This window comes from Curtobacterium sp. NPDC086286 (assembly GCF_044746255.1).
GTDB lineage: Bacteria > Actinomycetota > Actinomycetes > Actinomycetales > Microbacteriaceae > Curtobacterium.
This window is the reverse complement of sequence record NZ_JBIVBW010000001.1, coordinates 16,814-71,624: the sequence shown is the minus strand read 5'-3', so window position 1 is coordinate 71,624 and position 54,811 is coordinate 16,814. Positions and strand designations below refer to the sequence as shown.

At 72.2% G+C, this 54,811-nt stretch carries 56 protein-coding genes and 2 pseudogenes; 35 read left to right on the top strand and 23 right to left on the bottom strand.

Annotated elements, in window-relative coordinates; all coding sequences use genetic code 11:
* Window positions 1–59 precede the first annotated feature (59 nt).
* Complete coding sequence (gene rimK / locus ACIPKM_RS00365) at window positions 60–1,253, bottom strand: 30S ribosomal protein S6--L-glutamate ligase (protein ID WP_070418032.1); 1,194 nt, start codon at window positions 1,251–1,253, stop codon at window positions 60–62.
* Window positions 1,254–1,317: 64 nt separating this feature from the next.
* Between rimK and ACIPKM_RS00360 the strand changes: the two genes are divergently transcribed.
* Window positions 1,318–1,800 carry an ATP-dependent zinc protease gene (locus tag ACIPKM_RS00360; RefSeq protein ID WP_402735883.1) on the top strand — a complete coding sequence of 161 codons (483 nt, stop codon included), beginning with the start codon at window positions 1,318–1,320 and terminating at the stop codon, window positions 1,798–1,800.
* A gap of 212 nt (window positions 1,801–2,012) precedes the next feature.
* Here ACIPKM_RS00360 and ACIPKM_RS00355 read toward each other — a convergent pair whose 3' ends face one another.
* Both ACIPKM_RS00355 and ACIPKM_RS00350 read right to left on the bottom strand, forming a co-directional pair.
* Entirely contained in the window at window positions 2,013–2,906 is an 894-nt protein-coding gene (locus ACIPKM_RS00355; protein ID WP_402735882.1) for an alpha/beta hydrolase, read from the bottom strand.
* A 117-nt stretch (window positions 2,907–3,023) separates the two neighbouring features.
* On the bottom strand, window positions 3,024–3,614 hold the full coding sequence (locus ACIPKM_RS00350; protein WP_402735881.1) for a TetR/AcrR family transcriptional regulator: 591 nt from the start codon (window positions 3,612–3,614) through the stop codon (window positions 3,024–3,026).
* A gap of 53 nt (window positions 3,615–3,667) precedes the next feature.
* Here ACIPKM_RS00350 and ACIPKM_RS00345 point away from each other — a divergent pair, with 53 nt between their 5' ends.
* Complete coding sequence (locus tag ACIPKM_RS00345; RefSeq protein ID WP_402735880.1) at window positions 3,668–4,879, top strand: MFS transporter; 1,212 nt, start codon at window positions 3,668–3,670, stop codon at window positions 4,877–4,879.
* Here ACIPKM_RS00345 and ACIPKM_RS00340 read toward each other — a convergent pair.
* Window positions 4,785–5,123 carry a YciI family protein gene (locus tag ACIPKM_RS00340; protein ID WP_229085446.1) on the bottom strand — a complete coding sequence of 113 codons (339 nt, stop codon included), beginning with the start codon at window positions 5,121–5,123 and terminating at the stop codon, window positions 4,785–4,787. The genes ACIPKM_RS00345 and ACIPKM_RS00340 overlap by 95 nt on opposite strands.
* A gap of 64 nt (window positions 5,124–5,187) precedes the next feature.
* On the opposite strand from ACIPKM_RS00340, the gene ACIPKM_RS00335 reads away from it, so the two are divergent.
* The 4 genes from ACIPKM_RS00335 (at window position 5,188) to ACIPKM_RS00320 (ending at window position 9,206) form a co-directional block, all read left to right on the top strand.
* Window positions 5,188–6,453: a sensor histidine kinase gene (locus ACIPKM_RS00335; protein ID WP_071295733.1), complete on the top strand. Its 1,266-nt coding sequence runs from the start codon at window positions 5,188–5,190 to the stop codon at window positions 6,451–6,453.
* A complete protein-coding gene (locus tag ACIPKM_RS00330; protein WP_071295732.1) occupies window positions 6,435–7,115 on the top strand; it encodes a response regulator transcription factor in 681 nt (226 codons plus the stop codon). Before ACIPKM_RS00335 ends, ACIPKM_RS00330 begins: the two co-directional genes overlap by 19 nt.
* 136 nt (window positions 7,116–7,251) lie before the next feature.
* The gene (locus ACIPKM_RS00325; RefSeq protein ID WP_070418024.1) at window positions 7,252–8,133 is read left to right on the top strand and encodes an ABC transporter ATP-binding protein; all 882 of its coding nucleotides are present in this window, start codon (window positions 7,252–7,254) and stop codon (window positions 8,131–8,133) included.
* Window positions 8,130–9,206, top strand: coding sequence for an ABC transporter permease (locus ACIPKM_RS00320; RefSeq protein WP_070418023.1), 1,077 nt, complete (start codon window positions 8,130–8,132; stop codon window positions 9,204–9,206). The genes ACIPKM_RS00325 and ACIPKM_RS00320 overlap by 4 nt, the downstream gene beginning before the upstream one ends.
* An 84-nt stretch (window positions 9,207–9,290) precedes the next feature.
* Here ACIPKM_RS00320 and ACIPKM_RS00315 read toward each other — a convergent pair whose 3' ends face one another.
* Window positions 9,291–9,794, bottom strand: coding sequence for a flavin reductase family protein (locus ACIPKM_RS00315; protein WP_071303004.1), 504 nt, complete (start codon window positions 9,792–9,794; stop codon window positions 9,291–9,293).
* On the bottom strand, window positions 9,791–10,306 hold the full coding sequence (locus ACIPKM_RS00310; protein WP_071303005.1) for an NADPH-dependent FMN reductase: 516 nt from the start codon (window positions 10,304–10,306) through the stop codon (window positions 9,791–9,793). The genes ACIPKM_RS00315 and ACIPKM_RS00310 overlap by 4 nt, the downstream gene beginning before the upstream one ends.
* A 641-nt stretch (window positions 10,307–10,947) precedes the next feature.
* Here ACIPKM_RS00310 and ACIPKM_RS00305 point away from each other — a divergent pair.
* From ACIPKM_RS00305 to ACIPKM_RS00260, 10 genes are all read left to right on the top strand, one after another.
* Window positions 10,948–12,129 carry a sugar ABC transporter substrate-binding protein gene (locus tag ACIPKM_RS00305; protein WP_402735879.1) on the top strand — a complete coding sequence of 394 codons (1,182 nt, stop codon included), beginning with the start codon at window positions 10,948–10,950 and terminating at the stop codon, window positions 12,127–12,129.
* The gene (locus tag ACIPKM_RS00300) at window positions 12,126–13,757 is read left to right on the top strand and encodes a sugar ABC transporter ATP-binding protein (protein ID WP_402735878.1); all 1,632 of its coding nucleotides are present in this window, start codon (window positions 12,126–12,128) and stop codon (window positions 13,755–13,757) included. The genes ACIPKM_RS00305 and ACIPKM_RS00300 overlap by 4 nt, the downstream gene beginning before the upstream one ends.
* Complete coding sequence (locus ACIPKM_RS00295; RefSeq protein ID WP_070418018.1) at window positions 13,757–14,794, top strand: ABC transporter permease; 1,038 nt, start codon at window positions 13,757–13,759, stop codon at window positions 14,792–14,794. The genes ACIPKM_RS00300 and ACIPKM_RS00295 overlap by 1 nt, the downstream gene beginning before the upstream one ends.
* Before the next feature lie 31 nt (window positions 14,795–14,825).
* The gene (gene rutA, locus ACIPKM_RS00290) at window positions 14,826–15,938 is read left to right on the top strand and encodes a pyrimidine utilization protein A (RefSeq protein ID WP_402735877.1); all 1,113 of its coding nucleotides are present in this window, start codon (window positions 14,826–14,828) and stop codon (window positions 15,936–15,938) included.
* Window positions 15,935–16,843 (top strand): carbon-nitrogen hydrolase family protein, encoded by a 909-nt coding sequence (locus tag ACIPKM_RS00285; RefSeq protein ID WP_402735876.1) that lies wholly within the window; start codon window positions 15,935–15,937, stop codon window positions 16,841–16,843. The genes rutA and ACIPKM_RS00285 overlap by 4 nt, the downstream gene beginning before the upstream one ends.
* Window positions 16,840–18,492, top strand: coding sequence for an amidase (locus ACIPKM_RS00280; protein WP_402735875.1), 1,653 nt, complete (start codon window positions 16,840–16,842; stop codon window positions 18,490–18,492). The genes ACIPKM_RS00285 and ACIPKM_RS00280 overlap by 4 nt, the downstream gene beginning before the upstream one ends.
* Window positions 18,493–18,535: 43 nt before the next feature.
* A complete protein-coding gene (locus ACIPKM_RS00275) occupies window positions 18,536–19,993 on the top strand; it encodes an MFS transporter (RefSeq protein ID WP_070418014.1) in 1,458 nt (485 codons plus the stop codon).
* A gap of 112 nt (window positions 19,994–20,105) precedes the next feature.
* A complete protein-coding gene (locus ACIPKM_RS00270; RefSeq protein ID WP_402735874.1) occupies window positions 20,106–20,729 on the top strand; it encodes an isochorismatase family protein in 624 nt (207 codons plus the stop codon).
* Entirely contained in the window at window positions 20,726–21,346 is a 621-nt protein-coding gene (locus ACIPKM_RS00265) for a TetR/AcrR family transcriptional regulator (RefSeq protein ID WP_402735873.1), read from the top strand. The genes ACIPKM_RS00270 and ACIPKM_RS00265 overlap by 4 nt, the downstream gene beginning before the upstream one ends.
* Entirely contained in the window at window positions 21,343–22,176 is an 834-nt protein-coding gene (locus ACIPKM_RS00260; protein ID WP_070418011.1) for a GntR family transcriptional regulator, read from the top strand. The genes ACIPKM_RS00265 and ACIPKM_RS00260 overlap by 4 nt, the downstream gene beginning before the upstream one ends.
* A 12-nt stretch (window positions 22,177–22,188) precedes the next feature.
* Here ACIPKM_RS00260 and ACIPKM_RS00255 read toward each other — a convergent pair whose 3' ends face one another.
* Together ACIPKM_RS00255 and ACIPKM_RS00250 are read right to left on the bottom strand one after the other, a co-directional pair.
* Window positions 22,189–23,262, bottom strand: coding sequence for a YeiH family protein (locus tag ACIPKM_RS00255; RefSeq protein ID WP_402735872.1), 1,074 nt, complete (start codon window positions 23,260–23,262; stop codon window positions 22,189–22,191).
* Window positions 23,263–23,325: 63 nt separating this feature from the next.
* Window positions 23,326–23,910: an LppP/LprE family lipoprotein gene (locus ACIPKM_RS00250; protein ID WP_156794842.1), complete on the bottom strand. Its 585-nt coding sequence runs from the start codon at window positions 23,908–23,910 to the stop codon at window positions 23,326–23,328.
* 143 nt (window positions 23,911–24,053) lie between these two features.
* Here ACIPKM_RS00250 and ACIPKM_RS00245 point away from each other — a divergent pair, with 143 nt between their 5' ends.
* A complete protein-coding gene (locus tag ACIPKM_RS00245; RefSeq protein WP_071295720.1) occupies window positions 24,054–24,404 on the top strand; it encodes a hypothetical protein in 351 nt (116 codons plus the stop codon).
* A gap of 73 nt (window positions 24,405–24,477) precedes the next feature.
* Here ACIPKM_RS00245 and ACIPKM_RS00240 read toward each other — a convergent pair whose 3' ends face one another.
* On the bottom strand, window positions 24,478–26,193 hold the full coding sequence (locus ACIPKM_RS00240) for an APC family permease (RefSeq protein ID WP_083414014.1): 1,716 nt from the start codon (window positions 26,191–26,193) through the stop codon (window positions 24,478–24,480).
* A gap of 147 nt (window positions 26,194–26,340) precedes the next feature.
* On the opposite strand from ACIPKM_RS00240, the gene ACIPKM_RS00235 reads away from it, so the two are divergent.
* The 3 genes and pseudogenes from ACIPKM_RS00235 to ACIPKM_RS00225 form a co-directional block, all read left to right on the top strand.
* Window positions 26,341–27,678 carry a flavin monoamine oxidase family protein gene (locus tag ACIPKM_RS00235; RefSeq protein ID WP_402735871.1) on the top strand — a complete coding sequence of 446 codons (1,338 nt, stop codon included), beginning with the start codon at window positions 26,341–26,343 and terminating at the stop codon, window positions 27,676–27,678.
* Window positions 27,679–27,735: 57 nt separating this feature from the next.
* Window positions 27,736–27,831, top strand: a pseudogene (locus ACIPKM_RS00230) (DivIVA domain-containing protein); the annotation flags it as partial.
* A 45-nt stretch (window positions 27,832–27,876) separates the two neighbouring features.
* Window positions 27,877–27,990: pseudogene (locus ACIPKM_RS00225) on the top strand (DivIVA domain-containing protein); the annotation flags it as partial.
* Between the two features lie 47 nt (window positions 27,991–28,037).
* Here the strand turns inward: ACIPKM_RS00225 and ACIPKM_RS00220 are convergent.
* The gene (locus ACIPKM_RS00220) at window positions 28,038–28,904 is read right to left on the bottom strand and encodes a LysR family transcriptional regulator (RefSeq protein WP_402735870.1); all 867 of its coding nucleotides are present in this window, start codon (window positions 28,902–28,904) and stop codon (window positions 28,038–28,040) included.
* A gap of 95 nt (window positions 28,905–28,999) precedes the next feature.
* Here ACIPKM_RS00220 and ACIPKM_RS00215 point away from each other — a divergent pair, with 95 nt between their 5' ends.
* Window positions 29,000–29,725 carry an SDR family oxidoreductase gene (locus ACIPKM_RS00215; protein ID WP_402735869.1) on the top strand — a complete coding sequence of 242 codons (726 nt, stop codon included), beginning with the start codon at window positions 29,000–29,002 and terminating at the stop codon, window positions 29,723–29,725.
* A gap of 80 nt (window positions 29,726–29,805) precedes the next feature.
* On the opposite strand, the gene ACIPKM_RS00210 is transcribed toward ACIPKM_RS00215, so the two are convergent.
* The 3 genes from ACIPKM_RS00210 to ACIPKM_RS00200 all read right to left on the bottom strand — a co-directional run bounded on the left by ACIPKM_RS00210 (window position 29,806) and on the right by ACIPKM_RS00200 (window position 33,253).
* Entirely contained in the window at window positions 29,806–30,963 is a 1,158-nt protein-coding gene (locus tag ACIPKM_RS00210) for a Gfo/Idh/MocA family protein (protein WP_402735868.1), read from the bottom strand.
* The gene (locus ACIPKM_RS00205; RefSeq protein ID WP_071303018.1) at window positions 30,960–31,781 is read right to left on the bottom strand and encodes a sugar phosphate isomerase/epimerase; all 822 of its coding nucleotides are present in this window, start codon (window positions 31,779–31,781) and stop codon (window positions 30,960–30,962) included. Before ACIPKM_RS00205 ends, ACIPKM_RS00210 begins: the two co-directional genes overlap by 4 nt.
* Before the next feature lie 107 nt (window positions 31,782–31,888).
* The gene (locus tag ACIPKM_RS00200) at window positions 31,889–33,253 is read right to left on the bottom strand and encodes an MFS transporter (protein WP_402735867.1); all 1,365 of its coding nucleotides are present in this window, start codon (window positions 33,251–33,253) and stop codon (window positions 31,889–31,891) included.
* A 159-nt stretch (window positions 33,254–33,412) separates the two neighbouring features.
* Between ACIPKM_RS00200 and ACIPKM_RS00195 the strand changes: the two genes are divergently transcribed.
* Complete coding sequence (locus ACIPKM_RS00195; protein WP_254790859.1) at window positions 33,413–33,997, top strand: TetR/AcrR family transcriptional regulator; 585 nt, start codon at window positions 33,413–33,415, stop codon at window positions 33,995–33,997.
* A 41-nt stretch (window positions 33,998–34,038) separates the two neighbouring features.
* Here the strand turns inward: ACIPKM_RS00195 and ACIPKM_RS00190 are convergent, their stop codons facing one another.
* Both ACIPKM_RS00190 and ACIPKM_RS00185 read right to left on the bottom strand, forming a co-directional pair.
* Complete coding sequence (locus ACIPKM_RS00190) at window positions 34,039–34,419, bottom strand: hypothetical protein (RefSeq protein ID WP_402735866.1); 381 nt, start codon at window positions 34,417–34,419, stop codon at window positions 34,039–34,041.
* 70 nt (window positions 34,420–34,489) lie between these two features.
* A complete protein-coding gene (locus tag ACIPKM_RS00185; RefSeq protein WP_175473708.1) occupies window positions 34,490–34,657 on the bottom strand; it encodes a hypothetical protein in 168 nt (55 codons plus the stop codon).
* A 209-nt stretch (window positions 34,658–34,866) separates the two neighbouring features.
* Between ACIPKM_RS00185 and ACIPKM_RS00180 the strand changes: the two genes are divergently transcribed.
* From ACIPKM_RS00180 to ACIPKM_RS00170, 3 genes are all read left to right on the top strand, one after another.
* The gene (locus tag ACIPKM_RS00180; protein WP_261646010.1) at window positions 34,867–35,487 is read left to right on the top strand and encodes a CoA pyrophosphatase; all 621 of its coding nucleotides are present in this window, start codon (window positions 34,867–34,869) and stop codon (window positions 35,485–35,487) included.
* Window positions 35,488–35,513: 26 nt separating this feature from the next.
* A complete protein-coding gene (locus ACIPKM_RS00175; RefSeq protein ID WP_402735865.1) occupies window positions 35,514–37,142 on the top strand; it encodes a phospholipase D-like domain-containing protein in 1,629 nt (542 codons plus the stop codon).
* 80 nt (window positions 37,143–37,222) lie between these two features.
* Complete coding sequence (locus tag ACIPKM_RS00170) at window positions 37,223–37,657, top strand: hypothetical protein (protein WP_402735864.1); 435 nt, start codon at window positions 37,223–37,225, stop codon at window positions 37,655–37,657.
* Window positions 37,658–37,685: 28 nt separating this feature from the next.
* On the opposite strand, the gene ACIPKM_RS00165 is transcribed toward ACIPKM_RS00170, so the two are convergent.
* On the bottom strand, window positions 37,686–39,452 hold the full coding sequence (locus tag ACIPKM_RS00165; RefSeq protein ID WP_402735863.1) for a hypothetical protein: 1,767 nt from the start codon (window positions 39,450–39,452) through the stop codon (window positions 37,686–37,688).
* A gap of 263 nt (window positions 39,453–39,715) precedes the next feature.
* Between ACIPKM_RS00165 and ACIPKM_RS00160 the strand changes: the two genes are divergently transcribed.
* Both ACIPKM_RS00160 and ACIPKM_RS00155 read left to right on the top strand, forming a co-directional pair.
* Window positions 39,716–39,949, top strand: a complete 234-nt coding sequence (locus tag ACIPKM_RS00160; RefSeq protein WP_022907408.1) for a PLDc N-terminal domain-containing protein — start codon at window positions 39,716–39,718, stop codon at window positions 39,947–39,949.
* Window positions 39,950–39,992: 43 nt separating this feature from the next.
* Window positions 39,993–40,409, top strand: coding sequence for a hypothetical protein (locus ACIPKM_RS00155; protein ID WP_402735862.1), 417 nt, complete (start codon window positions 39,993–39,995; stop codon window positions 40,407–40,409).
* A gap of 108 nt (window positions 40,410–40,517) precedes the next feature.
* Here the strand turns inward: ACIPKM_RS00155 and ACIPKM_RS00150 are convergent, their stop codons facing one another.
* A complete protein-coding gene (locus ACIPKM_RS00150; protein ID WP_402735861.1) occupies window positions 40,518–41,027 on the bottom strand; it encodes a GNAT family N-acetyltransferase in 510 nt (169 codons plus the stop codon).
* Between the two features lie 218 nt (window positions 41,028–41,245).
* Between ACIPKM_RS00150 and ACIPKM_RS00145 the strand changes: the two genes are divergently transcribed.
* The 4 genes from ACIPKM_RS00145 to ACIPKM_RS00130 all read left to right on the top strand — a co-directional run bounded on the left by ACIPKM_RS00145 (window position 41,246) and on the right by ACIPKM_RS00130 (window position 45,054).
* Window positions 41,246–42,694, top strand: coding sequence for a DUF6421 family protein (locus ACIPKM_RS00145; RefSeq protein WP_229085525.1), 1,449 nt, complete (start codon window positions 41,246–41,248; stop codon window positions 42,692–42,694).
* Window positions 42,691–43,374: an SDR family oxidoreductase gene (locus ACIPKM_RS00140; RefSeq protein WP_402735860.1), complete on the top strand. Its 684-nt coding sequence runs from the start codon at window positions 42,691–42,693 to the stop codon at window positions 43,372–43,374. Before ACIPKM_RS00145 ends, ACIPKM_RS00140 begins: the two co-directional genes overlap by 4 nt.
* 4 nt (window positions 43,375–43,378) lie before the next feature.
* Window positions 43,379–44,452, top strand: a complete 1,074-nt coding sequence (locus tag ACIPKM_RS00135) for a low specificity L-threonine aldolase (RefSeq protein WP_070417992.1) — start codon at window positions 43,379–43,381, stop codon at window positions 44,450–44,452.
* A gap of 80 nt (window positions 44,453–44,532) precedes the next feature.
* Window positions 44,533–45,054 carry a hypothetical protein gene (locus tag ACIPKM_RS00130; RefSeq protein WP_402735859.1) on the top strand — a complete coding sequence of 174 codons (522 nt, stop codon included), beginning with the start codon at window positions 44,533–44,535 and terminating at the stop codon, window positions 45,052–45,054.
* Window positions 45,055–45,395: 341 nt separating this feature from the next.
* Here the strand turns inward: ACIPKM_RS00130 and ACIPKM_RS00125 are convergent, their stop codons facing one another.
* Window positions 45,396–45,926: a GNAT family N-acetyltransferase gene (locus ACIPKM_RS00125; protein WP_402735858.1), complete on the bottom strand. Its 531-nt coding sequence runs from the start codon at window positions 45,924–45,926 to the stop codon at window positions 45,396–45,398.
* Window positions 45,927–45,953: 27 nt separating this feature from the next.
* Window positions 45,954–46,940 carry an amidohydrolase family protein gene (locus ACIPKM_RS00120; protein ID WP_402735857.1) on the bottom strand — a complete coding sequence of 329 codons (987 nt, stop codon included), beginning with the start codon at window positions 46,938–46,940 and terminating at the stop codon, window positions 45,954–45,956.
* 72 nt (window positions 46,941–47,012) lie between these two features.
* Here ACIPKM_RS00120 and ACIPKM_RS00115 point away from each other — a divergent pair, with 72 nt between their 5' ends.
* Window positions 47,013–47,579: a TetR family transcriptional regulator gene (locus ACIPKM_RS00115; protein WP_402735856.1), complete on the top strand. Its 567-nt coding sequence runs from the start codon at window positions 47,013–47,015 to the stop codon at window positions 47,577–47,579.
* A 12-nt stretch (window positions 47,580–47,591) separates the two neighbouring features.
* Here the strand turns inward: ACIPKM_RS00115 and ACIPKM_RS00110 are convergent, their stop codons facing one another.
* On the bottom strand, window positions 47,592–48,221 hold the full coding sequence (locus ACIPKM_RS00110; RefSeq protein WP_402735855.1) for a TetR/AcrR family transcriptional regulator: 630 nt from the start codon (window positions 48,219–48,221) through the stop codon (window positions 47,592–47,594).
* 92 nt (window positions 48,222–48,313) lie between these two features.
* Here ACIPKM_RS00110 and ACIPKM_RS00105 point away from each other — a divergent pair, with 92 nt between their 5' ends.
* Entirely contained in the window at window positions 48,314–49,060 is a 747-nt protein-coding gene (locus ACIPKM_RS00105) for an SDR family NAD(P)-dependent oxidoreductase (protein WP_402735854.1), read from the top strand.
* A gap of 41 nt (window positions 49,061–49,101) precedes the next feature.
* A complete protein-coding gene (locus ACIPKM_RS00100; RefSeq protein ID WP_070417990.1) occupies window positions 49,102–49,995 on the top strand; it encodes a LysR family transcriptional regulator in 894 nt (297 codons plus the stop codon).
* A 9-nt stretch (window positions 49,996–50,004) separates the two neighbouring features.
* Here ACIPKM_RS00100 and ACIPKM_RS00095 read toward each other — a convergent pair whose 3' ends face one another.
* The 3 genes from ACIPKM_RS00095 to hisD form a co-directional block, all read right to left on the bottom strand.
* Complete coding sequence (locus tag ACIPKM_RS00095; RefSeq protein WP_402735853.1) at window positions 50,005–50,835, bottom strand: nitrilase-related carbon-nitrogen hydrolase; 831 nt, start codon at window positions 50,833–50,835, stop codon at window positions 50,005–50,007.
* Window positions 50,832–52,370, bottom strand: coding sequence for an APC family permease (locus ACIPKM_RS00090; RefSeq protein ID WP_402735852.1), 1,539 nt, complete (start codon window positions 52,368–52,370; stop codon window positions 50,832–50,834). The genes ACIPKM_RS00095 and ACIPKM_RS00090 overlap by 4 nt, the downstream gene beginning before the upstream one ends.
* Before the next feature lie 64 nt (window positions 52,371–52,434).
* Entirely contained in the window at window positions 52,435–53,775 is a 1,341-nt protein-coding gene (gene hisD / locus ACIPKM_RS00085; protein ID WP_402735851.1) for a histidinol dehydrogenase, read from the bottom strand.
* A gap of 381 nt (window positions 53,776–54,156) precedes the next feature.
* Between hisD and ACIPKM_RS00080 the strand changes: the two genes are divergently transcribed.
* Complete coding sequence (locus tag ACIPKM_RS00080; protein ID WP_402735850.1) at window positions 54,157–54,678, top strand: RNA polymerase sigma factor; 522 nt, start codon at window positions 54,157–54,159, stop codon at window positions 54,676–54,678.
* Window positions 54,679–54,811: the final 133 nt, after the last annotated feature.

The following is a 54,811-nucleotide window of genomic DNA, read 5'->3' as shown; positions in this document are numbered from 1 at the left end:
GCCTGGGTACGCGATCCGGATGCGCTGACAGGCGGGGGACAGTGCACTCCGGATGTGCCTCACGCCTCGGGCTGACGCGGCTCCTTGGGCAGCTTGCGCACCTTCGCCCGGCGCTTCCGGCGCTCGGGGATCATCGAGCGCATCTCCTCGAGCTTGCCGAAGCAGAGCAGGCGGTCCCCGGGCTCGAGGGCCACGCCGCTGCGCGGGTTCGGGATGACGCCCGAGCCGCGGTGCAGCGTCAGGACGGTGATGTCGCGGTCCCAGAGACCGGACTCCTTGATGGTCTTCCCGACGAGGTCGGCGTTCGTGTGCACGAGCAGCTCGGCGACGCCGTAGCCGGTCGAGACGGAGAGCCGCTGCCGGACGTCGATCTCGGGGAAGGCCACCTGGTTCGCGATGAAGTCGATGATCGCGCCGGCGATGTCGAGGCCGGTCGCGCGCTCGATGCCCTCGAGCCCCGGGGAGGAGTTGACCTCCATCACGAGCGGCCCGTCGTTGCCCTCGAGCATGTCGACGCCGGCGACCCGCAGGCCCATGATCTGCGCCGAGCGGACGGCGGCCTCTTCGTACTCGGGCGTCAGCGTGACCTTCTCGACCGTCCCGCCGCGGTGCACGTTCGACCGGAACTCGTCGCCCGAGGCGCTCCGACGCATCGCCGCGACCACCCGGTCACCGACGACGAGCGCGCGGATGTCCTTGCCGCGGCTCTCCGAGATGAAGCTCTGGATGAGCACGTTCTGCTTCGTGGAGTGCAGGGTCTCGACGATCGACTCGGCGACCTTCGCCTCGGGAGCGAGGATCACGCCGATGCCCTGCGTGCCCTCGAGCAGCTTGATCACGACGGGCGCTCCGCCGACGCGCTCGATCGCCCCGCGGACGTCGGCGCGGCCGTTCACGAACGTCGTCGCGGGCATGCCGATGTCGTGCCGCGAGAGGATCTGGTTCGCCCGCAGCTTGTCGCGCGAGTTCGTGATCCCGTTGGCGGTGTTCGGCGTGTAGACGTCCATCTGCTCGAACTGCCGGACCACTGCGGTGCCGTAGTAGGTGATCGAGTTCCCGATGCGCGGCAGCACGGCGTCGTAGTCGGACAGGAGCTTGCCGCGGTACTGCAGGTCGGGGTCGTCGCCGGTCAGGTCGATCGCGAACCGGAGCGTGTTGAGCACCTTCACCTCGTGCCCGCGGTCGATCGCGGCGGCCCGGAGGCGCTCCGTCGAGTACGCGTGCGGCGCACGCGACAGGATGGCGAGTTTCATCGGGGAGGCTCCGGGGTTGGTATCGACGGCGACGCTCCATCCAAGCATGCGACAGGATGGGCACATGGCCCGAGAACCGAAGTCCCCGAACGGCGGTCTCCTGGTCGCCGGCTGGCGGGAGTGGGCGGCCCTGCCGAGCCTCGGCATCCCGTGGATCAAGGTGAAGCTCGACACCGGTGCGCGCAGCTCGGCGCTGCACGCGTTCGACCTCGAGGAACTCCCCGGCGACCGGGTCCGCTTCTCGGTGCACCCCTGGCAGGACACCGATGCCGACGCCGTCACGATCGAGTGCGACGTGCACGACCGGCGCATCGTCCGGAGCTCCACCGGGCACACCCAGGAGCGCATCGTGGTCCTCACCGAGATGTCCCTCGCCGGGCGTGTCTTCGAGGCCGAGGTCACGTTGAGCAACCGCGACCAGATGGGCTTCCGGATGCTCGTCGGCCGCGAGGCACTGCGCCAGGGGTTCCTCGTCGACCCGGCTCGCTCGTTCATGGCCGGCCGGGCGCCGAAGGAGATCCGCCGCCGCAACCGCGGTCGCGCCTGACGGCTCGCCGAGCTCGCCGCCGACGCGGTGCGCGGCCCGGGCGGGATCCGCTGAAGTCGTCCGCGCGGTGACCGTTCCGGTTCGCGGATCCCGGGGATCGTGAACCGGAACGGTCACCGACGAGACCGGGAACGTCGGTCGGCTCGACCAGCCGACGGACGGGAGGGACGGTGCGGGGCCGACCCGTGCCTCCAGGCCGCCGTCGGCGCGGGTCAGGCCTGCAGGTGCCGACCCAGGAACCGCAGCTGCTGCGGCGCGAGCCGCCGCCAGTAGGCGGTGGTGTGCCCGCCCGGCTCGAACCCGCCGGCCGGTGCGGTCGCGAAGCCGTCGACGTACGCGCGCACGGCGGGCTCGAACCCGTCGCCGGTGCCGCAGTCGACGCGGACCGCGACGCCGTCGAGCGAGGACTGTCGGCCGAGCACCGTGTTCGCGGCGAAGTCCGCGGGGTCGTCGAAGGCGCCACGTGCCGTCTCCCCCGCCGACCGCCACAACGCGGGGCTGATCGCGGAGACCGCACGCACCCGCGCCGAGCCGAGCACGCCGGCGAGGTGGAGCGCGCCGTAGCCGCCCATCGAGTAGCCGGTGAACGCGAGCCGTGCGGTGTCGAACCCGCGGCGGGCGAGCAGCGGCAGGAACTCGTCGACGACCATCGCGGCCGGGTCGTCGCCGTCCGCGCGTCGGTGCCAGTAGCGGTTGCCGCCGTCGACCGCGGCGATGGCGAACGGCGCTCCGCCCGCGGCGACGTACGCGGCGAGGAACCGGTCGTAGCCGAGGTGGGAGCCGAAGAAGTCCGCGTGGTCGTCGCCGTAGCCGTGCAGGGCGACCGCGACGGGCAGGGGGCCGTCGGATTGCGGCGCGGCGATCGTCCAGCCGACCTCGAGGCCCTTCCGAGCGCGGGACGTGAACGACCCGGACACCGTCGGCACCGGCGTGACGTCGGGGACGGTGCCCGCCGGTCCGTCGAGGCCGAGCACGCGGTACATCGTCGAGCGGCCGGGGAGCAGCCGGAGGTTCACGGCCTCGGCAGCGGCACCGGCCACGACGACCGCGGCGCCGCCCGCGAGGAGGGAGCGGCGGGTGATCCGGGCCGCGCGCGAGCTGCTCATGCGAGGGGGACGATGCCGTCCGCGGTCACACGCGTCGTCACGAGGGTCGAGGGGATCCGCTGCACACCGGGCAAGCTACCGAGTCGGGTACCGGAGGACCTCGGGTACACGCGGACGTCAGGTGTGAAGTCGCGCAGGAACCGGTCGCTCCGCCGCCCCGAGGAGCGCGTCGGCGACGGCACGCGCGGTGGCGGTCCCGAGGCCGGGTTCGCGGAGGCGCATCGCGAGGTACCCCGAGACGAGGAGCAGCAGCTGCTCGGCGAGTGCCCCGGCGTGTGCGCCGACCACGGGCTCGGCCGACTCGGTCAGGCGTCGCCGCAGGGTGTCCGTCTCGCGGTCGAGGACCGCGCGGACGTCGGACGGGGCGTCGACGTACTCGGCTGCGGTGCCGAGGAACGCGCACCACCGCGACCCCGACGGCGTGGAGCGGTACGCGTCGAGGGCGTCGAACACCGCCAGCAGTCGGCCGCGGTCGTCCTCGGCGGCGTCGACGGCCCGGTCCCACGTGGCGAGCCAGTCGTCGTGGCGACGGGCGAGTGCCGCGGCGACGAGCGACTCCTTGCTGGCGTACCCGCGGTAGAGCGTGGCGCTCGAGATCCCCGCGCGCTCGAGGACGGCGTCGATCGGCGTCGCGGCGATGCCCTGGGTGAAGAAGAGCTCCTCGGCGGCGTCGAGCAGCTTCTGCTCGGTTCCTGGACGCATCGCCATGAGAGCACCCTAGGCTCTCAAAAGTGAAACGATCGTTTTCGTTACGACAGTCGGTGTTCCTGGGGAGCGGCCTCGGCCTGATCGCCGCCACGTACGGCCTGGTCCGGCTGGCGTACGGGCTGTTCCTGCCCGACGTCCAGCGGGACCTCGGGCTGCGCGCCGACGCTGCGGGGTGGGTCTCGTCCGGAGCCTCGGCGATGTACTGCGTCGGCGCCGTGGTCGGGTACCGCTGTGCCGGCCGCGTGCCCCGGGTCCTCGTGGCGGTCGCTGCCGCCGTCGCGGGCGGTGGTGCACTCGGCATGGCCGCGGCCGGCGACCCCACGGCGTTCGCGATCGCGTCGATCGTCGGTTCGGCCGGCGCGGGGCTGGCCTCGCCCGCACTCGTCAGTCTCGTGACGACCCTCGTGCCACAGCCGGCACAGGGCCGGGCGCAGGCCGTGGTGAACGCCGGGACGGGCCCCGGCCTCGTCGCCGCGGGTGTGCTCGCGCTCGTGCTCCTGCCCGACTGGCGGACCGCGTGGACGTGGTCCGGGATCGCGGCGCTGGTCGTCGGGGCGGTCCTGCTCGCGTCCTCGTGGTCGCCCCGCCGGACGGCGACGGCCGGGCAGACCCCCACGAAGCGAGCACCGGCCCCGGACCGGGCGTGGTGGACGGCGCACCGTGCGGTCCTCGTGCTCGCTCTGCTCTTCGGCGCAGGGTCGGCGGTCGTGTGGACCTACGGCCGCTCGGTGCTCGTCGACGCCGGCGCACCGGTCGCCGTCTCGGTGTCCGCGTGGATCGCGCTCGGCGCGGGCGGTGCCGCCGTCGTGGCGACCGCCCGGTGGACGAGTCGGCTCCGTGCCCGGACGCAGTGGACGCTCACCACCGCCGCCGTCGCCCTCGGTGTGCTGGCGCTCGGCACGATGCCGCAGTGGACGCCCGTGGCGCTCGTCGCATGCGCCGTGTTCGGCTGGGGGTACACGGCGGCGACCGGGGCCCTGATCGCGTGGACCGACGAGATCGATCCGGAGCGGTCCTCGGCCGGCACCTCGGTACTCTTCGTGGCGCTCGTCCTCGGCCAGGCCGGCGGTGCCGCGGCGGCCGGAGCGGTCGTCGAACCGCTGGGGTCGCTCGGCACGTTCGGGGCCGGGGCGCTCGTGACGGCCGCCTGTGCCGTGCTCGGTGCGTGGGTCAGAGCAGCGGGCGCAGCTCGATCTTCCGGTTGCACGCCACCGACGCCTCCTGCGCGACCCGCAGCGCGGTCTCGGCGTCCGGCAGGTCCATGACCCAGAACCCGGCGACGAACTCGGCCGGGTCCCCGACGAGCCCCGGGGTCGTGGTCGGCTCGGCGCGACGGGCGTCGACCACCACGGCGTCCGACGGCGCGGACACCCCGGCCGCGAAGACGACGGCGTCGCCGAGCCGCTCGTTGAGCGCGTCGACCGCGTCCGCCTCGGCCCGTGTCGCGGACTCGGTCCGACCGGCGGCCTCGGCCTGCCCGTCGTCGATGACGTTGACGAGGAACTGCATGGTGCCTCCCCTGTTCGGTTGGCGGCAGGCTACTCCGGCGATCGCACCCGCTACCGTGGTGACCATGGGGACGACCGCGGAGTGGTCACGGCTGCCGGTGGGGCGCCGCGAGTTCCGCCAGGACGCCCTCCTCGCACTCGTCCTCGGCGCCGGACTGGCGATCACGACGATGCTCTACGGGTCGGCCGGGACCTACGGCGACGACCAGGCAGCGTGGTGGGTCTCGGCGCTGCTCGTCGTGGCGAACGCCGCACCGGTCGCGTTCCGCCGCCGCTGGCCGATGACGATGGCGGTCGTCTCGGCGCTGGCCTTCGCGGCGACGCAGATCCTGCACGTGCCCGAGGTCTTCCTCGTGAACTTCACGCTGTTCATCGCCCTGTACACGGTCGGTGCGTGGTGCTCGGACCGTGTCCGCGCCGAGGTCGTGCGCTGGGTGGTCATCGGCGGCATGTTCGCCTGGCTGTTCGTCGCGATCGCCTTCGGCTGGGCGGTGCCGAACGCGCTGCCGAACGACGACGGCGGCCTCATCCCGCCGTACATCGCGCTCTCGCTGCTCAACATCGTGATCAACGTCATCTACTTCGGCGCTGCCTGGTACGCCGGCAACCGGGCCTGGGCGTCGGCGGTGGCGAAGCACGAGCTCGACCTCCGCACCGCCGAGCTCGCCGCCGAACGCGAGCGGAGCGCTGCCCAGGCCGTGACGATCGAGCGCGTGCGCATCGCCCGCGAACTCCACGACGTCGTGGCGCACCACGTGTCGCTCATGGGGGTGCAGGCCGGCGCGGCTCGACGCGTGATCGGCCACGACCCCGAGCAGGCGACGGCATCGCTCGGCGTGGTCGAGCAGAGCGCCCGGACCGCCGTCGAGGAGCTCCGCCGGATGCTCGGCACCCTGCGCGCCGACGAGGACGGCGGCGACGACGTCCGCGCGGCTCCGAGCACCGAGGGGCTCGGCCGGATCGGCGAGCTCGCCGACTCGGCCCGGACCGCGGGGCACCCGACCGAGTACGTCGTGGTCGGCAGCGTCCGCGACGTCCCGCCCACGGTGTCGGCGGTCGCCTACCGGATCGCGCAAGAGGCCGTGACGAACGTCCTCAAGCACGCCGGCCCGACGGCCCGGGCGGACGTCCGGGTGCGGTACCTCGACGACGGCGTCGAGGTCGAGGTCACCGACGACGGACACGGCGACCGGGCACCGCGGAACACCGCGGGCAGCGGACTCGGCCACGTGGGGATGCGCGAACGCGTCGCCGCGGTGGGCGGACGGATCGAGATCGGGCCGCGCGCCCGGGGAGGCTGGCTGGTGCGGGCATGGCTGCCGACGACCTGACCATCGTGCTCGCGGACGACCAGGACCTCGTCCGGGCCGGGTTCCGCGTCATCCTCGAGTCCGAGCCGGGGTTCCGGGTCGTCGGCGAGGCCGCTGACGGCGCCGAGGCGGTCGAGGCCGTGCGGACGCTCCGACCGGACGTGGTGTGCCTCGACGTCCAGATGCCGAACGTCGACGGGCTCGAGGCGGCGCGTCGGATCGCCGCGCTCCCGGAGCCACCGGCCGTGCTCGTCCTGACGACCTTCGACCACGACGACGCCCTCTTCCAGGCGCTCGAGGCCGGGGCGAGCGGGTTCCTGCTGAAGAACGCCTCCCCCGAGCGGCTGATCGACGCCGTCCGCACCGTGGCCGCCGGCGATGCGCTCCTCGCCCCGGACGTGACCCGCCGGGTGATCAGCCGCGCGACCGCCGGGTCCGGGGCGCCCGCGGCACCGGACGGCGACGAGGCGGTCGTCACGGCAGGGCTGACCGAGCGTGAGACCGAGGTCCTCCGGCTGCTCGCCCGCGGGCTGAGCAACGCCGAGATCGCGACGGAGCTGTGGGTCGGTGAGGCGACCGTGAAGACCCACGTGTCGAACGTCCTCCAGAAGCTCGGACTGCGCGACCGCATCCAGGCGGTCGTCTGGGCCTTCGAGCACGGCGTGGCCGGAACCCCCGCCTAGACCCCGTCCGACCCGCGCTCCCCCACGCGGCGGAGCCCGCGGCGCCCCGATCCCCGTCGCCAGCCGGAGGCGCCCGCCGCACCCCGCGCAATAGCGTCGACGCAGGCGGAGCGAACCGCCGCGAGAGGGGAACGACATGCTCACCATCGACGGGGTGACCAAGCAGTACGGCGACCGCCGCGTGCTCGACGACGTGACGTTCACGGTCGGCGACGGACGCCTGACCGGGTTCGTCGGCGGCAACGGCGCCGGCAAGACCACCACGATGCGGATCCTGCTCGGCGTGCTCCAGGCCGACGCCGGCACCGTGTCCATCGACGGCACCACGATCGGCCCGGCCGACCGTCGCCGCTTCGGCTACATGCCGGAGGAGCGCGGGCTCTACCCGAAGATGCCGGTCGCCGAGCAGATCACGTACTTCGCCCGGCTGCACGGCGTCGACAAGCGCACCGCGGCGAGCCGCACCACCGACCTGCTCGACCGGCTCGGCCTGGCGCCGCACGCCACCGACGCCGTCGAGAAGCTGTCCCTCGGCAACCAGCAGCGCGTGCAGGTCGCCGCCGCGCTCGCCCACGACCCCGAGGTCCTCGTGCTCGACGAGCCGTTCTCCGGCCTCGACCCGATGGCGGTCGACGTCGTGCTCGCCGTCCTGCGCGAGGCAGCGGCGGGCGGCGTGCCCGTGCTGTTCTCGAGCCACCAGCTGGACGTCGTCGAGCGGCTCTGCGACGACGTCGTGGTGATCGCCGGGGGCACGATCCGCGCCGCCGGCCCGCAGGACGAACTGCGGAAGCAGGCCGGCCCCGCCGCGTGGGAGCTCCTCGTCGACGGGGACGTCGCCTGGCTCCGCGACGAACCGGGCGTCACCGTCCGCGAGTTCGACGGCGGGTACGCCGTGTTCGAGGCCGACGACGCCACCGCGCAGCGCGTCCTGCAGCGGGCCGTCCAGCACGGCACCGTCGGGTCGTTCTCGCCGCGTGTCCCTCGGCTCAGCGAGGTCTTCCGGGAGGTCGTCCGATGAACGGCTCGTTCGTCCAGTCCGTCCGGCTCGTCGCCGCGCGCGAGATCCAGGCCCGCGTCCGCAGCAAGGCGTTCGTCGTGTCCGCCTGCATCCTCATCCTCATGGTCGTCGCGTCGATCGTCGTCGGCGGCATCGTCGGCAAGGCCACGGCGGGCGACACCACCCCGGTCGCGGTCGTCGACGGGGTCAGCCTGCCGACGAGCAAGGGGCTCGACGTCACCGAGGCGCCGACCGCTGCAGCCGCCGAACGGCTCGTCGAGAACGGTGACGTCGACGCGGCGGTCCTGCCGTCCGACGACCCGCTCGGCTACAAGGTCGTGGGGCTCGACGACGCCCCGACCGACGTCGTCCAGGCGCTGAGCGTCTCCCCCCGCATCGAGCTGCTCGACCCGAACGCGATCCCTGGCGGTTTGATCTACATCGTGGCTCTGGCCTTCGGCGTCGTGTACTTCGCGTCCGCCGTGACCTTCGGTCAGTCGATCGCGCAGAGCGTCGTCGAGGAGAAGTCCACCCGCGTCGTCGAGATCCTGATGGCGGCGATCCCGGCCCGGGCACTCCTGGCCGGCAAGGTCCTCGGCAACAGCGTGATGGCGTTCGCGCAGATCGTCGCGGTGGCGATCGCGGCGGCGGTGACGCTCGCGGTCACCGGGCAGGACAACATGTTCACGGTGCTCGGCCCGAGCATGCTCTGGTTCGTCGGGTTCTTCGCGATCGGCTTCGTGCTCATCGCCTCGCTGTTCGCGGCGGCCGCGGTGCTCGTCTCCCGTCAGGAGGACGTCGGCAGCGTCACCACCCCCGTGATGATGCTCGTGATGATCCCGTACATCCTCATCATCGTCGCGTACAACAACCCGACGATCCTCGGCGTGATGTCCTACGTGCCGTTCAGCGCGCCGATCGGGATGCCGATGCGGATCTTCCTCGGGACCGCCGAGTGGTGGGAGCCGATCCTGTCCCTCGTCATCGTGGCGGTCTCGGTCGTGCTCGTCGTGGTCGTCGGCGCCCGGATCTACGAGAACGCGCTGCTGCGCACCGGCAGCCGGGTGAAGCTGACGGAGGCACTGCGCGGCTGACGCCGCAGGACCGGACGGGAGGCGCGGTACGGGTGAGCGGATCTGCTCACCCGCACCGCGCCTCCCGTCCCTGCGTCAGCGCGCTCAGGCGCTCAGCGTCGCGAAGGCGGACCGGTGCCAGACCAGCGGGCTGTGCGCGAAGTCCGACATGAGCCCGAGGACCCGGAGCACGACGATGTCGTGGTCACCCGCCGGGTAGGTGTGCTCGACGGCGCACTCGAGCCAGATCGGAGCGCCCTCGAGGAAGACCGACCCCGACTCGGACACCGACGTGTCGACACCGACGAACCGGACCGACTTGTCCTTCGACGCGAGCTGCCGGGTGACCTGCGCGTGCCCCTCGCCGAGGATCGAGACCCCGATGGTGCCTGCCGCACGCAGCACCGGCCACGTCGACGACGTGTGCTGCACCGCGAACATCACGAGCGGCGGGTCCTGCGACACCCCCACGGTGAAGGACGAGGCGACGAGCACGGTGGGCTCGTCGTCGACGACGGCGGCGAGCGCCGCGACCCCGCAGGGGAAGCCGGAGAACGCCTGACGGAGGGCACCGAGGTCGGGGGCCTCGGGCGAGTAGGGGCTGATCATGAGCGGGTTCCTTCCTGGAGGCTCGCGGTCGCGCCGAGGACGACGTCGCGCCACCGGGCGAGCCAGACCTCGGTCGATGCGGGCTCGGAGTACTGCTTGTCGTTGAGGTACAGGGCCGGAGCCGGGACGGTCGCACCGAGCTCGACGAGCACGGGCTTGAGGAAGACCTCGGGGGCGAGGGCGTGCGCGGGGCCGGCGCCGAGCATGAGCGGCACGGCGACGACACCGGCGAGGCCGTCCCCGGTGGCGAACTGGTCGAGGAAGAGCTTGAGGACGCCGGTGTAGGTCGCCTTGAACGTCGGCGAGGCGACGACGACGAGGTCGGACGCGGCGACGGTGCGCACCGCGTCCGACACCGCGTCGTCGCCCCAGCCGAGCAGGCCCGGGCCGAGGTCGATCACGTCGACGACGTGGTCGGGTGCCCGACCGGTGAGGCGTTCGAGCACGACCGTGGCCGCGTCGAGCGTCCGCGATGCCGGCTTGGGGTTGCCGGCGACGACGGTGGTGATCATCGATCTGCTCCTGCGGTCGGGGACGGTGTGCGACTGCAGTCCATCCGCCGTTCGTTTCGCCTCCGTGGCGCGCCCGTATCGGGTGGGTTACGCCAGGGGGCGCCGGATGCCACGGCGGGGAATGCCCTGGTCAGCGGGTGCCGCTCCGAACGGGTCCGTCGCATTCCGCCAGCGGGGTCCGCTCGGCCGACCGCCGACTTGTGAGAGACGCGTTACCGGAAGTCGGCGCGATTGCTTCCGGGGTGTTTCGCCCGGGCGGCGCCGCCGCACGGACGCGCGGATCCGCACCGCTCCGGGGTGGGGCGGCGGGATCGCCCGCCCCGGAACGGCGCGGCACGGCGGCTCGTCGACGCCGTGGCGCCGGTGGCCTAACACCGGCGAAACAAACGCCTAACAGGACCGTTACCGCCGGGCACCCGCTGGCGGCCCGCAGCCCGTTACATTCGCATCAGCCCCACCGGAGCGGCCCCGTCATCCCCGACGCATCGCCCCCGGCGGAGCGCTCTCCCACACCCCGAAGTGACCGACGCCCCTCGTCGTCACGCCCACCCCGCGCCGCGGGGTGTTCGGCGTACCCGCAGCACCGGCAGCACCCGCACCCGTCACCCGTCCCCGCACCACGTCCTGGAGGTCCTCGACCGATGTCGTCCCCCGCACCCACCCGAACGCGGCTCGCACGTCCCGCGCTCCTGGCCGCCGCACTCAGCGGTGTGCTGTTCCTGTCCGCCTGCTCCGCCACCTCGACGGCCTCGACCGACTCGTCCGACGACTCCGCCGGGGTCGAGCACGCCACCAGCCAGATCACGGCGGCGAGCGTCGACCCGGAGTTCACCTTCGAGGGCAAGCCGTTCGACATGTCGAAGATCGCGGGCAAGACGATCTTCAACATCCCGAACTCGTCCGCCGTGCCGTTCATCGTGTCCGTCGACGAGGCCGGGCAGCAGCTCGCCGAGGAGTACGGCGCGAAGTGGATCGAGTACACGAACCAGGGCACGCCGACCGAGCAGTCCGCCGGCATCGACCAGGCGATCAGCCGGAAGGCCGACATCATCGTCCTCGCGCAGGGCGTCAACGGCGAGCTCATCGTCCCGGCGCTCAAGCGTGCGAAGGCCGCCGGCATCCCGGTGCTCATCAGCCACACGTACCAGACGGGTGAGGCGCTCCCCGACCAGCTGCAGGACCTCGTCGCCGCCCAGGTGACCGCGCCCTTCCACGAGGCCGCGAAGCTCAACGCCGACTGGGCCATCAAGGAGACGAAGGGCGCGGGTGACGTGCTCATCATCACCTCGTCGGAGGTCCCGCCGTCGGACGGCATCGTCAAGGCCATGCAGGAGGAGTTCGACGAGTACTGCTCGGGCTGCAAGGTGAAGGTGACGAACGTGCCGGTCGCCGACTGGGCGACGAAGATCTCGTCGACCGTCCAGTCCGCGATCCAGTCCGACCCGAACCTCGACTACGTCCTGCCCGTGTACGACTCGATGGCCCTCTTCGTCGAGGCCGGGGTGACGGCGGCCGGCAAGACCGGCCAGGTCTTCACGTCCTCGTACAACGGCACGCCCGCAGTGATGAAGATCCTGCAGGAGGGCAACGTCATGACGATGGACATCGGCGAGAACATGGAGTGGCTCGCCTACGCCACGCTCGACCAGGCCGGTCGCGTCCTGACCGACACCCCGATCATCGAGGACGGCGACGAGCAGACCCCGCTCAAGGTGTTCACGAAGGACAACGTCGACGAGGCCGGTACCCCGCCCGCGCCGAGCAAGGGCTACGGCGACGCGTACAAGACCGGGTACGCGGAGATCTGGGGTCCGGCGAAGTGAGCGCCACCCGGGAGGCACGGCGCAGCCCCGCAGCGTCCGCTGCGGTCGTCGAGGCCGGTGCGACCACCGCGCCGGTCCTGCGGATCAGCGGGCTCACCAAGCGGTTCGGCGGACTGACCGCGCTCGACGACGTCGAACTCGAGGTCCGTCCGGGCCAGGTGCACGCGCTGCTCGGCGAGAACGGTTCCGGCAAGTCGACCCTCATCAAGATCCTGTCCGGCACCTACGCGCCGGACCCGGGAGCGACGATCGAGGTCCGCGGCTCCCGGCTCCCGCTGCCGGTGCCTCCCGGGTACTTCCGCCGCGTCGGCATCAGCTTCGTGCACCAGGACCTGGCCCTCGTGCCGTCGCTCGGGGTGACCGAGAACCTCCGGCTCGCCACCGTCGTCGCCGGCCGTGGTCCGTTCGTCCGCTGGGGCGCCGAGCACCGGGCGGCCGCGGAGCTCTTCGCCCGCTACGGCGTGGACATCGACCCGCGGGCCCGGATCGAGGAACTGACCGACACGCAGAAGGCGCTCGTCGCGATCCTGCGGGCCGTCGCCGAGCTGGGCGACGACCGGGCGCTCATCGTCCTCGACGAACCGACCGTGTTCCTGCCGAAGGAGGACGCGGACCTGCTCTTCCGCGTCGTCAAGGACCTCGTGTCCGACGGCCGCACGTCGGCCCTCCTCGTGTCGCACGACATGTCAGAGGTCCTCGAGCACGCCGACCGCGTCACGGTCCTCCGGGCCGGTCGGGTCCAGGCGCACCGGGACACCGCGACCACGACCGCGGACGAGCTCGTCTCGCTCATCGTCGGACGCGGGCTCGACGGCGCGGCCGCACGCAGTGCCCGCCCCGCCACCACGGGCGACGCGGTCGTGACGGTCCGGGACCTCCGGGCCGGTGTCGTCGACGGGCTCTCGTTCGACGTCGCGGACGGCGAGGTCGTCGGCATCGCCGGGCTCGCCGGCTCGGGCGTCGAGGACGTGCTTCCAGGCCTGTACGGCGCCCGGGCGGCGACCGGGACCCTCACGGTCCGGGACGCCACGGTCGACCTCGGCGCCACCAGCCCGGCGACCTCGATCGCCCGCGGGGTCGTCTACGTCCCCGCCGACCGCAAGCGCGAGGGCGGTGCCCTGACCCTGTCCGTCGAGCAGAACGTGACCCTGCCCGTCCTCGGGAAGCTCCGCGGACTGCTCGGGCTCTCGCCGGCACGGGAACGGTCGCACGTCGAGAGCCTCGTCCGCGACTGGGACGTCCGTCCCGCCGACCCCTCCGCGCTCTTCGGCACGCTCTCCGGCGGCAACCAGCAGAAGGCCGTCCTCGCGAAGTGGATGCAGGACGACCCGCGGCTCGTGCTGCTCCAGGAGCCGACGCAGGGCATCGACGTCGGCGCCCGTGCGGCGATCTTCTCGATGCTCCGCCGGACCGCCGACCAGGGCGTCTCGATCGTCTGCGCCTCCACCGACTACGACCAGCTCGCCCAGATGTGCGACCGGGTCGTGGTCCTCGCCCACGGCCGCGTCCACGACGTGCTCACCGGCGACCGGATCGACCGCGACGTCATCGCGGCGGCCGTCGTCGCCAGCCTCGTCGATCCCGCTCCCTCCTCCCCCGACTCCTCCCCCGTCAAGGAGACCGCCTGATGTCCACCACCGCCGAACCCGCCCTCGAGACGTCGATCGTCCGCCCCACCCGCCCGCGCTTCTCGTGGGGGCACACCGAGCGCTACGCCCTGCTCGGCGCCTGGCTCGTCATCGTGATCGCGTTCAGCATCGCGCTCCCCGACACCTACCCGACCCTCGGGAACCTGCAGAACATCCTCGGGTCCCAGTCGGTGCTGCTCATCCTGGCGCTCGGCTTCCTGTTCCCCCTGACCGCGGGTGAGTTCGACCTGTCCGGCGCCTCGACGATGTCGCTCTCCGCCATGACGATCGCCGTCCTCAACGCCAAGATGGACATCCCGCTGCTGCCGGCGATCCTGGTCGGCCTCGCGATCGGCGTGGTCGTCGGCCTGGTGAACGGCCTGCTCACGGTCGCGTTCCGGATCGACTCGTTCATCGTGACGCTCGGCACCTCGACGTTCATGATCGGGATCATCCAGTGGATGAGCGCGTCCTCGTCGGTGACCGGCATCGACCCGGCGCTCGTCCAGGCGACCGTCGGGTGGCGCGGGCTCGCCGGGCTGCCCCTGGCGTTCGTCTACGGCCTGATCGCCACCGTGGTCGTCCTCATCGTCCTGAGCGCCACCCCGGTCGGTCGACGGCTCCTGTTCGTGGGCACCGGTCGCACGGTCGCCGAGCTCTCCGGCCTGAACGTCCGCCGGCTCCGCGTCGGCGCGTTCGTCGGCGCGGGCCTCACCGCGGCGGTGGCCGGGGTCGTCTACGCCGGCACGCTCGGCGGGGCGGACCCCTCGAGCGGGCAGTCGTTCCTGCTCCCCGCGTTCGCCGCCTGCTACCTCGGGGCCACCGCGATCATCCCCGGGCGCTTCAACGCCATCGGCACCTTCATCGCCGTCTACTTCCTGTTCTCCGGCGTCGTCGGGCTCCAGATGCTCGGCGCCGACAACTTCGTCCAGCAGCTCTTCTACGGCGGTGCGCTCATCGTCGCCGTCGCGGTCTCCCAGACGATCCGACGGCACTCCGTCGCGAGCGCCGCCAAGGCCGCCGCGAAGCAGTCCTGACCCTCCTCCAAGCACAGAAAGCGAGTCCCCCATGGACATCGGAGTCTTCATCCCGATCGGCAGCAACGGCTGGCTCATCTCCACCACCTCGCCGCAGTACAAGCCCTCGTTCGACCTCAACCTCGAGATCGTGCAGAAGGCCGAGTCGTACGGCTTCGACTTCGCCCTGTCGATGATCAAGCTGCGCGGCTTCGGCGGCCCGAGCGGGTTCTGGGACGAGAACCTCGAGTCCTTCACCCTGATGGCCGGCCTCGCTGCCCGGACGGAGCGCATCCGCCTGTTCGCCACCACGGCCGTCCTCACGATCCCGCCGGCGATCGCCGCACGCATGGCCGCCACGGTCGACTCGATCTCGCACGGCCGCTTCGGGCTGAACCTCGTCGCCGGGTGGCAGAAGGCGGAGTACGACCAGATGGGGCTCTGGCCGGGCGACGAGGTGCACTTCAAGCGTCGGTACGCCTACCAGACCGAGTACATGCAGGTCATGAAGGAGCTGTGGGAGGACGGCGTCAGCAACTTCCAGGGCGAGTACTTCCAGATGGACGACTGCCGGATGCTGCCGAAGCCGACGTCGCACATCCCGATCGTCTCGGCCGGGCAGTCCTCGCAGGGCATGGCGTTCGCGGCGGAGTACTCGGACTACAACTTCTCGATGGGCGTCGGCGTGAACACCCCGACCGCGTACGCCGAGCAGAACGAGACGCTCCTCGCCGCGCGGGAGAAGACCGGGCGGGACGTCGGCTCCTACGTGCTGTTCATGGTCATCGCCGACGAGACCGACGAGGCCGCGCAGGAGAAGTGGCAGCGGTACAGCGACGGCGTGGACGTCGAGGCCATCGCCTGGATGACCGGGCAGGCGCTCACCGACACGAACGGCGAGGACGGCAACACCGCGAAGCGGATCTCGCTGCCGGAGGGTGCCGTGAACATGAACATGGGCACGCTCGTCGGCTCCTACGAGCACGTCGCGGCGATGCTCGACGAGGCCGCCGACGTCGCGGGCACGAAGGGCATCATGCTCGTGTTCGACGACTTCCTGCAGGGCATGGACGACTTCGGCACCCGCATCCAGCCGCTCATGCGCACCCGCGAGGGCGTCGTGTCGTCGGCGCCCGCCGTCACCCCGAGCGCGGTCACCGCATGACGGCCGGCAGCACGGCGCCGACCCTCGAGGTCGCGGTCGTCCAGGCCGGGCAGATCCCCGCCGACGGCGACGCCGCGCTCGACGGCCTCATCGCGCTGTTCGAGCAGGCCGCCGAGGGCGCCGACCTCGTCGTCTTCCCCGAGCTCACCACGACGCCCTACTTCTGCGGCGTCCGGAACGACAGCCGCAAGGCCTGGGCGCAGCCCGTCCCCGGTCCGGCGACGGCACGGTTCGCCGAGGCCGCGCGGCGACTCGGCACGGCGGTCGTCTTCGGCCTCTACGAGGACGCCGGCGACGCGCAGTACAACAGCGCGGTGCTCATCGACGCCGACGGCACCCTCGTCCACGGCACCGACGTGCACGGCGACCGCGTGCCGGCGTACCGGAAGACGTCGATCCCGACGAACGCGATCTCCGACGTCGACGAGAAGCACTACTTCGCGCCGGGGTCGGGGCCGGTCGTGTTCGACGCGCTCGGCACCCGGTTCGGCATGCTCATCTGCTACGACCGGAGCTTCCCCGAGTACTGGCTCGCGTCACGGGCCGCGGGTGCCGAGGTGATGCTCGTGCTCGTCTCCTCGATGGGGTTCCGCGAGACGCTCTTCACGCAGGAGCTGCAGGTGCGCGCCCTCGAGACGCAGACCTGGGTCGTCGCCCCGAACCGCGGCGGCGAGGAGACCGTGGACGGCAAGACCGTGAGCTACTTCGGCCGCTCGTCGGTCGTGTCGCCCCGCGGCGAGCTCGTGGTCTCCGCCCCGGCGCACGAGACCGGACCCATCGTCCGGGCGACGCTCGACGTCGCCGAGGTGGCCGCGGCACGCGACGACTTCCCGCTCGGCCGTGACCGGCAGCCCGGGGTGTTCCGGTACCTCGCGGACGCCCACGCCGCGGCGGTGCCAGCGTGACGGACGTGTTCGCGGTCGTGCGCGGGACGATCGCGCCCCAGCTGGAGCAGGCGCTGCACGACAGCCGTGCGAACCCGCTCCCGGCCGCCCCGTCGTCCCTGCCGGCGGAGCCCGGGCACAGCCAGGCGCTGTTCACCCGGCTCCTCGCGGCGGCGATCGACGCGGCACCGACCCCCGCAGCACCGGCGGTCGCCCTCACTCCGGGGGCGGACTCCACGGCCGCGACGGCGTCCGACCCCGCCGCGGCGAGCGTCACCGAGCTGCTCGCGGCCTACCGCGACGGCTCCACCACCCCCGCCGCCGTCGTCGGAGCCCTCGCCCCGCACTGGACGAGCGACGACGTGTGGTCCGACGCCGTCCTCCGCCTGGTCGACGGCGCCGAGCACGCAGCGGCCGAGTCGACCCGGCGCTGGGCCGCGGGCGAGGCCCGTGCACTCGAGGGCGTGCCGTTCGCGGTGAAGGACATCATCGACGTCGCCGGCACGGTCGTCACGAGCGGCTCGCTGCAGACCGGTGACCGCGTGGCCCCCGCCGACGCCACCGTGGTCGCCCGGCTCCGTGCTGCCGGGGCGATCCCGGTGTTCACGGCCGCGACGACCGAGTTCGCCTGCGGCGGCCCGCACAACGCCCGGTACGGCGCCGTGCGGAACCCGTGGGACCCCGAGCGCTGGACGGGCGGGTCGTCGACCGGCTCCGGTTCCGCCCTCGCCGCACGCATCGTCCCGCTCGCGCTCGGGTCGGACACCGGCGGATCGATCCGGGTGCCGTCGGCGCTGTGCGGGACGACCGGCATCAAGCCGACGTACGGCCTCGTCCCGCGCACGGGCGTCGCGAGCCTGTCGTGGACGCTCGACCACGTCGGACCGATGGCCCGCACCGCCGAGGACCTCGCGCTCGTGCTCGCCGTGATCGCCGGCGGCGACGGGCAGGACCCCACGACGCACACCGCGGTCCCGCTCGTCGAGGCGGCACCGGGACGGATCGCGGGGATGCGCATCGGCGTGCCCCGGGTCTGGTTCACCGAGCGGGTAGACCGTGCGGTGCTCGACGCGCACGCGGCCGCGGTCGACCGGTTCGCGGCACTCGGGGCCGAGATCGTGCCGATCGAGTTCGACGACCTCGAGGCGGTCGACGCCGAGTGCTGGACCGTCTTCTACGGCGAACTCGCGGCCAACCAGGAGGCCAACGCCGCCACCGCCGACCTGTTCGACGCCGGCACCCGTGCGCGGTTCGACGTCGCGTTCACGCCGACGGCCGCGGACTACCTCCGGTCCCTCCGACGTCGTCCGCTCGTGCAGGCCGCGATGGTCGCACGGATGGACGAGGCCGGGGTCGACGTCGTCCTCACGCCGGGGATCGGTGCCACGGCGCCCCGACTCGACGACCTCACCATGACGGTCGACGGCGTGCCGTACAACCTGCACGACGTGATCCCCCGGAACACCCGGGTCTTCGACTACGTCGGCTTCCCGGCGCTCATGATGCCCGCCGGGACCGCGCCGGACGGTCTGCCGGTCGGCGTGCAGCTCGTCGCACGCCCGTGGGACGACCGACTCGTCCTGTCCGCCGCCGCCGCGTTCCAGGAGGTCACCGCCCACCACCACCGGGTGCCGCCGGCATCCGCCACGAGAGGGTCGACCGATCAGTAACCGCACCACGGACGAGGACGGCGCCCGCCGACGCGCGTGGCAGGTGCTCTGCGCGTCGAGCCTGAGCGTCGTCCTCGTCTTCATCTCCTCGAGCGCCCTGCTCGTCGCGCTCCCCGACGTCAGCCGTGACCTCGACGCCTCCGCCCTGCAGTCCAGCTGGGTCCTGCTCAGCTACATGCTCACGACGACGACGCTCATCCTCGTCTTCGGCCGGATCGCGGACCTCGTCGGGCGTCGCCGTCTGTACATCGCCGGCATCCTCGTCTTCCTCCTCGCGTCGCTCGCGTGCGGTGCAGCACCGGACGCCGCCGTCCTGCTCGCCGCCCGACTCGTGCAGGGCGTCGGTGCGGCGGCCATCGTCACGAACACCACGGCGCTGCTCACCGACGTGTTCCCGGAGTCGATCCTGTCGCTCGGCCTCGGGCTGAACGCCACCGTCGCCGCCGTCGGACAGGTCATCGGTCCGGTCGTCGGCGGCCTCGTCGCGGAGTCGTTCGGCTGGCGGTGGATCTTCCTCGCCGGGGTCCCGATCTCGCTCGCGGGGCTCGTCTGGTCGCTGCGACTCATCCCCCGCACCGCCCGGCCACGCTCCGGCGAACGCCTCGACGTCCCGGGCTCGGTGCTCTCCGTGGCCGCGGTCGGGCTGCTGGTCGGCGCCGTGTCGGTCGGCGGTTCCGCGGGCTGGGCCGCCGTCCCGGTCGTCGCGATGGCCTCCGGCGCGGTGCTGCTCGGAGCGGTGTTCGTGTGGACCCAGCGCCGGGTCCCGCACCCGCTCGTCGACCCGGCGATCTTCCGCGACCGGGCGACCATCACGCTCTTCTCGGCCGCCGGCCTCTGCGCGCTGTCGAGCTACGCCCTCGTGCTCCTGGCGTCCCTGTCGTTCCAGGCGGTCTCGGGCAAGGACGCCGTCGAGGCGGCGCTCTGGGTGCTCCCCACCCCGATCGGCACGACCGTGGCCGCGGCGAGCGCCGGGGTCCTCGCCCGCCGGGTGCCCGCGCGCACGCTCTCCACCATCGGCATGCTGCTCATCGCGGTCGGGGCAGCGGTGCTCGCGGGGTCGCTCGCCGACGACGGTGCCTACGCCGTGACGGCCGTCGGACTCGGTGCCGTCGGCGTCGGCACCGGAGTGTTCATGACGCCGAGCACCTCGGCCCTGATGACCCGCGTCCCGGAGCACCGCCGGGGCATCGCGAACGCCATCCGGTCGGCGCTGCAGAACGCGGGCTTCCTGTTCTCCACGGCGCTCGGTCTGGCGATCGCCACGAGCGGGCTCTCCGCCGCGCAGCAGGCCGCGGCGTACGACGGCAGCTTGCTCGGCCTGCCGGCGACCGACGTCCAGGCCTTCGTCGACGGCGTGCGCACCGCCGCGCTCACGTTCGCCGGGTGCGCGGTCGTCGGCGCGCTCATCGTCGCGTTCGGTCCGTTCGGCCCCCCGGACCGCCAGGCACCGCTCCGACCGGACACGTCCGGCCCGGTGCCCGAGCCGGGGACGAGCGCATGACCGCCACGACGGGCACCGACCGCACGCACGGGCCGACCGCCGGCCGACGTGCCGGGGCCGTGCCGCGCCTCCAGGCCCCCACCAGCCAGCCCCACGACGGAAGCAGGACCGCATGACCGACGACCACGACGACTACGTCTCGGCCGGCTACACCGGTGCGCTCGAACCGGGCCGACGGGCGGCGCTCGTCGTCGTCGACCCGGTGAACGCCTACGTCGACCCGGCGTGCGGGCTGTACGCCGGCGTCGAGGAACCCGTCGAGCGCATGCGCGCGCTCACGGCCGCGGCCCGGGCGGCCGGCGTGCACGTCGCCGTCACGACCATGGCGCTGTCGGCCGACGGCTCCAACGCAGGGGTGTTCTTCCGGAAGGTGCCGGCCCTCGCGGCGTACCTCCCCGGCACGTCCACCGGCGCGTTCATCGAGGGGCTCGCGCCGGTCGACGGGGACACCCTCGTGCCGAAGCAGTACCCGAGCGCGTTCTTCGGGACCTCGCTGGCCGCCGACCTCGTCGCACGAGGGGTCGACACGCTCTTCATCGCCGGACTCTCGACGAGCGGGTGCATCCGGGCCACCGCGACGGACGCCATGCAGCACGGCTTCGTGCCGATCGTCGTGCGCGAGGCCGTCGGCGACCGGCTGCCGAGCGTGCACGAGGCGAACCTGTTCGACATCCAGGCGAAGATCGGCGAGGTGTGGGGCATCGACCGGGTGCTCGCGCTCTGGAGCGCCGCGTGAGCACCGAGGCCCCGGTCCGCGGACGGCCCCGGAACGCCGCGGTCGACGAGGCCGTGTACACGGCGTGCATCGCGATCCTCGCCGAGGGCGACCCCCGTGCCTTCACGATCCGGGCGGTCGCCGACGCCGCCGGGGTGGGCGCGGCGACGATCTACCGGCGCTGGTCCAGCCGCGACGTGCTCCTCACCGAGACCGTCATCCGCCTGATGGAGGAGTCGATCCCGACGATCCTCGACGCCCCGATCGACGAGGGCGTCCTCGGGCTCACCCGCGGCTGGGTGCACGCGCTCGTCGCGACCCCGGTCGGCCGGGCGCTGCCGCTCATCGTGGAGCTCGCCTCGCACGAGCCCCGGGTGGCCGAGGCGGTCGCCGCGTGGCACCGCGACCGACGGGTCCGGGTGAACGCGATGCTCCAGCGGGCGATGGACGCCGGCGACCTGCGGCCCGACGTCGACCTCGGGATCGCCGTCGACCTGCTCGGCGGTCCGACCTTCTACCGCCGGGTGTTCGTGTCCATCGACATCCAGGCACCCGACTACCCGGTGCGCCTCGCCCGGGAGTTCCTCCGGTGGGCCGGGTGGACCGGCGACACCACGACCGTGGGGGTGGTCTCGTGACCGACGTCGCACCGGACGACCGACTGGACGGCACCGCGGGACGTCGTCCGGTCCCGCCGTGGACGGACATGGCCATCGGCGACGTCACGCCCGGGCACTGGATCGGCTTCAACCGCCGCTCGGACGCCGCCCGGCAGGTGTCCGACCTCATCCGCGCGGACATCGTCGCCGGTCGGTTCACCGGACCGCTGCCGTACGAGTGGGAGCTCCTCGACCTGTACGGCACGACGCGGAACGTCCTGCGCGCGGCGCTGACGCTCCTCAAGGAACAGCGCCTGCTCACCCGGGCACCGCGGTCGGGCACGTTCGGCGTCCGTCCGGTGGCCTCGGTGAGCCTCGCCCGGACCACCGAGGAGGTCACGATCTACGGCGAGAACACCGGCGGCAGCGTGTTCGACTCCCCGCGGCTGAGCATCGTGCACCTGTGCGTCCAGCTCGTGCCGGCGCCCGAGACCGTCCGGCGGAACCTCGAGATGGACGGCAGCGCCGCGTACTTCGTCGAGAGCCTCATCTCGTTCGACGGGGAGCCGAGCCGGGTGCGGACGAGCTGGGTGCCGCAGGAGCGGTTCCCGGACCTCGTGTCGGAGCCGCTCACCGAGTACGTGCCGGACGTGCTCGTGCGGCGGGTCGGGCAGCGGCCGGTCGCTCGTCGACTGCTGCTCAGCACGGTGAACGCCGACCAGTGGAGCGCGGACCTGCTCGACATCGATCCGGGGCAGGCGATCTTCCACATCGAGCGGCTGATGTGCCTGGCCGACGGGACCCCGGTGGAGTACGGGTTCTCGCGGTACCGGGGCGACCGGGCGGTGATCGACTCCCGCATCGTGTGAGCCTCGACGCCGTCAGAGGAGCCCGAACACCGCCTGCGCGCCGAGGCTCGTCCCCGCCACGAGCACCCACAGCGCGATCCCGAGCAGCATCGGTCGGAACCCCGCCCGCCGGAGTGCGCCGAAGTCCGTCGAGACCCCGATCGCGGCGAGCGCCACCGTGATGAGGAACGTCGCGGCGGTGGAGAACCCCGGGGCCGCTGCGGCCGGCAGGACCCCGAGGGTGCGGAGGAGCACGACCACGAGGAACCCGATGAGGAACCACGGGACCAACCGGAACACGCGGAACCCGCGGACGCCCCCGGCGCGGGCCGTGTCCACGCCGGACGCGACCTGCTCGCGGGAGGTGCGCCGTGCCTCCAGGCCGGCCAGCCCCACGACGATCGGGATGATCATGAGCGTCCGGACCAGCTTCACGACCACCGCCGTGTCGGTCGCCTGGCGACCGTAGACGGTCGCCGTGGCGACCACCGACGAGGTGTCGTTCACCGCGGTGCCAGCAAAGACGCCGAACGCGTGCTGCGAGAGCCCCAGCGCGTGGCCGACCAGGGGGAAGACGAAGACGGCGGCGATGTTGCACAGGAAGATCGTCGACATCGCGTAGGCGACGTCCGCGCTGACCGCGCCGATCACGGGCGTGACGGCCGCGATCGCCGAGGCGCCGCAGATCCCCGTCCCGACGCCGATGAGCGTGCGGAGGGCACTCGAGACCCGGAGCAGCCGACCGATCCCCCACGCTGCGACGAGGCACACGACGAGGGTCGTCAGCATCACGGGCAGCGTCTCGCCGCCGATGCGGAGCACCTCGGCGATCGAGAGCTGGGCGCCGAGCAGGACGACGGCGAATTGCAGGACCCGGCTCGAGGCGAACTTCACGCCGGGCTGCAGCAGACCGAGATCGCCGCCCGAGCCCGCACCGGTGCCCTCGCGGTGTCGTCGTCGGCGGACGAGCCACCCGACCAGGGCGCCGAGCACGACCGCGGGGACCGGGCCGCCGACGACCGGGACCTCGCGGCCGACGACGGTGGCGGCGAGCCCGATCGCGAGGGCGAGTGCGACGCCCGGCCAGGCGGTGCGGAGGAACGGCATGGCGTCCAGCATGACAGGCCCACGGCGAACGGCAGCCGGCGTGCGGCGTCGCGGCGTCGCGGCTCAGCCGGCCGGCGGCACCTGCCCCGTCATCACCACGCGCCCGGCAGCGTCGTCCCACCGGAACGTCGCGTCGGCCCGACCGCTCGCGTCCGCAGTCGACTCGTCCGGCTTCGCGTAGCGGTAGGCGACCGCGATCGTCGACGGGTCGGTCCGGCTGATGTCCGGGACGAAGCCGTACTGCTCCTTCGTGGCCGTGCCGAGGTACCGGCCGTCGTGGAAGAGCAGGATCGCGACGGGCGAGCTGCCGGTCGCGAGGTCCAGGCTCACCGTGACCCAGGACAGCGGGGCGCACGCCTCGTACCCGGACGTGTCGGCCCGTGCGGCGTCCCACTTCGCGTCCTCGAGCCCGGCCGGCAGCGGCAGGTCGGCGATCGGCTGGGCGGCGGCCTCGGCACCGCTCGACGGGCCGCACGTCGGCGTGGGGGTCGGAGTCGACGTCGGGGTCGGGCTCTCGGCGACCGCAGTCGGCGTGGCGGTCACGGTGCGGGTGGCGGTGGCGGTGGGGCCGGCGGTCGTCCCGCCGCTGCACCCGGTCAGGGCAACGGCCAGGACGGCGGCGAACAGGATCCCCCCGGTGGTGTTCACGGTGCGCATCCGGACAGGTTCCTCCTCGCCCTGCACAGAGTTCTCGGCGTATTCTTGGTTTCGGAAGCAACGACGATTCCGGCCATGCCTCGTCGTGTCGCGTTCCCCGACCTCGACGGGCCCCGACCCGACCAAGAGCCCTCGTGTCTGAACACCTCATCGAGTACGTCGCCCGTGACCGAACGGGCATCACCGCCGTCGTGACGACCACCAGCGTCATCGACGTCGACACCGTGATCAAGCACATCCACGCCGGTCACGCCGGGTACTACGTCGCGGCCGACTCGTGGAAGCGCACGCCGGTGCGAAGCCTCTCGTTCCTCGGCGGCGCGTACCTGTTCGCGAACTGGGACGGCTCGAAGCGGAACATGCTGCACGATCTCGCGCTCCGCGCTCCGACCCGGTCCATCGAGACGAAGCCGGTGGCGCGGCGCCCGCGGTTCTCGCGGGTGCTCGACGCGATCCTCGGCCGGCGGCGGTCCCACCGGCACTGACCGCACCGACTGACGGACGGGAGGCACGGTGCGGGCCCGCCCCGCGCCTCCCGTCCGCCGCCGGTGCGCGAGATCAGTCGTCGTCGCGGCGACGCGACCGTGTCCGCCGGAACCGCTTGCCGGTTTCCTCGTCGACCGCGATGCTGCCCGTCGGCAGGTTCGAGAAGTCGGGCGCGATGACGGTCGGCTCCGGGACGCCACCCGGGCCGTCGAGGACGAGGATGTTGCTCGTGCTCGTGAGCGTCCGCCCCCGGAAGAAGTCCGGGGACCGCACCCACCAGACGACCATCAGCACGACACCGATGAGGATCGCGCCGACACCCACCACGGCGACCGCTCCGATGCCGAGGATCGTGACATCCTTCCCGTCGTCGCCCTGCAGCCAGTCGGGTTGGGCGAACTGCACGAGTCCGTAGACGAACGTCACCGCGAGCGTCAGGCCGCCGAGCAACGGGACGAGCCCCCGCATGACGAAGTTCCGTGCGGTGTTGAAGAGCGTCCGTCGGTAGACCCAGACGCACGCGAAGCCGGTCAGCCCGTAGTAGAACGCGATCATCAGGCCGACGGAACCGATCAGGGCGGTGAGCAGGTTCGTCGAGATGACGGTGAACAGCACGTAGAAGCCGATCGACGCGATGCCCATCCCGATGGTCGACCAGGTCGGCGTGAGGAAGCGCCGGTGGATCCGGGCGAAGTGCGACGGCAGGGCCTTGTAGACCGCCATCGAGAGCGAGGTGCGGGCGGTCGGCATGATCGTCGTCTGCGTCGAGGCGGACGCCGAGGTGAGGATCGAGAACGACAGCAGGGCCATCGCCGCGTGCCCGAGGAACGAGTTGCCGAAGAGCGCCGGGCCGATCGCCGAGAACACGTCGTCCGCGTTGCCCTGCGCCCCGAGGCCGATGCCCTTCGTCCCGACGCCGGCGAAGGCGATCGCCGCGATCGACACGAGGGCGTAGATGACGAGGAGCAGGACCGTGCTGATGACGGCTGCGCGACCGGGGGTCTTCTCGGGGTCCTTCGTCTCCTCGTTGAGCGAGACGGCGGTGTCCCAGCCCCAGTAGATGAAGATCGCCGTGAGCATGGCGGGGGCGATGACCGACCCGAAGTCCATGCCGCTCGGCCACAGCCACGACAGCGAGGGTGTGATCGAGCCCTCGACGCCGTTGCCGGTACCGACCCGTACGAGCGCGACGGCAGCGAACATCACCAGCACGAGCACCTCGATGCCGAGCAGGACGTACTGCAGCCGGGCCGACACCTCGACGCCGACGTAGCAGATGAAGGTCATCACGGCGATCCAGGCCACCCCGGCGACGGTCGACCAGAGCGTGCTGTTCCCGAGGGCGCTGATCGCCGGGTCGTTCGTGAGGACGCCGACGAACGAGTACCCGTACGAGCCGGCGATCTGGGCGAGGTTCGCCATCACGATGACGTCCGCGGCGATGATCCCCCACCCGCCGAGCCACCCCGTCACGGAACCGAATGCCCGGGTCGCCCAGGTGAACGTCGTGCCGCAGTCGGGGTCCTCGCGGTTGAGCTCCTGGTAGGCCACGGCGATCATCCACATCGGGATGAACGCGAGCAGCATGATCGCCGGGGCCTTCACCCCGGCGAGGAGCGCTCCCCCACTGGCCACGACCAACCCGAGGCTCGCGGCCAGGCTGTAGGCGGGCGCGGTGGACGAGATGCCCATGACGACGCTGCCGACCAGGCCGATGGCGCCCGGTCGCAGTCCCTTCTCCGTGCCGACGGTCTCGGTCGACACCGTCACGACCCGTTCGTCTCGCATGACCACCACGCTCTCTCGATGGCGAGCGACGGAAACCGTCGCCGTCGCTCCACGACTCTGTGGATACGAGCACTGAAACTAGACCTCAGCAACGATTTCCGCACCTGGCTGTGTCAATCTTGATCCAGTCCCGAGAGGAGCACCAGCATGGAGGACGCCGACGTCGTCGTGATCGGTGCGGGCGTGGCGGGGCTCGCAGCCGCACGGGTGCTCGCCGGGGCCGGGCGCCGGGTCGTCGTGCTCGAGGCCCGGGACCGGATCGGCGGTCGGGTCCACACCGACCGGACCGACGGGCACGTGACCGACCTCGGCGCCTCGTGGATCCACGGCGTCGAGGACAACGCCGTGGCCGACGCCGTCGCCGCGTTCGGCATCCGCACGGTCGAGTTCACCGTCGGCGGGTACCAGGTCGACAGCCGGCCGATCGCGTACCACGGGCCCGACGGTCGTCGGCTCGAGGCCGGTGCAGCCGCCCGGTTCGCCGACGACGTACGCACGGTCGACCGCGCCCTGGCCGACGAGGTCGAGCGATCGGCGCCGCTCGACAGCTACCGCGACGTGGTCGCCCGGGCCGTCGCGGCGCAGGGCTGGGACGCCGAGCGGGCGGAACGGGTCAGCGAGCACCTCGAGCACCGGAGCGAGGAGCAGTACGGGGTCGCGAGCGACGAGCTCGCCGCGCACGGGCTCGACGACGACACGATCGCGGGCGACGAGGTGGTGTTCCCGGACGGCTACGACGCCCTGCCCGCACACCTCGCCGCGGGGCTCGACGTCCGGCTCGGGCATGCCGTCGAGCGCATCGACCACGGGGACGGCGGGGTGGTGGTCACGAGCAGCCGCGGCCCGTTCCACGCCGAGGCCGCCGTCGTCACGGTGCCCGTCGGGGTGCTGCAGGCCGGCGACCTCGTGATCGAGCCACCGCTGCCCGCACGGCACCGGCAGGTACTCGGACGGCTGCGGATGAACGCCTTCGAGAAGGTCGTCCTGCGGTTCCCGGAGCGGTTCTGGGACGCCGACGTCTACGCGGTCCGGCAGCTCGGTCCGGCCGGACGGTGGTGGCACTCCTGGTACGACCTGACGCGGCTCGACGGGGTGCCGACGCTGCTCACCTTCGCGGCCGGTCCGGCAGCGCGGGCGATCCGGGGCTGGAGCGAGGAGCGGATCGCGGACTCGGTGCTCGAGCAGCTCCGGCGACTGTACGGCGACGCCGTGGGGACGCCGACGTCGGTGCTCGTGACGGCGTGGCAGGACGACCCGTTCGCCCGGGGCTCGTACGCGCACATGCTCCCGGGGTCGACGACGAGCGACCACGACGACCTCGCGGTGCCGATCGCGGGGCGCGTGCACCTGGCGGGCGAGGCGACGTGGACCGACGACCCGGCGACGGTGGCCGGCGCGCTGTACTCGGGGCACCGTGCGGCGGTCGCGGTGCTCGGCCACGAGGTGCCGATCGACCGGGTCTGGACGGGCACACCCGCCGGGTGACCTGTGCGAGGATCGTCGAGCACGCCGGCACGAGGGGTCCGGCACGAGGGGGAGAGCATGCTCGCGAGCGATGTGGCGAACGCGAAGTTCGCACCGACGAAGTGGCGCGAAGGGTACGACCAGCGCGAGGTCGACGACTTCCTCGACCGGGTCCGGGCGACCCTGGCCGGGTACGAGGCCGGACGTCCGGTCGATCCGCTGACGCCCGAGGACGTCACCCTGGCGCGCTTCCAGCCGACCAAGTTCCGCGAGGGCTACCGGCAGGACGAGGTCGACGACTTCCTCGACCGCGTGGTGGTCGCGCTGCGGCAGCACACCACCCACCGCTGACCGGCCCCGTCAGACGCTGACCGGCCCCGTCAGGCGCTGACCGCGCCCGCGGCCTCCCCGATCCGCAGCCCGGTCGCCACGAGCCGCGCGACCGCTGGCGTCTCCCGCCCGACCGGCCACCCGAGCACCGTCGTCGCGAGGGGCGCGTCGAGCACCGGCACCGCGACGTGCTCGGGCCACTGCCAGGCCCGGCTCGAGCGCGGGATCACGAGCAGCGTCCGACCGAGCGCGACGAGCTGCGCCAGCTGCGACTGCGAGTGCACCTCCGGCCCCGGTCCCGGCGGGTAGGTCCAGTCGGCGAGGGGCCACCGCGCCATCGGCAGGTCGGGGACCGACGACACCTCGGCCATCGTGAGGGACCGGCGGTCGGCGAGCGGGTGGGACGCGGGGACGATCGCGACCTGCGGCTCGGAGTACAGGTCGACCGACTCGATCCCGGCGAAGTCGTCGAACGGCCGGTGCATGACCGCCACGTCCGCCGTGCCGTCGAGGAGGAGTCCCGCCTGCTCACCGATCTCGCAGAGCACCACGTCGACCGGGACGTCCTCGGGAGCGGCGTCGAGCAGGGCCTGCAGGAACTCGTGCGACGACCCGGCCTTCGTCGCGAGGACGAGCCGCTGCTGCGGTGCCCCCGCACGTCGGGTCCGCCGGACGGCAGCGCGCACGGCGTCGAGGGCGACCGGGGCTTCGCGGAGGAGCGCCGACCCCGCGTCGGTCAGGGTCACGCCACGACGGTCACGGTCGAAGAGCCGGACGCCGATCCGCTCCTCGAGCTGCCGGATCGCCCGCGACAACGGCGGCTGCGCCATCCCGAGCCGGAGCGCCGCGCGGCCGAAGTGCAGTTCCTCGGCGACGGCGACGAAGTACCGGAGCTCGCGCGTCTCGACATCGTCCACGACCGGCAGCCTACGCCGACCGATACCCGGCGAGTATCACCACCCACCCGATCGGTGTTGGACGCGGGAACCACCCCGGACCGACGATCGAGCACATGGAGAACGACAAGACAACCGCGCTGGTGACCGGCGCGAACAAGGGCATCGGGTACGCGATCGCCGAGCAGCTGGGTGCGACGGGGATGCGCGTGCTCGTCGGCGCACGGAGCGACACCGGTCGCGAGGAAGCGGTGGAACGACTGCGGGCGAGCGGGGCCGACGCCCTTGGGGTCCGGCTCGACGTGACGAGTGACGAGAGCGTGGCGGATGCCGCAGCAGAGGTCGAGGAGCGCTTCGGACGACTCGACGTCCTCGTGAACAACGCCGGGATCTCGGGCCCGTTCGACCCGGTGACGTGGACGCAGGATCCGACGACGCTCGACCTCGACGTCGTCCGGCAGGTCGTCGACGTCAACGTCTACGGCGTCGTCCGCGTGACGAACGCGATGCTGCCGCTGCTGCGCCGCTCCCCCGCGCCGCGCATCGTGAACGCGTCGAGCAGCATGGGCTCCCTCGGCCGCCAGCCGGGTCCGGTGATGGCCGCGTACGCCCCGTCGAAGACGTTCCTCAACGGGATCACGACCCAGTACGCGAGGGCGTTCGCGGACACCCCGGTCATCGTCAACGCCGCGTGCCCGGGGCTCGTCGCGACGGACTTCAACGGCTTCAGCGGCGACCGCACGGCCGCGCAGGGCGCGGCGACGGCGGTGCGGCTCGCGACGCTGCCGGACGACGGCCCGCGTGGTGGCTTCTTCGAGGACGCGGGCGTCGTCCCCTGGTGACCACGGACACGACGGGAGGCCCTGCGCACGTTCCGCACGCGGCGGACGTGAGCAGGGCCTCCTGTCTGGTGCCCCGGTCGTCAGACCGCGGCCGGCGCCGTCTCCAGCGTGGCAGCGAACGGGTCGAAGTCCGCCGGCAGGGACGCGATCGCCCCGACGGTGGACTCGACCTCGACGAACGACCGCCGCTCGATGGACTCCTCCACCGCGACCATCGCGTCGAGCACGTGGTACCCGACGGCACCGGTCGCGATGTGCGAACCGCCGCCGCGGATGGCCCGCGCCATGTCGAGCACACCGAGGCCTCGGCCGACCGTCGGCTCCTCGTCGAGGAGCGTCTCCCACTCCTGTTCGAACGGCCACGAGGCACCGGCGGGGATCGGTCGGGCGATCCGGATCGGGTGCCCGCCGCCGAAGGTGTTCGGGTCGGGCAGGACGATCGTGCCCTCGGTGCCGTTGACCTCGAAGACGCCGTGCCGGAACAGCGGGGTGTCGAACGACAGCAGCGACTGCGCGTTGCCACCCTGCTCGAACGACGACAGGACGGACACGTGGGTGGGCACCTCGACGGGGAACGACTCGCCCGCGTTCGGCCCGACGACGAGCTCTCGGGTCTCGCGGGACCGCGACCCGGTCGCGACGACGGAGTCGATCGGCCCGAGCAGGTGCACGAGCGCCGTGAAGTAGTACGGGCCGATGTCGAACAGCGGGCCGGCGCCCTTGGCGGAGAGGAACGACGCGTTCGGGTGGAAGACGTCCGGCCCCTGCCACTGCATGCTCGTGACCGCGGTGAGCGGCGTGCCGATCGCGCCGGCCTCGATCGCCCGCTTGGCGGTCTGCCACCCCGGGCCGAGCACGGTGTCGGGCGCGATGCCGAGCTTGAGCCCGAGCTCGTCGGCGAGGGCGACCAGGCCGGCCGCGGACTCGCGGTCGACCCCGATCGGCTTCTCGCTCCACACGTGCTTGCCCGCGCGGAGGGCGTCCGTGGACACCGCCACGTGCGTGGCCGGGAGCGTCAGGTTGATGACGATCTCGACGTCGGGGTCGGCGAGGACCGACGCACCGTCGCCGGAGGCTGCGACGCCCCACTTCGCCGCCGACGCCGCAGCACGCTCCGTGTCGATGTCGCCGATCCGGACGACCTCGACGTCGGGGAAGGTCGTGAGGTTCGCGAGGTACTGCTCGCTGATCATGCCGGCGCCGATGATGCCGATGCCGACCTTGCCCGTGCGGGTCATGCGGACACCGCCGATCCGCTCGGCGCGAGCTGCGCGGCGAGCCACTCGTACGACTGGGCGACCCCGTCGAAGACGTCCCCCGCGAAGCCGTCGAACTCGATCACGGCGTACTCGAGAGCCGTCGCGGCACGCAGCGCCTCGGCGAGCCGGACGTCGCCCTGGCCGGCCGGGGTCTGGTCGGTGGGGATCGTCGCGGTGGAGATGTCGTCGCGCATCGGGCCGTCCTTGACGTGCACGGCGACGATGCGGTCACCGAGCTCCTCGATGAACGGCACGAGGTCGATGCCCGCGGCGGAGGCCCAGTACAGGTCGAGCTCGAGCACCACGCCCGGGTCGAGCAGCGAGGCGAGCACCTGCAGTGCGGGCTGGCCGTCGATCTGCGGTCGGAGCTCGTGGTCGTGGTTGTGGTAGCCGACACGGAGGCCGTGCTCGGCCGCCTCGGCAGCGGCGGCGTTGAGTCGGGCCGCGACCCGCTCGACGCCCTCGCGGGTGGTCCAGTGGTCGGGGCCGACGAACGGGTCGATGACGATCTCGAGGCCGAGCTCCTTCGCCGCGGCGAAGGTGTCGGCGTGCGACGGAGCGGTCATCACGGTGCCGTCGGGCAGCGGGATGGTCTCCTCGACGAGGAAGGCGTGGCCGGTCTTCGCGGTGATGCCGTGGGCGTCGAACGCTTCCTTGAGCTGCGCTGCCCGGTCGACGAACGCGAACGCCTCGACGGTGTCGAAGCCGATGTCGGCGAGGCGGCGGACGCCGCCGTCGAGGTCGGGCTCCAGCGCGGCGTTCACCGTGTAGAGCTGCAGGGAGATGGCGGGTGCCATGGCTGGTCCTTTCAGGGAGGCTTGCGGTGTGTGCGGTGACCGCCTGGAGGCGCGACTCGCCTTCGTGAGTCGCGTCGCGCCTCCAGGACCGTGCGCTGGTGCGCCGTCTACCGGACCGACTTGATGGGGAAGATCACGAGTGCGCCGAGGATCACCGCGACACCCGCGCCCCAGAGCATGAGCGTGTAGTTCTGACCGCCCCCGACGCCGAGGAGGAAGAGACCGACGGCCGGGGCGAGCGACTGCGGCAGCGCGTTCGCGATGTTGATCACGCCGAGGTCCTTGCCGGGGCGCTCCGGGTCGGGCAGCACGTCGACGATGAGCGCGGTGTCGATGGCGGAGTAGATGCCGAAGGCGAAGCCCATCACGATCTCGGCGAAGTAGAACCCGCCGACCGTGTCCACGTGCGCCAGGATCACCAGGCCGACGGCGGTGAGGGCCGTGGAACTCCACACGAAGACCTTGCGGCGGCCGATGCGGTCGGACACCCACCCGGAGAGCGCGGCGCTGACCAGCAGGGCGACGGTGTAGAGGAGCACACCGAACGCGACGATGCCGACGGCCTCCTTCTGCGGGAGGCCGATGCGGTCCTCCATGTACAGCAGGCGGTAGGTCGTGAACATGAACGTGCCGAAGGTGATGAGGAAGCGCCCCCACCAGGCGAGCCCGAAGTCGCGGTGCTTGATCGGGTTGGTCCAGAAGGACGAGATGAGGTTGACCCAGCTGAACGGCTTGATCGGCGTCGTGGGCAGTTCGTCGCGGGCCACGAACGAGTAGACGATGATCGCGATGATCGCGATGATGCCCGGGACGATGAAGAGCATCGGCAGGTTGCCGACCAGGTAGACGGCCAGGTACAGACCGGCGAGGATCGCGGTGTTCTGCGCGAGCGCGATGACGCTCGAGGCCTTGCCGCGCTGGAACTCCGGCACGTTGTCGGCGAAGCTCGCGGTCAGGGTGGCGAGGACCGCGTTGGCGGTGACCTGCGCGAGGACCCACGCCAGGGTGAGCTGCAGGACGTTCGGCGAGAACGCGAGCCAGGCGAGCGCACCGACGAAGACGATGACGCCGCCGACCATCCACGGCCGACGACGACCCCAGCGGGTGCGGGTGCGGTCCGAGATCGCGCCGAAGAGCGGGTTCGCGAGCAGGGCACCGATCGCGCCGAACGGCAGGACCGAACCGACGATCGTTTCAGGGTTCGACGGGTTGAGCTCGGTCGCCTTGATCGACATGCTCACGAAGACCGGCGTGAGCAGGGCGACGAAGAGGCCGAACTGGGCGAAGCTGAGGCCCCAGAGGTAGCCGCGGCCGACCCGCATCGTGCTGACGGACTGCGTGATGCCCTCGACCGAGAACGCTCGGGACGCTGCGGCGTCCGTGGCGGTGGCGCCGGCGGCTGCGGTGACCGCGGGGGATGCGGTTCCGGCGATGCCGCGAGTGGGTTCTTCCTTCGACGTCGGTGTCGACATGACTCCTCCTCGAGTCATAGGGGGCTTCGGGGCCCGCTGAATCCCTAGTGCTACTAGGTGATCGGGACAGTAGCACTCAAAACCTCCGACCGGAAGTTTTTGTTTCGGTACTTTGCGCGAGCATTTCGGCGGCTCATGGCTGCCGGTAGGTTGGTCCGGGTGACCTCCAACGATGGAACCGGCAGCCGAGGGCCGTACGCCAAGGGCGTGCAGCGCCGGCAGGAGATCCTCGACCAGACGCTCGAGGTCGTCGCCTCCCGCGGCATCGACGGGACCTCGCTCCGGGCCATCGGCGAGGCGATCGGCATCTCGCACGCCGCACTCCGGCACTACTTCTCGTCGCGCGAGGCCCTGCTCGTCGAGGTGCTGCGGGAGCGTGACGACGCGTCGAACCGGGCGTTGGGCGACACCGGCGGCGTGTTCCCCCGGCTCGAGTTCGTCGCCCACCGGAACGTCAGCGAGCCGGCCCTGGTGACGCTCTACACGACGCTGCTCGGTGCCTCGGTGGAGGCGGGGAACGAGACCGCGCGGTCGTACTTCGCGGCGCGGTTCGCCACGGCGCGCGCTGATCTGGCGCAGCAACTGCGCGACGAGCTCGTCGCCACAGGTCGGCACAGCGATGCGGACCTCGACCAGGTCGCGTCGCTCATCATCGCGGCGTTCGACGGGTTGCAGGTGCAGTGGTTGCTCGACCGCGACGTGGACATCGCGGGGACGCTGCGGTTGTTGGAGCGGGTGCTCTAGCCTCCGAGCTCGCCGTCCGGCGCGGCCCGCGCCTCGGGCCGTCAGTCGAGCCGGACTTCGGCGACACCGCTCCCCCGGCACTGCAGGGGTGCGCCGAAGCCGTAGTCCGTCCAGGTGAGCTCGACGCCGCGCTCGTCGAGCCGCGCACCGTCGGCGTCGAAGAGCGCCACACGGCCGCGTTCGTCCTGCGTCTGCTCGACCGGGACCGTCCAGGTCGCGCCGTCGACCTCGGACGTCGCCGACTCCTGCTCGGGCGTGCAGTCGGTCCCGATGCACACCGCGACCGACCCGACGGCGTCCGCGAGGTGCTCGGGCACGACGACGTTCACCGTGTTGCCCTGCCCGTAGTCGGCGCAGGCGGACCCGGGCGACGAGCACCCGGCGAGCGCCAGGGCCAGCCCGACCCCGATCGTGGCGGTCACGAGCATCCTCCGGCGGTTCCCCATGCTCCATGGTCCCAGGTCACCCGCCGGCCGGCCACCGGCGTCTCGCTCACTCCGTGCCGTCGTCCTCCTCCGGGTTGAAGTGCGAGTCGTCGCCCACGTGTCCGGCGGCGAGACCGTCTGGCTCGTTGGGGATCGTGCCGTCCTCGCCGAGGCCGTCCGGCTTCGGGGTGCCCTCGGGGTCGTTCTTCGGTGCGGTGCCGTCGGTGTCGCTCATGGTCTGCTCCCGTGCAGTGTCGGTTCGGGACCGCCGTGGTCCCGGTGGTGCTGACTCGGAACGTACGGGTCGTGCCTCGGAGATCCCCCGGGGGCGCACCTTCCGGATGTTCCGCCTCGGAGCGCAGCACCTAGGCTGACGACGTGAACCCGGCGCGTCAGCAGCTCTCCGCGCTCGTCGGTCCCGGTGCCGCCCCGCTCGTCACGGGCATGCCGGTGGCCAGTGCCTCCCGCAACGCGGCCGTCCTCATCCTGTTCGGCGAACTCGACGACGTCCCGAGCGACCGCCCCGCCGCCGGCACCGACGTCTCGCGGGACCTCGACGTCCTGCTGCTCGCACGGGCCACCACGCTCCGCGCCCACCCCGGCGAGATCGCGTTCCCCGGCGGCCGGGTCGACCCCGGTGACACGGACGCGACCGCCGCGGCACTCCGTGAAGCCCGCGAGGAGACCGGCATCGACACCGCGGGCGTGGACGTCCTCGGCACGATCGCCCCGGTGCCGCTCGCGTTCTCGCGACACCTCGTCACGCCGGTGCTCGGGTGGTGGCGCGAGCCCTCGCCCGTCCGGGTCGTCGACCAGGCCGAGTCCGCCGCGGTGTTCCGGGCGCCGGTGGCCGACCTGCTCGACCCCGCCCGCCGCGGCGTGACGGTGATCCGCCGCGGCGGCCAGGAGTGGCGTGGCCCGGCGTTCACGATCGACTCCGGCCCCGAGCAGCACGTCGTCTGGGGCTTCACCGCGATGCTCCTCGACGCCCTGTTCGACCGCCTCGGCTGGGCCGAGCCGTGGAACGACCGCCACGAGATCCCCCTGCCGGGCTCGCGCCCCTGAACGGCGCCGTCCCGTACTGTTCGACTGTGCGTACCGGTCCAGCTGATTGGTTCCTCTCCCGCGACGAGCGAGGCAACCTCGCCACCGGCGTGCACGCGGGACACCCCGACGACGACACGGACCGGAACCGGCCCGACGCCGAGGGGGACACCGGCGCCGATGCGGCACCGTGGTCGGAGGGCAACCACGTCCGGCCGCTCGTGCACGGCGCCGCCTACTTCGACCGCATCCACGCGGAACTGACCGCACTCCGCCCCGGCGACCGCGTGTGGTTCACCGACTGGCGCGGCGACGCCGACGAGCGGTTGCTGCCGGACGGCCCGACGATCGGGGACCTGCTGGCGGACCGCGCACGAGCGGGCATCGAGGTGCGCGGGCTCATCTGGCGGTCCCACGGCGAGCGCGTCTCGGCGTCGATCAGCGCCCGGTCGAACGAGCTGCTCGGCCGGAAGATCAACGACGCCGGCGGCCAGGTGCTGCTCGACCAGCGCGTCCGGGTGTTCGGCTCGCACCACCAGAAGTTCTTCGTCATCCAGCACCGCGACGACCCCTCGCGCGACGTCGCTTTCGTCGGCGGGATCGACCTCTGCCACAGCCGTCGCGACGACGCCGCGCACGAGGGCGATCCGCAGCCCGTCTCGATCGACGCCCGCTACGGGGAGCGCCCGGCCTGGCACGACGCGTCGATGGAGCTCCGCGGGCCGGTCGTCGCGGACGTGCTCGCCGTGTTCGCCGAGCGCTGGGACGACCCGCTCCCCCTCGACCGCAGCCTGCCGTACCGGATGCTGCTGCAACGCCTCGTCCACATGCCGCGCCGCCCCGAGCCGCTGCCCGAACGCACGGCGCCACCACCACCGGCCGGGCACCACGCCGTGCAGCTCCTCCGCACGTACGGGGTGAAGCGCCCGCCGTTCCCGTTCGCGCCCCTGGGTGAGCGGAGCATCGCCCGCGCCTACGGCAAGGCCTTCGCCCGAGCGCGATCGCTGCTCTACATCGAGGACCAGTACCTCTGGTCCCGCGAGGTCGCGACCGGCATCGCCGAGGCCCTCGAACGCAACCGGGAGCTCCGTGTCGTCGTCCTCGTGCCGCGGTACCCGAACTCGGACGGGCCGCTCGGCGGTCCCCCGAGCCGGTTCGGCCAGATCGAGGCGCTCCGGACGCTCCGCCGCTCCGCACCCGACCGTGTCGGCGCCTTCGACCTCGAGCACGAGGACGGCCGCCCGATCTACATCCACGCCAAGGTCTGCATCGTCGACGACGAGTGGTTCACGATCGGCTCGGACAACTTCAACCGCCGCTCGTGGACGTCCGACAGCGAACTCACGTGCGCCGTCGTGGACACCTCGGACGACGACCGGTCCCTCGCCCGGGACCTCCGCCACGAGCTCTGGGCGGAGCACCTCGCGACGACGCCCGACGACGAGCGGTTCACCGGGTCCGGCGCGGACCTGCTCGCCCTCTGGCGCTCCACGGCACGTGCGCTCGACCACTGGCACGAGGACGGGCAGCCCGGCCCGCGGCCCCCTGGACGCATCCGCCAGCACGAGCCGGAGCCGGTCTCCGCGCTGCAGCGTCTGTGGGCACGTCCCGCCGCGCGCCTCGCCGTGGACCCCGACGGCCGGCCGCGCCGGTTGCGCGGCTCGACCCGCTTCTGACGGGAGGCGCGGTGCGGGCCCGACCCGCGCCTCCCGTCCGCCGTCCACTCGCGTCCACCGCCCCCACCTACGCTGGGTGCATGGGGGCACGCGAGGACTGGTGGGACGATCCCGGCGACGACCTGGTGCTGCACCCGCCGCGAGCCGAGCAGGCGCCGCCACCCCGCGACCCCGGCTCGGTCGACCTCGTCGCCACCGTCCTGCTCCTCGGCGCGGCCGTCCTGGTGAGCCCGGCGGCGTGGTTCGGCGTCCTCATCGGCCAGCTCGCGTTCGCCGGGTGCGCGCAACCGTCGCCGGGGTGCAGCAGCGCTGACGACCCCGGCGCGGCCGTACGCAACTGGCACCTCGTCCTCACGCTCGTCGTCCTCGTCGCGGGGGTCGTCGGTTCGATCGCGCGCCGTGCCCGACGCCGGACGGGGTGGCCCGTCGCACTCGCGACACTGGTCGGCGTGCTCGTGGTCTTCGCCGGAGCCGTCATCGCGATCCAGGTCGCCAGCGGGGGCAACCTGTTCTAGCCATCCTCGGCCGGGGACCCGCTCGGGATCAGTTGTAGGACGCCAGCCGGTTGGGGGCGGTGTTCCCCGCCGGCGTCGGCACCGCTCCCCCGACCCCGTTGATCACACTCGAGATCGTGCCCGTGTCACCGAGGGACACCGTGACGAGCCCGTGCGCACGGACACCGGCGGTCTGCGGGACCTCGAACGCCCGGTCGGCGTGCACCGCCGGGTTCGTGTTGAAGAAGCAGTAGACACCGCCGCCCCAGATCTCGTGGCTCGTGACGTTCGCGGCGACCTTGTAGGCGGCGTAGCCGGCACCGGTCGGGCTCTGCCACGACGCGTTGTCCGGCACGTCGTACGGCATCTCGTTCTGGAAGAAGATCGTCCGTCCGTTGTTGCCGTTCCACTGGACTTCGTACTTCTGGTAGTGCTCGACGAACAGACCGGTCGCGAGGACGTCGTTGCCGTTCACCTCGACGCCGGTCGCGCCGGTGTTGACCGTCCACCCGGTGGCGGCTCCGCCGTGGTCGGCGCGCCAGGCCCAGATGTGGTCGACCAGGGTGTCGTCGGCGTTGACCTGGAGGGTCGTCGTCGCCTTGCCCTGGATGCTCGAACCCACGCGGAAGAACACGTCCTGGATGCTCTGCGGGTCGGCGGCGTGGTCGACGTGCGAGCCGCTCGTGCCGAGTCGGACCAGCTGGGCGCTGTTCTGCGAACCGGCGTCCACGACGAGGTTCGACACGTTCACGCCGGCGACGTCGGTCGAGGTGAGCACCGCGTTGCCCTGCGTCGGCACGAGCGTCGGGAAGCCGATCCCGGTGACGACCGTGTCGGGACGGGTGACCGCGATGGGAGCGTTCAGCTGGTAGGTGCCCGGTGTGAAGAACAGGTTGAGGCCCTGCGACAGCGCACTGTTGATCGTCGCCGCCGAGTCACCCGGGTGGGCGACGTAGAAGTTGCGCATCGGGATGTCCGTGCCGGCGGTGTTCGGCCAGGTCACGCCCGACGAGTTCTGCCGGAGCGAGGGGACGAACACGTGGTACTTGTCCGACGAGTCGACGTACAGGTACGGCTTCTCGCGGGTCGTCGGCGTGGTGGACAGGGTCGTGTAGCTCTTCGAGAAGTCGTTCGCGGGAGCGCCCTGCACGCCCGAGAACGTCATGTTCCAGTTGCCGCCCTGCCAGGACCCGATCGACGAGTTGCGGGTGTACCACTGCTGCTGCGAGCCGGAGGTCACCGTCCCGTCGACCTTCGTGTCGGCGATGTACCCGCCGGAGGAGTACCCCTGGCCGCCGTCCTGGTTCGAGGGTCCCATCGTGAGGTTCCCCTTGATGTGGACCCGCCGCATCGGGGCGGCCTGGGACACCGCCCAGCGGTCGGTTCCGGCCTCGGGGACGATCGCCACGTTCTCGACCGACCGCCAGAAGTTCTGCGTCGCGTTCTTCTCGTCACCGGCGTTCCACCCGGAGTCGACGTTCACGGCGCCGTTGATGGTCACGTCGTCGGGGTTCTTCCCCAGGCCGGCGACCGTCGTGTAGAAGCCGAGGTTGGCCCACACCCGTCCGTAGCTCCCGGGCTTGAACAGGAAGGCGGAGCGCTGCGTCCCGAACTGCGCGGTCGTGCTCCGGAGCTGTGCGTTGAACGCCGCGTCGACGTCGGCCTGGATCGTCGAGGTCGGCGTCGAGGGGCTGTAGATCTTGACGTTGCTCCCGAAGTCCGGGGTGTCGCTCGTCGTGACCGCCTGGGCGGCGACCGCGGGCAGCAGTGCCCCCACGACACCGGCGCTCAGCGCGATCGCGACGAGGTGCTTCATCCGTCGTTGCATGATGCTCGATTCGTCATCGTGCGGCGTCGTTGCCGCACGCAACAGACGGTAGACCCGACCGTGCCCGGGAGCAGTCCGACGATCGGAGGACCAGGACGTGCCCCGGACAGCCCAGCGTGCGCGTTCGTGCTCGGCCCGCCCGGCGAGCAGCGATGTCAACCGCTGGACTGACGAACCACCCGCCGCGCCCTCCTATCGTTGGACCGCCGCGCAGCGCATCCCTGCGCCGCGGCGGACGAGGGGAGAACGACGTGCTCGAGAACCTGGGCGGCGCACACGTGCTGGTCCTGCTGGTCGTGCTGGCGCTGGACGTACTGGCGCTGGTGCAGGTGTGGCGGGACCGACGTCGGAGCGACCTCGTGAAGATCGTCTGGACCGTCGTGATCGTCGCGGTGCCGGTCATCGGCGTGGTCGGGTGGGCCGTGAACTGGCTCCTCGGGCGTGCGGCCGACCGGTTGAACCGGACGAGCGGTCCGAGCGCCTGACGCGCAGCGTGGTCGAGACGACAGGACCCGGCGGTGTGTCCGGGTGCTGAGCGAGCGACATGCCGAACTGATCGCCGAACTCGAAGCGGCGGCGTCGGACGAGTGGGGTCCGCGGGCACTCCTCGCCTGCCTGCGGAAGCTCCGCGACGGCGGCCCGACCGAAGCGGAGTCCGTGGTCGTCCACGATGCCTGGGCGACCGAGGACGGCTTCCGCGTGGTCTACGACGCTCCGTCGGGCGGCCCGCGCGTCGGCATCGTCCGCGAGCGCTCGACGACGATCGACTGGCTGGACGCCTACACGACCGGCGAGGAAGCCACACCCGAGGAGTTCGGCTGGGAAGTCGCCGATTTCAACATCGGCGAGCCGCTCGGCCGGTGGCTCGACCACCTCGACGTGGACGCCGACGGCCTCGGCTGGTGGGGACACGTCCCGATGCACCGCGCGGGGCGGCGGCGCTGACCCAGCCGGGTCCGGTCGCCGGCCCGGCAGCCGTGGACGCGACCACGGCTCGGCCAGGAGGCGCGGTGCGGCGCCGACCCGCGCCTCCCGACCCACGGTCGCTGCGGTTCAGAGCCGCTTCGCGTACCACCGGTCCGAGTAGGGGTCGTCGGTGAAGGCGGCCACGCGCTCGAACCCGAGCCGCTCGTAGAGCGCACAGGCCTCGGCGAGTTCAGCACGGGTGTCCAGCCGGAGCACGCCGATCCCGCGGCGACGGCACGCCGCCTCGAGCTCGCGCACGAGTCGGGCCGCCGTGCCCCGTCCACGCGCCTCGGGCAGGGTGAAGACCTTCGTGAGTTCGGCGACACCGAGACCGACACCGGCACCGAACCGCGCTCCGGCGCACGCGATCGCCCGCCCCTGCTCGACGGCGACGAGGAACACCCCGGACGCACCCTGCAGGTCGTCGTACGGCTCGTCGCGCAGCGCGTGGTCGACCTCGTCCTCGGTCGCCGGGCGTCCGTACCAGCGCGACGCGACCTCGGCGAGGTACGTCCGCACGATCCCGTCGGCCACCGGGTCACCGGGGTGGACGACCTCGACGTCGACGCTCGACCCGTCGCTGATCCGTTCGTCCACGGTCCTCCCTGAAGCTCACTGCGACCGTACCGGCGAAGCGATGTCGAGCGCAGTCCAGCCCTGCAACGGAGGAACCTTGCGCGGTGCGATCAGTTCGGAGCGCGGGGCCGCCGGATGCGCACGATTCCGCCGGAGATGGGCAACTTTGCGGCCCCCGATCTTCCCTAGGCTCGATGCACCAGCGCACCCGCAGCCAGCCCAACGACGGGAGGTACGACATGTCGCAGTTCGTCCAGGAGTTCTCGAAGGACGCCATCGTCGGAGAACCCGAGGTCGTCGAGGACCGCCTGTCCGTGCGCGAGGTCGCCGCCCACCCGGCCTGGCTCCGGCTGCAGGACGCCGTCACCGCGCTGCAGACCGTCCAGGTGCAGGACGGCTCCGTGCCCGAGCCTGCCGACCACGCTGCCGCGACCGAGCACGTCGCGACGATCGTCCCGGCCATCGCCGAGCTGGCACCGCACTTCCCGCACGACGCGGCCTTCCTCGAGGCCGTGCAGCACGACTTCGCCCGGTGGCGCGACGAGGGGTTCGGCGTCCCCGACTTCCTCGACTCCCTGAACGCGTTCCAACCGCAGCAGCACCGCGTCGATGGGCTCGGCCACCTCGTCGTGTTCCCGATGGTGACGCAGAACGGCAGCTCCTCGCGGTTCGTCGAGGCCGTCCTGGTCGAGGTCATCTGGCCCGAGTTCATCGCCGAGCTCGAGGCCGGGGACTACGGCAACGCGCTCTTCGTCGCGCTGCGGTTCGTCGACTTCACCCCCGGGTACGACACGAACTCCGCCGTGCTCTTCCCCGAGACCGTCGCGATGCGCGAGCTGCCGACGTTCACGTGGGGCGCGATCTTCCAGGACCGCGAGGCCGCCCGCTACCGCCGGGTCGTCCGCGCAGCCGCCGAGATCACCAAGCTCGACCTTCCTGACGACGCACGCGCGATGCTCGACGACCAGGAGCTCACCGAGCAGGTCTTCGTGATGTGGGACATCATCCACGACCGGTCGCACATGCGCGGAGACCTGCCGTTCGACCCGTTCATGATCAAGCAGCGGATGCCGTTCTTCCTCTACTCGCTCGAGGAGCTGCGCTGCGACCTCACCGCGTTCCGCGAGTCCGTGCGTCTGGAACGCACCCTCTCGGCGCTGCCGGATGCGAGCCTCCAGGACGCGCAGCGCGCCATCCGTGACCACGCGCGCCTCGTGCAGTACGCCGTCGTGTTCGACCGCATCTTCCGCTTCGCGATCACCGGCAGCCGTGTCCGCAACTACGACGGCCTCGGCGGCCAGCTGCTCTTCGCGTGGATGCACCAGCACGACGTCCTGCACTGGACGGACACGCAGCTCACCATCGACTGGGAGGCCGTCCCGGACGTCATCATCGCCCTCAGCGACGAGATCAACGAGCTGTACCGGCGCTCGATCGACCGGCCGAAGGCAGCGCACTGGCTCGCCGCGTACGAGATGCTCACCCGGACGCTCACGCCGCACCCGGCCTCGGCCTGGGCGCGCGGACTCCCCACCGAGACGCTCGCCGGACCGCCGAAGGGCTACACCGACGCGGTCATGGACGACGAGTTCCCGCTGTCGATGTTCTACGAGGCGCTCAACAAGAAGATGGCGCCGGTCATCGCGTCGACGGCCGGGATCACCGGGACGACGGAGGTCGCGGCGTGAGCGATGGGTCGCTCACCGGTCGCGTGGTGCTGGTCGCGGGCGCGACCAGCACCAGCGGCGAGGCCGTCGCGCGGTCGCTGGTCACCGCCGGTGCGACGGTGGTCGCGGTCGGCACGAGGGCGGCGGGCCTGGAGGCGCTCAGCACCGCCGTTCCGGGCGTCACCACCCACACGTGCGACCTCTCGTCGCGTGCGGACGTCGCCGCGCTGGCGTCACGGATCCACGCGGACCTCGGGCCGATCGACGGACTCGTCCACCTGGTCGGTGGCTGGCGTGGCGGCGGCAGCATCGCCGGCCAGTCGGACGACGACTGGGACTTCTTCGACCGGGCCTTCCGGACGCTCCGGAACACGACGCGGGAGTTCTTCGCCGACCTCGTCGCCTCGCCCGCCGGACGCCTGGCCTTCGTCTCCTCCACCACCGTCGACTCGCCCACCGCCGGTGCCGCGAACTACGCCGCCGCGAAGGCCGCCTCGGACGCCTGGGTCCGCGCCGTCGCCCAGGGCTTCGGCACGGACGCGCCCGACACCGCCGCCGCCGTCGTGTTCGTCGTGCGTGCACTCGCCGGCCTCGAGGCGCGACTCGGCGACGAGGTCGTGCGGCTCTGGTCGGCCGACCCCGCAGCCGTGAACGGCACCCGCATCCCGCTCTCGGCGGGCGACGCCCCGAACCTAGGATGAACGCGTGACCCTTCGACTCCACGACCTGGACCTGCGGGGCTTCGCCTCGGACAACTACGCCGGCATCCACCCCGAGATCCTCGCGGCGATCACCGCGGCCAACGACGGCCACCAGATCGCCTACGGCGAAGACGTGTACACCGCACGGCTCAACGAGGTCGTCGGGGAGCACTTCGGGTCGCAGGCGCAGGCGTTCCCGGTGTTCAACGGCACCGGCGCGAACGTCGTCGGACTGCAGTCGATGCTCCCCCGCTGGGGCGCCGTCGTGTGCACCTCGACCGCGCACATCCACACCGACGAGGCCGGTGCCCCCGAGCGCGTCGGCGGGATCAAGCTCCTGCCCGTCGAGACGCCGGACGGCAAGCTCACCCCCGAGCTCATCGACAAGGAGGCCTGGGGCTGGGGCGACGAGCACCGCGCCCAGCCGCTCGTCGTCTCGATCACCCAGACCACCGAACTCGGCACGGCCTACTCGGTGGACGAGGTCCGCGCGATCGCGGACCACATCCACCCGCTCGGCATGACGCTGCACATGGACGGCGCCCGCATCTCGAACGCGGCCGCGAGCCTCGGGCTCCCCCTGCGCGACTTCACCACCGACGCCGGCGTCGACGTGCTGAGCTTCGGCGGGACGAAGAACGGGATGCTCTACGGCGAGGCGATCGTCGTCCTGAACCCCGAGGCATCGGAGGGCCTGCACTACCTCCGCAAGCTCAACATGCAGCTCTCGTCGAAGATGCGCTTCGTCTCGGCACAGCTCATCGCCCTGCTCAGCGACGATCTCTACCTCCGGTCGGCCGGGCACGCCAACGCCATGGCGCAGCGACTCCGCGGCGCCCTCGAGGCGGGGATCGCCGACGGCAGCATCCGCGGCGTCGGGTTCAGCCAGGAGACCCAGGCGAACGGGGTCTTCGCGACGCTGCCGGCCGGCGTGGCCGATCGGCTGCGCGAACACTTCCGGTTCTACGACTGGGACGCCAGCCGGAACGAGGTGCGGTGGATGTGCTCGTTCGACACCTCGGAGCAGGACATCGACGCGTTCGTGGCGGCGCTGACGCGGGAGCTCGCCGCAGTGTGAGCCACTGACATTTGCGCATTTCACCGGCTACCGGCAGGGTGGAGCCGCCGGCAAGGGGTGCCGGACCGGAGGGAACGCAGATGCAGTCATCCACCTCGTCACCGTCGAAGATCGCCGTCGCCGTCGTGCTCGCGGCGGGACTCTGCACACCGCTGTTGTCAGCGCCGCCGGCGTCTGCGACGCAGAGCCCGATCGCGGTCGACACGGCGACGGTCGCCATGGAGCTCGAGTTCCAGGCCGCCGACATCGCCGGTGGTCTCGAGCTGATCGAACGAGTGCCCGAGCGCGTCCTGCTCGAAGGTCAGGCGGCGTACGACGCGTGGATCGCCGCGAACCAGCACGTCCTGGCAGCGGCGCGCGCGAGTGTCCTCGAATGCACCGGCGCGATCGCGCTCCTGATCGCGTCCGCCGCGTTGCCCGTCGCGAAGATCCTGAAGATCAAGCGCCTGATCAACTCGCTCGGCGGCGTCACGAAGGCCGTCCGCGTCATGTGGGGCGCATCCTTCAGCTGGGAGAAGATCCGCGCGCTCGGCGGAGCTGCCGCAGCGCTCGGGGCCGAGCTGCTCGGCGTCGCCGCCGTCAAGCGCGGGTGCTTCCGGTGAGACGCTGGGGCCCGGCACTGATCGTCTGCGGCGGGCTCGCTGCCACCGCTGGCGCCTGGTACGCGCTCGATCTCGTGTACGCCTGCGTGGCGGCCCTGGGGACGCTCACCTACGCCGCGTTCGCGTCGCCGGTGATCGGCTCGACAGCAGTGCCGCCTGGGAGCACACCTGACCCGACGGAGGTCCGGCGTTGGCGGGAGCAACACCCCGGTTCGACGGTGAGCGAGGCCATCGCGGCAGTGTCTGCGCGGTGATCGCGGTCTGGACCGCGGCCGACGCACCACAGCGACGGACGGGAGGCGCGGGGCGGAGCCGCACCGCGCCTCCCGTCCGTCAGCCGGTCACGTGACGGTCCGCACCAACTCGACCAGGCGCAGTGACGGGGCGTCCCGCCCCAGCCCCAGCAGTCGGAAGTCGCGGGAGCGACCGCTCGGGCGGAACCCGCGACGCTCGTAGAAGCGACCGGCCGGCACCGCCCGGTCGTACACCTCGAGACGGAGCCGCTCGCCGTGCCCCGCTGCCCACCCGACCACGTGGTCGAGCAGCGCATCCGCGACGCCGTTCGCCCGGCCGCGGGACGACGGCGTGACGTACACGCCGGTGAGCACGGGGTCGTTGCCGTACGCGTCACCGACCTGGCCGCTCATCATCCCGATCCAGCGACCCGTCCGGTCGATCGCCACCACGCTCGTCGTCTCGGTCCCCTCGCCACGCCTCGCGCGGAGCCGCCAGTCGTCCTCGGTCATCGCGAGCGTGTACTCGAGCGTCGCCCCGTAGGAGATCGGGTCGTCCGTGGCGTTCTCGATGCGGAGGGCGCGCACCTGCTCCCAGTCACGCTCGGTCGTGGTTCGGATCGTGAAGTCCCCCGGCATGTCCGCAGCGTACCGGCGGCGGGGTGCTCAGCCCGTGAGACCGAACAGCCGACGGGCGTTCCCCGACGCGAAGGCATCGCGGGCCTGCTGATCGGGCAGTGCCGTGAGGAAGGCGGCGATCTCCTCGCGGGTGGGCTGCTGGAACGGGTGGTCGGTCGAGAACAGGAGCCGATCCGGCGTCGTGATGCTCAGGGCGTGCCGCAGCATCGCCGGGTCGAGCATGCCGGAGGCCGTGATCCAGACGTTCTCGCGCAGGTACTCCGTGATCGACCGTTCGAGACCGGCCGCACGTGCGAGTCCGTCGGCGCGGTCGTGCCAGAACAGCAGGAGCTCGCCCCAGTGCCCGAGCACGAGCTGCAGCGACGGGTGACGATCCAGCACGCCGCGCGCCATCAGCCGGAGCGCCGCCGTTCCCGCTTCGAGGTGCCAGCCCCACGAGAAGGTCGCCAGCGCGAGGTCGGGCAGGCCGCCGAGCCCGGTGTAGGAGGCGTCCCGGACGGCCCGCGGGGGGATCTGCGGGTGGATGAACACCGGCTGCCGGAGCTGCTCCGCGACGGTCCAGAGCTCCTCGAAGCGCGGGTCGTCGATCAGGACGTCCCCGGTCCGGCCGTGCAGCATGACGCCGACGAGGCCGAGTGCCGCGGCGCGCTCCAGCTCCACGGCGGCGGCGTGCGGGTCGGCGAGCGGCAGGGTCGCGAAGGCCCGGAAGCGGTCCGGGTGTGCGGCGACCGCGGCAGCGACCTCGTCGTTCGCATCGCGGCTCAGCGCGATCGCTTCGGCGGCGTCGAGCCCCTGCGTGCCCGGCGGGGCGAGGGACAGGACCTGCATGTCGACGCCCTGTGCGTCCATCGCGGCGAGGCGCTCGCTCCCGATGTCGCCGAGGCGCCGCGCGGCATCGCCGTGGTCGTTGAGGACGAGGCTGTCGTCGCGCCGGTCAGCCGGCAACGCGCGCTGCGCACGGTCGATCCCCTCGTGCACCCAGTGCTCCTCGATCCCGATCAGCAGATCCGCCACGACGTCACCCTTTCGCTCATCAACTGTTGAGTGGACCGTAGCACCTCCGCTCACCGTCTGTAGAGTGAACTCGTGCCCGAGTCACTCCCCCGCAAGGACCGCCGAGCCGCCACCGCTGCCCGGATCCTCGAGGCCGCGCAGACCGAGTTCGGGGTGCACGGCACCCGTGCGACGATCCGCGGCATCGCGCAGCGCGCCGGAGTCGACCCCTCACTCGTCCTGCAGCACTACGGGTCGAAGGACAACCTGTTCACGCTCGCCGTCCAGCCCGTCGCCTCCGTGAGCGCGGACGACGTCGACGACCACCTGCGGACGGTCCTCGACGCGCGGCTCCTCGAACTCCCCCCGGCCACCCGCGCGCTGATCCGTTCGATGTTCACGTCCGAGCAGGCAGCGCAGCTCATGCGCAAGTACCTGCAGGAACGGGTCGAGGCCCTCGCGCACGCCAGCGGTACCGAGGACGCCGAACTCCGGGCGACCGTCGTCGTGTCGAGCATCCTCGGGCTGACGATCGCCCGGCACTTCATCGGGCTGCCGGGCCTCGACCCTGGAGCGGACGGCTCCCGCACGCCCGATCAGGTCGCGGACGTCGTCGAACCCTGGCTCGCGGCACTGCTCGCCGGCACCGAGGACGCCTGAGCAACCGAGCAGTCAGCTCCAGGCGCCGCCCTCCGCACTGAGGTGCTGTTCACCGAGCGGCGTGATCGGGACCACGGCGAGACTGGTGAGACCGACGCGCAGGAGCTCCGCACGCGACACTCCCACCCGCCCGATGGCACCCATCCCCTCGATGACCGCGCAGAAGTAGGTGGCGAGCGCCTCGGCGTCCGCATCCGCCTCGATCTCACCGGCCACCTGGGCGTCGACGATGCAGGCCGCGTAGTCGGCACGGATCGCGTCGAAGGCCTTCGTGACGGTCGCGGCGACCTCCGGATCGCGAGCGGCGAGCTCCACCGACGCGCGCACGAGCAGCGACGGTGCTGCCTGCGCGGCGCCGTGTTCGACCGCCGCCGAGACGAGTTGCGTGCGGATGCGGGCGATGGGGTGCTCGGCGCTCTGCAGCACGGTCTTCACCGCGTCGACAGCACCGTCGGTGTCGCTGAGGAAGGCCCGCATGAAGAGTTCCTTCTTGCCACCGAACGCGTTGTAGAGGCTCTGCCGCCCGAGCCCCGTGGCCTCGAGCAGGTCGTCGAGCGACGTGCCCTCGAACCCGGTCTCGGCGAACGTGCGCCGCGCCCGCTCGATCACGTCCGCCTCGTCGAACTTGCGTGGTCGTGGCACCGGGGAACCTCCGCGTCTCGTTGTTGACTGATCCGTCCATTATGACGTACCGTTCTGGATCAATCAGTCAACAACTCACATCGGAGCATGCAATGACCGGAACACTGCAGGACAAGACAGCACTCGTCTCGGGCGGGACGTCGGGGATCGGACTCGCGGTCGTGCGCCGTTTCGTCGCCGAGGGCGCCCACGTCGTCGTCACGGGCAGGCGCCAGGAAGCACTCGACGCGATCCAGGCGGAACTCGGCGACGCCGTCACCACGGTCCGCGCCGACGCCACGCGTCCGGACGGCATCGCGGCGGTCGTCCGCGCGGTCGCCGAGCGGGGGACCGGACTCGACGTCGTGCACGCGAACGCCGGAGTCGGCGAGTTCGGGGCCCTCGAGTCCGTGACCGCCGACGACTTCGAGACGACCTTCGGCACGAACGTCCGGGGAACGCTCCTCACCGTGCAGGGTGCGCTGCCGTTCCTGCACGACGGGTCGACGATCGTCGTCACGGGATCGACGTCGGCCGCGGGCACCGAACCGATGCTCGGGCTGTACGGGGCCTCGAAGGCAGCGGTCGCGGCGCTGACCCGCACGTGGGCCAGGGAACTCGCTCCCCGCGGCGTCCGGATCAACACCGTCGTCCCGGGTCCGACCGAGACACCGGGGTTCGTGGGACTCGCCCCCGGCGACTCGGACGCGTGGCTGGACCAGGTCGCCAGCGGACTCCCCTTCGGACGGCTCCTGCGTCCTGAGGAGGTCGCCGCCACCGTCCTCTTCCTCGCGTCCGACCAGAGCTCCGGCATGACGGGCAGCGAGCTCCTCGTCGACGGCGGCAGCACGATCGTCTGACCACCGCCGCCCGCCGGCGACCACACCAGTAGGCTGCCGCCGTGACCCTGGTGCAGCTGCGCGTCTTCGTCGCCGTCGCCCACCTCGGCTCGTTCACGGCGGCCGCGGCGGCCCTGCTCCGCTCGCAGTCGTCGGTCTCCGAGTTCGTCCGCCGGCTCGAGGGCGCGTACGACACCGCGCTGTTCGTCCGGGGCCGGCGGCGCCTGACCCTGACGGACGCCGGCGCGGTGCTGCTGCCGATGGCGGAGCGGATCATCGCCGAGGCCGACTCGGCGGACCGGGCCCTCCGCGCGGTGACGTCACTGGTCGGCGGGACGGCGTCGTTCGGACTGCTCCGCAACGCGAAGTACTACGCGCTCGACGAGCTCCTCACCCGATTCCACGCCGCGCACCCGGCCGTGCGGCTCCGGGTCATCGGGCTGAACTCGGTCGAGGTCGCGAACGAGGTGGCCTCGGGCGGTCTCGAAGCAGGGCTCGTCGTCCTGCCGATCGACACCGACGGGCTCCGGGTGACGCCGCTCCGCCGTGACGAGGTCGTCTTCGTCAGCCGGGACCCGTCGGTCGCCGAGCAGCCGATGACGATCGAGGCCATGGCCGCTCGTCGCCTCGTCCTGTACGACGCGCACTACGGCTGGCGCGACCCCACCCGACGGCAGTTCGCCGAACGTGCCCGACTCGCCGGGGTGTCCCTCGAGCCGCACGTCGAGGTCGAGCAGGTCGAGACCGCGCTCGCCCTCGTCGCGTCGGGAGTGGGCGACACGTTCATCGCCCGGGCGGTCGCCGAGGTGTCCGCCGCGGGCCTCGGGCTGCACTGGACGCCGTTCGCCGAGCCGGTCCACGACACCGTCGCGCTCGTCGAACGGGACGGGTCGATCCTGTCGGCGGCGACCGCGGAGCTCGCCCGTCTGGCCCGCGAGCTCCTCACCGAGGGGTGACCGGCGTCGTCAGCGGCCCGTGAGCGGTCCGTAGAGATCCGGCCGTCGGTCACCGAACAGGTCCGCGCGCGGTGTGAGGGTCTTGTCCCGGGTGGCGACGAGGTCGAGGTCGACGACCACCGTGCCGGGGCCCGGCCCCGTCGCGGCGCGCACCCATCCGTCGGCATCGACGATCGAGGTCCCCTCGTTCCAGTCGACCCCGCGCTCGGTGCCGCACCGGTCGGCGCAGACGATCGCCATCCGGTTCACCCGCGCGGCAGCCATGGCGATCTGCACCTCGGGGGCACGCTCCCCCGCGGGGCGCTCGACGTACGGCCAGTTCGTCGGCACCGCGAGCACGTCCGCACCGTCGAGCGCCGCCAGCCTGGTCCACTCCGGGAACTCCATGTCGAAGCAGATGGCCACGCCGATGCGCCCGTGCCGGGTGTCGACGACGAGCGGCGGCCGGGACCCCGGCGTGAAGCACTCCTTCTCGCCGTCCCACAGGTGGACCTTCCGGTAGACGCCGATCACCCCGGACGGGTCGACGACCGCGGCGGAGTTGTACACGACACCGTCGTCGCCGAGTTCGGCGAAGCCGCCCACGACGACGCCACCGGCGCCGCCGGAGAGCCGGGAGGCGGTGGTCGCCCAGTCCGTCACGGTCGCGTCCGACGCGGCGACGGCTGCAGAACGGGCCTCGGCGGCATCGCGGAACACGTAGCCGCTCGTCGCGAGTTCCGGGAGGACCACGACGTCCACGTCGTCCGGGACGGCGGCGAGCGCCGCCCCCACCGTCGCGGCGTTCGCCGCGACGTCACCGACGACGGGCGCGAGCTGGACCGCGGCGACGCGGGTCACGCGACCACGTCCTCGTCGTCACGGGACGCGGGTCGCTGCGGCGGTGCGGTGCCGTCGTCGACTGCGGGAGGTGCCTCCCGGCCGTCATCGGTCGACGCTGCCAGGGCGACCCGCACCCGTTCGACCAGCCCCGTCCGGAACGTGATCGCGAGCCCGACGAGGAGCCACGCCGCGACGATGTACGGGAACCAGCTGTACGGCGCCTCGAGCCCGACGGCGTTCTTGTAGATCGTGTAGAGCACCAGGGCGAGCGCCAGGACCGGCACGACGATCTGCCACCTCGGGGTGTCGGTCCGGCGCGAGAAGAAGAGGAACCGGACGGCCCCGACGGTGGCGAGGACGTAGGCGACGAGCAGTGCGATGGTCCCGACGGTGAGGGCCCAGTACGTCGCGTCGAGCACCGCTGCGCCGGAGAGCCGTTCCCCGACCACGACGAGCAGGACGACGACCGCGACGACGCTCAGGGCGTTGACCGGCGATCCCTGCGGCGACAGCTTCGCGACCGGCCGGGCGATGCCGGTGTCGCGGGACAGGGCGAAGAGGACCCGCGACGCTCCGGACAGGGTGCCGAGGAAGATGGCGAACAGGCTGACGACGGCGGCGAGGGTGAGCAGGTCGGCGAGCCAGCTGCCGACGTACGTGCGGGCCAGGTCGCCGTAGGGGGCCGCCGAGCCGGCGAACTGCTTCACCCCGGCTGCCGAGGTGCCGTAGCCGAGCGACTGCGCGACGATCGACAGCAGGTAGAACGCTCCGACGACGACGATCGCGATCTTCAGCGCCTTCGGGATGTCCCGCTTCGGGTTGCTCGTCTCCTCGCCCAGGGTCGCCGCGCCCTCGAAGCCGGCGAACGCGAGGAACCCGAACACCGCGGCGCCCGCGATCAGACCGACGTCGGTGCCGCTCGGCAGGGCGAGGAAGTCCCAGCTGAGGTGCCGACCGGCGGGCGCCGCGCCGACCCCGAGCCGGACGAGCACGACGACGTTGAGGACGGTGACCAGCACGGCACCGATCAGCTCGGCGTAGAGCAACGACCGGGTGATGACGTGGACCGGGCGACGTCCGAGCAGCACGACGACGGCGAGCGCCACGATCGTCACCCAGATCCAGTCCGGCGCGACGTCCAGCCCGACGTCGTTCAGCAGCTGCGTGACGAACAGGCTGATCTCGATGCCGGACCCGGCGCCGATCGTCACGTAGCCGAAGAACAGTGCCCAGCCGGCGACGAACCCTGCTCGCGCGCCGAGCGTGAGGCCCACCGTGGCGTAGACGGAGCCCGTGTGCGCGATGTGCCGCGACAGCTTCACGAACCCGTACGCGACGAGGGACACCGCGACGAGCGCGAACACGAAGGCCCAGGTGGCGCCGCGGCCGAGGATGCCCGCGGCACCCGCCCCGAGGAGCGCCATGACCCCGACGGGTCCGATGAGCCCGACGGAGAACGCCGCGGCGTCGGCGACCTTGAGCTCCCGTTTCAGGCCGGGGCCGGCGGCGCCGGGGCTCGAGGGGACTGGGCTGGAGTGGTGCTCGGTGGTCATCGCTGGCTCCGATGCGGTCGGTGTTCGGGTCGGGTGGGGTGGAGGTGAGGGGGTGGTGCCGGGGTCAGTCGTTGCTCGCTGCGACGGGTGCGTACGTGTCGAGGCGCATGGTGGCGGTGGCGCGGTGCGCGCTCATGCCCTCGCTCGCCGAGATGACGTCGACGGCGTGCGCGACCGACGGGGTGGCCTCGCGGGCGATGCGCTGGTAGGTGAGCGGCTTGAGGTAGCGCGACACCGAGAGTCCGGCGCTGTGCTTCGCTCCCCCGGCGGTCGGCAGGGTGTGGTTCGTGCCGGCCATGCCCTTGTCCGAGTAGGCGACGGTGCTCCAGTGCCCGAGGAACAGCGAGCCGTAGTTGGTGAGGTGGTCGTGGTACCACTCGTCGTCGGTGGTCTGGACCTCGAGGTGTTCCGGAGCCAGCTCGTCCATCACGAGCACGGCGTCCTCGCGCGTCGGGACGAGCACGACCGAACCGTGGTCGCGCCAGGCGGGCCCGCAGATCGCGTTCGTGGACAGTGCAGGGAGCTGCCGCTCGACGGCGGCCACGACCTCGTGCGCGAGCCGCTCGGACGTCGTGACGAGGGCCGCCGGGGAGTTCGGCCCGTGTTCGGCCTGCCCGAGCAGGTCCGCGGCGACGATCTCCGCGTCCGCCGAGTCGTCCGCGATGACCGCCACCTCGCTGGGACCGGCGAGCAGGTCGATCGCGACCGTCCCGAAGAGCTGGCGCTTCGCCTCGGCCACGTACGCGTTGCCTGCGCCGACGAGCATGTCGACCGGGTCGAGGTCCGTGTCGAGCAGACCGAACGCCATCGCCGCGAGCGCCTGCACCCCACCGAGGACGAACAGCCGGTCGACTCCGGACAGGTGCGCCGCGTACGTGACCGCGTCGTTCGCGCCACCGTCCGGCTGCGGCGGCGTGCACGCGACGACCGACGGGACACCAGCGACCTTGGCCACCCCGACCGTCATGAACGCGCTCGCGGTCAGCGGGAAGCGCCCGGCGGGCAGGTACGCGCCGACGCTGCCGACCGGGACGTAGCGCTGGCCAACGACGAGGCCGTCGGCGAGCTCCGCCTCGAAGTCCGTGAGGTGCTCCCGCTGCATCGCCGCGAACTGCTTGGTCCGCGCCGAGCCGAGCTCGATCGCCTCACGCAGGTCCGGCGCGAGGCGGTCACCGCTCGCCGCGATCTCGGCAGCGGACAGCTCGAGGAGTGCGTCCTGCCGGTCGAGTTTCCGGGCGTACCGGGCGATCGCGTCCATGCCACCGCGTTCGATCTCCGAGAGCATGCGGCTCACCGTCTCGATGACCGCGGGGTCGCGCTGCGCGGGCGGGGTGTCGAGGCCGGGTGCCTTGACGAAGCGGAAGCGGTCGGCGTTGCGGGTGGCGAAGCGGGAGGAGAGCTGCATGGGTCCACCCTGGCCACGGGTGGGGCGGGGAGGTAGCCCGAATGGCAGCCGAGGTCCATCGGGAAACACGATGGGACACGCGACGCGGTCGTGCCTCGTGCTGTCGGTCCCTGCTGATCCGCGTCCGACGGTCACGAGACCGACCTCTTCCCCCTCGCGGATCGGCTGGCACCCGACGACGCGAAGATCGCACTCCGCGTCACCCTCCCGGTGCACCACGGGATCACCGCGCTCGACGAGGACGCCATCCGGCGCTGGTCGGGCGGCCCGGCACCAGGCCCGGTCCCCCACGATCTGGGGTAAGCACCACGACCCTCTCGGCGTGACCCGATTCCGAATCCCCTGGACGCATCCACCCGAGGATCGGAGCCCACCGTGCTCATGCGCGCCCCCACCGCAGCACCACCGCAAACCGCCGACTTCGCATCGATCGTGCGACGGCACACGCCGCTCGTGCACGCCACCGCCATGCGCGTCCTGCACTCCCACGCGGACGCCGACGACGTCGTGCAGGAGACGTTCCTCGCGGCGTGGACGCACCTGGGGACGATCGTCGATGCAGCGGCGATCGGCGGCTGGCTCGTGACCACTGCTCGGCGGCGGAGCTACGACCGGTTCAGCGGGGCCGCCGCGCGGGTCACCGGACGGCTCGACGAGTCGACGCCCGCAGCGGACGACCACGCCCCGACCGGTGTCACCGAGCGTGCGTCCCTCGCGCAGGCTGCGACGGCGGTGCTCACGACGATGCCCGCGACGCAGCGCCGGTGCTGGGAGCTGCGGCACGTCGAGCAGCTGTCCTACCGGGAGGTCGCCGATGCGCTCGGCCTGCCGGTCTCGACGGTGCGCGGGATGCTCGTCCGGGCGCGGGCGACGCTCTCACGTGAGCTGGCGGCGTGGCGGTGACCTGACGGTGGACGGGAGGCGCGGGGGGCGCGGGCCCCCCCCCCCCCCGCCCCCCCGGGGGGGCCCCCCGCCGCGCCCCCCCCCCCCCCCCCCCCCCCCCCCCCCCCCCCCCGCCCCCCCCGCGCGCCCCCCC

What these genes read in the sequence shown, in the direction of transcription:
- rimK (WP_070418032.1), bottom strand. Translation starts at nt 1,253, where the DNA reads ATGAAACTCGCCATCCTGTCGCGTGCGCCGCACGCGTACTCGACGGAG.
- ACIPKM_RS00360 (WP_402735883.1), top strand. Translation starts at nt 1,318, where the DNA reads ATGGCCCGAGAACCGAAGTCCCCGAACGGCGGTCTCCTGGTCGCCGGC.
- ACIPKM_RS00355 (WP_402735882.1), bottom strand. Translation starts at nt 2,906, where the DNA reads ATGAGCAGCTCGCGCGCGGCCCGGATCACCCGCCGCTCCCTCCTCGCG.
- ACIPKM_RS00350 (WP_402735881.1), bottom strand. Translation starts at nt 3,614, where the DNA reads ATGGCGATGCGTCCAGGAACCGAGCAGAAGCTGCTCGACGCCGCCGAG.
- ACIPKM_RS00340 (WP_229085446.1), bottom strand. Translation starts at nt 5,123, where the DNA reads ATGCAGTTCCTCGTCAACGTCATCGACGACGGGCAGGCCGAGGCCGCC.
- ACIPKM_RS00335 (WP_071295733.1), top strand. Translation starts at nt 5,188, where the DNA reads ATGGGGACGACCGCGGAGTGGTCACGGCTGCCGGTGGGGCGCCGCGAG.
- ACIPKM_RS00330 (WP_071295732.1), top strand. Translation starts at nt 6,435, where the DNA reads ATGGCTGCCGACGACCTGACCATCGTGCTCGCGGACGACCAGGACCTC.
- ACIPKM_RS00325 (WP_070418024.1), top strand. Translation starts at nt 7,252, where the DNA reads ATGCTCACCATCGACGGGGTGACCAAGCAGTACGGCGACCGCCGCGTG.
- ACIPKM_RS00320 (WP_070418023.1), top strand. Translation starts at nt 8,130, where the DNA reads ATGAACGGCTCGTTCGTCCAGTCCGTCCGGCTCGTCGCCGCGCGCGAG.
- ACIPKM_RS00315 (WP_071303004.1), bottom strand. Translation starts at nt 9,794, where the DNA reads ATGATCAGCCCCTACTCGCCCGAGGCCCCCGACCTCGGTGCCCTCCGT.
- ACIPKM_RS00310 (WP_071303005.1), bottom strand. Translation starts at nt 10,306, where the DNA reads ATGATCACCACCGTCGTCGCCGGCAACCCCAAGCCGGCATCGCGGACG.
- ACIPKM_RS00305 (WP_402735879.1), top strand. Translation starts at nt 10,948, where the DNA reads ATGTCGTCCCCCGCACCCACCCGAACGCGGCTCGCACGTCCCGCGCTC.
- ACIPKM_RS00295 (WP_070418018.1), top strand. Translation starts at nt 13,757, where the DNA reads ATGTCCACCACCGCCGAACCCGCCCTCGAGACGTCGATCGTCCGCCCC.
- rutA (WP_402735877.1), top strand. Translation starts at nt 14,826, where the DNA reads ATGGACATCGGAGTCTTCATCCCGATCGGCAGCAACGGCTGGCTCATC.
- ACIPKM_RS00285 (WP_402735876.1), top strand. Translation starts at nt 15,935, where the DNA reads ATGACGGCCGGCAGCACGGCGCCGACCCTCGAGGTCGCGGTCGTCCAG.
- ACIPKM_RS00270 (WP_402735874.1), top strand. Translation starts at nt 20,106, where the DNA reads ATGACCGACGACCACGACGACTACGTCTCGGCCGGCTACACCGGTGCG.
- ACIPKM_RS00255 (WP_402735872.1), bottom strand. Translation starts at nt 23,262, where the DNA reads ATGCCGTTCCTCCGCACCGCCTGGCCGGGCGTCGCACTCGCCCTCGCG.
- ACIPKM_RS00240 (WP_083414014.1), bottom strand. Translation starts at nt 26,193, where the DNA reads ATGCGAGACGAACGGGTCGTGACGGTGTCGACCGAGACCGTCGGCACG.
- ACIPKM_RS00235 (WP_402735871.1), top strand. Translation starts at nt 26,341, where the DNA reads ATGGAGGACGCCGACGTCGTCGTGATCGGTGCGGGCGTGGCGGGGCTC.
- ACIPKM_RS00215 (WP_402735869.1), top strand. Translation starts at nt 29,000, where the DNA reads ATGGAGAACGACAAGACAACCGCGCTGGTGACCGGCGCGAACAAGGGC.
- ACIPKM_RS00210 (WP_402735868.1), bottom strand. Translation starts at nt 30,963, where the DNA reads ATGACCCGCACGGGCAAGGTCGGCATCGGCATCATCGGCGCCGGCATG.
- ACIPKM_RS00205 (WP_071303018.1), bottom strand. Translation starts at nt 31,781, where the DNA reads ATGGCACCCGCCATCTCCCTGCAGCTCTACACGGTGAACGCCGCGCTG.
- ACIPKM_RS00200 (WP_402735867.1), bottom strand. Translation starts at nt 33,253, where the DNA reads ATGTCGACACCGACGTCGAAGGAAGAACCCACTCGCGGCATCGCCGGA.
- ACIPKM_RS00185 (WP_175473708.1), bottom strand. Translation starts at nt 34,657, where the DNA reads ATGAGCGACACCGACGGCACCGCACCGAAGAACGACCCCGAGGGCACC.
- ACIPKM_RS00180 (WP_261646010.1), top strand. Translation starts at nt 34,867, where the DNA reads ATGCCGGTGGCCAGTGCCTCCCGCAACGCGGCCGTCCTCATCCTGTTC.
- ACIPKM_RS00170 (WP_402735864.1), top strand. Translation starts at nt 37,223, where the DNA reads ATGGGGGCACGCGAGGACTGGTGGGACGATCCCGGCGACGACCTGGTG.
- ACIPKM_RS00165 (WP_402735863.1), bottom strand. Translation starts at nt 39,452, where the DNA reads ATGAAGCACCTCGTCGCGATCGCGCTGAGCGCCGGTGTCGTGGGGGCA.
- ACIPKM_RS00145 (WP_229085525.1), top strand. Translation starts at nt 41,246, where the DNA reads ATGTCGCAGTTCGTCCAGGAGTTCTCGAAGGACGCCATCGTCGGAGAA.
- ACIPKM_RS00130 (WP_402735859.1), top strand. Translation starts at nt 44,533, where the DNA reads ATGCAGTCATCCACCTCGTCACCGTCGAAGATCGCCGTCGCCGTCGTG.
- ACIPKM_RS00125 (WP_402735858.1), bottom strand. Translation starts at nt 45,926, where the DNA reads ATGCCGGGGGACTTCACGATCCGAACCACGACCGAGCGTGACTGGGAG.
- ACIPKM_RS00105 (WP_402735854.1), top strand. Translation starts at nt 48,314, where the DNA reads ATGACCGGAACACTGCAGGACAAGACAGCACTCGTCTCGGGCGGGACG.
- ACIPKM_RS00090 (WP_402735852.1), bottom strand. Translation starts at nt 52,370, where the DNA reads ATGACCACCGAGCACCACTCCAGCCCAGTCCCCTCGAGCCCCGGCGCC.
- hisD (WP_402735851.1), bottom strand. Translation starts at nt 53,775, where the DNA reads ATGCAGCTCTCCTCCCGCTTCGCCACCCGCAACGCCGACCGCTTCCGC.
- ACIPKM_RS00080 (WP_402735850.1), top strand. Translation starts at nt 54,157, where the DNA reads ATGCGCGCCCCCACCGCAGCACCACCGCAAACCGCCGACTTCGCATCG.